Source organism: Frankia sp. CcI156, assembly GCF_001983015.1.
In the GTDB taxonomy this organism is placed as follows: domain Bacteria; phylum Actinomycetota; class Actinomycetes; order Frankiales; family Frankiaceae; genus Frankia; species Frankia casuarinae.
This window is the reverse complement of record NZ_MOMD01000016.1, coordinates 1-57,671: the sequence shown is the minus strand read 5'-3', so window position 1 is coordinate 57,671 and position 57,671 is coordinate 1. Positions and strand designations below refer to the sequence as shown.

General features: G+C 68.9%; 54 protein-coding genes and 4 pseudogenes (1 of these 58 running past the window's edge). 26 read left to right on the top strand and 32 right to left on the bottom strand.

All coding sequences use genetic code 11. The annotated features are described in order from the left end of the window. From CcI156_RS08135 to CcI156_RS25530, 5 genes are all read right to left on the bottom strand, one after another. Nucleotides 1-2,751, bottom strand: partial view of a type I restriction endonuclease subunit R gene (locus CcI156_RS08135; protein ID WP_076805138.1) — the 5' portion only. Its footprint begins 375 nt before the window's first position; the window shows 2,751 of its 3,126 coding nt (coding positions 1-2,751); the start codon lies at nt 2,749-2,751; its stop codon lies off the left edge, out of view. Beyond that, complete coding sequence (locus tag CcI156_RS08130; protein ID WP_139168505.1) at nt 2,751-3,923, bottom strand: restriction endonuclease subunit S; 1,173 nt, start codon at nt 3,921-3,923, stop codon at nt 2,751-2,753. The genes CcI156_RS08135 and CcI156_RS08130 overlap by 1 nt, the downstream gene beginning before the upstream one ends. Before the next feature lie 79 nt (nt 3,924-4,002). Then, nucleotides 4,003-5,754, bottom strand: a complete 1,752-nt coding sequence (locus CcI156_RS08125) for a class I SAM-dependent DNA methyltransferase (RefSeq protein ID WP_076805133.1) — start codon at nt 5,752-5,754, stop codon at nt 4,003-4,005. Nucleotides 5,755-5,904: 150 nt separating this feature from the next. After that, nucleotides 5,905-6,135: a hypothetical protein gene (locus CcI156_RS08120; protein WP_139341449.1), complete on the bottom strand. Its 231-nt coding sequence runs from the start codon at nt 6,133-6,135 to the stop codon at nt 5,905-5,907. 44 nt (nt 6,136-6,179) lie between these two features. Continuing rightward, a complete protein-coding gene (locus CcI156_RS25530; RefSeq protein ID WP_157493328.1) occupies nt 6,180-6,332 on the bottom strand; it encodes a hypothetical protein in 153 nt (50 codons plus the stop codon). A gap of 563 nt (nt 6,333-6,895) precedes the next feature. Between CcI156_RS25530 and CcI156_RS08115 the strand changes: the two genes are divergently transcribed. Continuing rightward, the gene (locus tag CcI156_RS08115; protein WP_011434662.1) at nt 6,896-7,135 is read left to right on the top strand and encodes a transposase; all 240 of its coding nucleotides are present in this window, start codon (nt 6,896-6,898) and stop codon (nt 7,133-7,135) included. Nucleotides 7,136-7,369: 234 nt separating this feature from the next. On the opposite strand, the gene CcI156_RS08110 is transcribed toward CcI156_RS08115, so the two are convergent. From CcI156_RS08110 to CcI156_RS08075, 8 genes and pseudogenes are all read right to left on the bottom strand, one after another. Beyond that, nucleotides 7,370-8,467, bottom strand: coding sequence for an SRPBCC family protein (locus tag CcI156_RS08110; RefSeq protein WP_139341448.1), 1,098 nt, complete (start codon nt 8,465-8,467; stop codon nt 7,370-7,372). 327 nt (nt 8,468-8,794) lie between these two features. Further along, complete coding sequence (locus CcI156_RS08105) at nt 8,795-9,727, bottom strand: hypothetical protein (protein ID WP_076805129.1); 933 nt, start codon at nt 9,725-9,727, stop codon at nt 8,795-8,797. A gap of 278 nt (nt 9,728-10,005) precedes the next feature. Beyond that, nucleotides 10,006-11,037: a 2OG-Fe(II) oxygenase family protein gene (locus CcI156_RS08100; RefSeq protein ID WP_076805126.1), complete on the bottom strand. Its 1,032-nt coding sequence runs from the start codon at nt 11,035-11,037 to the stop codon at nt 10,006-10,008. A gap of 31 nt (nt 11,038-11,068) precedes the next feature. Then, on the bottom strand, nt 11,069-11,308 hold the full coding sequence (locus tag CcI156_RS26735) for a hypothetical protein (RefSeq protein WP_035941046.1): 240 nt from the start codon (nt 11,306-11,308) through the stop codon (nt 11,069-11,071). A gap of 139 nt (nt 11,309-11,447) precedes the next feature. Beyond that, a pseudogene (locus CcI156_RS26730) lies at nt 11,448-11,948 on the bottom strand (ATP-binding cassette domain-containing protein); the annotation flags it as partial. Between the two features lie 26 nt (nt 11,949-11,974). Then, nucleotides 11,975-13,471, bottom strand: coding sequence for an ABC transporter permease subunit (locus tag CcI156_RS26725; RefSeq protein WP_254847326.1), 1,497 nt, complete (start codon nt 13,469-13,471; stop codon nt 11,975-11,977). Between the two features lie 6 nt (nt 13,472-13,477). Beyond that, nucleotides 13,478-13,741 carry a hypothetical protein gene (locus CcI156_RS08080; protein ID WP_076805125.1) on the bottom strand — a complete coding sequence of 88 codons (264 nt, stop codon included), beginning with the start codon at nt 13,739-13,741 and terminating at the stop codon, nt 13,478-13,480. Beyond that, nucleotides 13,735-14,877 (bottom strand): ABC transporter substrate-binding protein, encoded by a 1,143-nt coding sequence (locus CcI156_RS08075; RefSeq protein ID WP_175637555.1) that lies wholly within the window; start codon nt 14,875-14,877, stop codon nt 13,735-13,737. The genes CcI156_RS08080 and CcI156_RS08075 overlap by 7 nt, the downstream gene beginning before the upstream one ends. Nucleotides 14,878-15,040: 163 nt before the next feature. Here CcI156_RS08075 and CcI156_RS26720 point away from each other — a divergent pair, with 163 nt between their 5' ends. Together CcI156_RS26720 and CcI156_RS27645 are read left to right on the top strand one after the other, a co-directional pair. Beyond that, nucleotides 15,041-15,520: a hypothetical protein gene (locus CcI156_RS26720; RefSeq protein WP_254847325.1), complete on the top strand. Its 480-nt coding sequence runs from the start codon at nt 15,041-15,043 to the stop codon at nt 15,518-15,520. Nucleotides 15,521-15,536: 16 nt separating this feature from the next. Continuing rightward, nucleotides 15,537-16,232, top strand: coding sequence for a beta-eliminating lyase-related protein (locus CcI156_RS27645; RefSeq protein ID WP_011434655.1), 696 nt, complete (start codon nt 15,537-15,539; stop codon nt 16,230-16,232). On the opposite strand, the gene CcI156_RS08060 is transcribed toward CcI156_RS27645, so the two are convergent. Both CcI156_RS08060 and CcI156_RS08055 read right to left on the bottom strand, forming a co-directional pair. After that, entirely contained in the window at nt 16,136-16,933 is a 798-nt protein-coding gene (locus CcI156_RS08060; RefSeq protein WP_076805221.1) for a VOC family protein, read from the bottom strand. The genes CcI156_RS27645 and CcI156_RS08060 overlap by 97 nt on opposite strands. A 308-nt stretch (nt 16,934-17,241) precedes the next feature. Continuing rightward, nucleotides 17,242-18,642: a glutamate decarboxylase gene (locus CcI156_RS08055; RefSeq protein WP_076805120.1), complete on the bottom strand. Its 1,401-nt coding sequence runs from the start codon at nt 18,640-18,642 to the stop codon at nt 17,242-17,244. Between the two features lie 343 nt (nt 18,643-18,985). On the opposite strand from CcI156_RS08055, the gene CcI156_RS08050 reads away from it, so the two are divergent. The 3 genes from CcI156_RS08050 to CcI156_RS08040 all read left to right on the top strand — a co-directional run bounded on the left by CcI156_RS08050 (nt 18,986) and on the right by CcI156_RS08040 (nt 22,200). Continuing rightward, nucleotides 18,986-19,186, top strand: coding sequence for a hypothetical protein (locus CcI156_RS08050; protein ID WP_011434652.1), 201 nt, complete (start codon nt 18,986-18,988; stop codon nt 19,184-19,186). Between the two features lie 91 nt (nt 19,187-19,277). Next, nucleotides 19,278-19,928, top strand: coding sequence for a GNAT family N-acetyltransferase (locus CcI156_RS08045; RefSeq protein WP_076805118.1), 651 nt, complete (start codon nt 19,278-19,280; stop codon nt 19,926-19,928). A gap of 634 nt (nt 19,929-20,562) precedes the next feature. Next, the gene (locus tag CcI156_RS08040) at nt 20,563-22,200 is read left to right on the top strand and encodes a mechanosensitive ion channel family protein (protein ID WP_076805115.1); all 1,638 of its coding nucleotides are present in this window, start codon (nt 20,563-20,565) and stop codon (nt 22,198-22,200) included. Nucleotides 22,201-22,334: 134 nt separating this feature from the next. Here CcI156_RS08040 and CcI156_RS08035 read toward each other — a convergent pair whose 3' ends face one another. Both CcI156_RS08035 and CcI156_RS08030 read right to left on the bottom strand, forming a co-directional pair. Further along, nucleotides 22,335-22,643, bottom strand: a complete 309-nt coding sequence (locus CcI156_RS08035) for a GlsB/YeaQ/YmgE family stress response membrane protein (RefSeq protein ID WP_011434649.1) — start codon at nt 22,641-22,643, stop codon at nt 22,335-22,337. Nucleotides 22,644-22,674: 31 nt separating this feature from the next. Beyond that, a complete protein-coding gene (locus CcI156_RS08030) occupies nt 22,675-23,265 on the bottom strand; it encodes a hypothetical protein (RefSeq protein WP_023840176.1) in 591 nt (196 codons plus the stop codon). A gap of 545 nt (nt 23,266-23,810) precedes the next feature. On the opposite strand from CcI156_RS08030, the gene CcI156_RS08025 reads away from it, so the two are divergent. The 3 genes from CcI156_RS08025 (at nt 23,811) to CcI156_RS08015 (ending at nt 27,314) form a co-directional block, all read left to right on the top strand. Next, a complete protein-coding gene (locus CcI156_RS08025) occupies nt 23,811-25,310 on the top strand; it encodes an amidase (protein ID WP_076805219.1) in 1,500 nt (499 codons plus the stop codon). Between the two features lie 150 nt (nt 25,311-25,460). After that, complete coding sequence (locus CcI156_RS08020; RefSeq protein ID WP_076805112.1) at nt 25,461-26,633, top strand: PP2C family protein-serine/threonine phosphatase; 1,173 nt, start codon at nt 25,461-25,463, stop codon at nt 26,631-26,633. Between the two features lie 198 nt (nt 26,634-26,831). Next, a complete protein-coding gene (locus tag CcI156_RS08015) occupies nt 26,832-27,314 on the top strand; it encodes a hypothetical protein (protein ID WP_011434645.1) in 483 nt (160 codons plus the stop codon). Nucleotides 27,315-27,368: 54 nt separating this feature from the next. Here the strand turns inward: CcI156_RS08015 and CcI156_RS08010 are convergent, their stop codons facing one another. Beyond that, nucleotides 27,369-27,764, bottom strand: coding sequence for a hypothetical protein (locus tag CcI156_RS08010; protein WP_011434644.1), 396 nt, complete (start codon nt 27,762-27,764; stop codon nt 27,369-27,371). A 333-nt stretch (nt 27,765-28,097) separates the two neighbouring features. On the opposite strand from CcI156_RS08010, the gene CcI156_RS08005 reads away from it, so the two are divergent. From CcI156_RS08005 to CcI156_RS07995, 3 genes are all read left to right on the top strand, one after another. After that, a complete protein-coding gene (locus CcI156_RS08005; protein ID WP_011434643.1) occupies nt 28,098-29,366 on the top strand; it encodes a glycosyltransferase family 4 protein in 1,269 nt (422 codons plus the stop codon). A gap of 20 nt (nt 29,367-29,386) precedes the next feature. Continuing rightward, on the top strand, nt 29,387-30,328 hold the full coding sequence (locus tag CcI156_RS08000) for a lysylphosphatidylglycerol synthase transmembrane domain-containing protein (RefSeq protein WP_254847323.1): 942 nt from the start codon (nt 29,387-29,389) through the stop codon (nt 30,326-30,328). A 718-nt stretch (nt 30,329-31,046) separates the two neighbouring features. Then, entirely contained in the window at nt 31,047-32,030 is a 984-nt protein-coding gene (locus tag CcI156_RS07995) for a kelch repeat-containing protein (RefSeq protein ID WP_254847322.1), read from the top strand. A gap of 110 nt (nt 32,031-32,140) precedes the next feature. Here the strand turns inward: CcI156_RS07995 and CcI156_RS07990 are convergent, their stop codons facing one another. Continuing rightward, entirely contained in the window at nt 32,141-32,836 is a 696-nt protein-coding gene (locus CcI156_RS07990; protein WP_011434640.1) for an NAD(P)-dependent oxidoreductase, read from the bottom strand. A 233-nt stretch (nt 32,837-33,069) separates the two neighbouring features. On the opposite strand from CcI156_RS07990, the gene sigJ reads away from it, so the two are divergent. Further along, complete coding sequence (sigJ, locus tag CcI156_RS07985) at nt 33,070-33,948, top strand: RNA polymerase sigma factor SigJ (RefSeq protein WP_011434639.1); 879 nt, start codon at nt 33,070-33,072, stop codon at nt 33,946-33,948. 100 nt (nt 33,949-34,048) lie between these two features. Here the strand turns inward: sigJ and CcI156_RS07980 are convergent, their stop codons facing one another. Further along, a complete protein-coding gene (locus CcI156_RS07980) occupies nt 34,049-35,173 on the bottom strand; it encodes an SGNH/GDSL hydrolase family protein (RefSeq protein ID WP_175637554.1) in 1,125 nt (374 codons plus the stop codon). A gap of 441 nt (nt 35,174-35,614) precedes the next feature. Here CcI156_RS07980 and CcI156_RS07975 point away from each other — a divergent pair, with 441 nt between their 5' ends. Next, nucleotides 35,615-36,475 carry a polysaccharide deacetylase family protein gene (locus tag CcI156_RS07975; protein WP_254847321.1) on the top strand — a complete coding sequence of 287 codons (861 nt, stop codon included), beginning with the start codon at nt 35,615-35,617 and terminating at the stop codon, nt 36,473-36,475. A gap of 137 nt (nt 36,476-36,612) precedes the next feature. On the opposite strand, the gene CcI156_RS07970 is transcribed toward CcI156_RS07975, so the two are convergent. Beyond that, nucleotides 36,613-37,239 carry a polysaccharide deacetylase family protein gene (locus tag CcI156_RS07970; RefSeq protein ID WP_254847320.1) on the bottom strand — a complete coding sequence of 209 codons (627 nt, stop codon included), beginning with the start codon at nt 37,237-37,239 and terminating at the stop codon, nt 36,613-36,615. Between the two features lie 492 nt (nt 37,240-37,731). Here CcI156_RS07970 and CcI156_RS07965 point away from each other — a divergent pair, with 492 nt between their 5' ends. The 7 genes and pseudogenes from CcI156_RS07965 to CcI156_RS26715 form a co-directional block, all read left to right on the top strand. Continuing rightward, nucleotides 37,732-39,090: a YncE family protein gene (locus tag CcI156_RS07965; RefSeq protein ID WP_076805101.1), complete on the top strand. Its 1,359-nt coding sequence runs from the start codon at nt 37,732-37,734 to the stop codon at nt 39,088-39,090. 371 nt (nt 39,091-39,461) lie between these two features. Beyond that, the gene (locus CcI156_RS07955) at nt 39,462-39,821 is read left to right on the top strand and encodes a MerR family transcriptional regulator (RefSeq protein WP_011434634.1); all 360 of its coding nucleotides are present in this window, start codon (nt 39,462-39,464) and stop codon (nt 39,819-39,821) included. 103 nt (nt 39,822-39,924) lie between these two features. Then, on the top strand, nt 39,925-40,794 hold the full coding sequence (locus CcI156_RS07950; RefSeq protein WP_076805099.1) for a TIGR03619 family F420-dependent LLM class oxidoreductase: 870 nt from the start codon (nt 39,925-39,927) through the stop codon (nt 40,792-40,794). Between the two features lie 266 nt (nt 40,795-41,060). Then, nucleotides 41,061-41,477: a hypothetical protein gene (locus CcI156_RS07945; RefSeq protein WP_076805097.1), complete on the top strand. Its 417-nt coding sequence runs from the start codon at nt 41,061-41,063 to the stop codon at nt 41,475-41,477. Nucleotides 41,478-41,482: 5 nt separating this feature from the next. Then, the gene (locus tag CcI156_RS07940) at nt 41,483-42,424 is read left to right on the top strand and encodes a hypothetical protein (RefSeq protein WP_076805095.1); all 942 of its coding nucleotides are present in this window, start codon (nt 41,483-41,485) and stop codon (nt 42,422-42,424) included. A gap of 215 nt (nt 42,425-42,639) precedes the next feature. After that, nucleotides 42,640-46,068 (top strand): CHAT domain-containing protein, encoded by a 3,429-nt coding sequence (locus tag CcI156_RS07935; protein WP_254847318.1) that lies wholly within the window; start codon nt 42,640-42,642, stop codon nt 46,066-46,068. 232 nt (nt 46,069-46,300) lie between these two features. Continuing rightward, nucleotides 46,301-46,888: pseudogene (locus CcI156_RS26715) on the top strand (transposase); the annotation flags it as partial. A gap of 23 nt (nt 46,889-46,911) precedes the next feature. Here CcI156_RS26715 and CcI156_RS26710 read toward each other — a convergent pair. Further along, nucleotides 46,912-47,100, bottom strand: a complete 189-nt coding sequence (locus tag CcI156_RS26710; protein ID WP_370468712.1) for a winged helix-turn-helix domain-containing protein — start codon at nt 47,098-47,100, stop codon at nt 46,912-46,914. A gap of 65 nt (nt 47,101-47,165) precedes the next feature. On the opposite strand from CcI156_RS26710, the gene CcI156_RS07925 reads away from it, so the two are divergent. Continuing rightward, entirely contained in the window at nt 47,166-48,056 is an 891-nt protein-coding gene (locus CcI156_RS07925; protein WP_139341447.1) for a hypothetical protein, read from the top strand. Between the two features lie 78 nt (nt 48,057-48,134). On the opposite strand, the gene CcI156_RS07920 is transcribed toward CcI156_RS07925, so the two are convergent. Beyond that, nucleotides 48,135-48,836 carry an IS66 family transposase gene (locus CcI156_RS07920; protein WP_254847317.1) on the bottom strand — a complete coding sequence of 234 codons (702 nt, stop codon included), beginning with the start codon at nt 48,834-48,836 and terminating at the stop codon, nt 48,135-48,137. Then, a complete protein-coding gene (locus CcI156_RS26705) occupies nt 48,784-49,059 on the bottom strand; it encodes a hypothetical protein (protein WP_254847316.1) in 276 nt (91 codons plus the stop codon). Before CcI156_RS26705 ends, CcI156_RS07920 begins: the two co-directional genes overlap by 53 nt. A gap of 15 nt (nt 49,060-49,074) precedes the next feature. Between CcI156_RS26705 and CcI156_RS07915 the strand changes: the two genes are divergently transcribed. Continuing rightward, the gene (locus CcI156_RS07915) at nt 49,075-49,962 is read left to right on the top strand and encodes a WYL domain-containing protein (protein ID WP_175637553.1); all 888 of its coding nucleotides are present in this window, start codon (nt 49,075-49,077) and stop codon (nt 49,960-49,962) included. Between the two features lie 84 nt (nt 49,963-50,046). On the opposite strand, the gene CcI156_RS26700 is transcribed toward CcI156_RS07915, so the two are convergent. The 7 genes and pseudogenes from CcI156_RS26700 to CcI156_RS07880 all read right to left on the bottom strand — a co-directional run bounded on the left by CcI156_RS26700 (nt 50,047) and on the right by CcI156_RS07880 (nt 54,266). After that, a complete protein-coding gene (locus CcI156_RS26700; RefSeq protein ID WP_255361196.1) occupies nt 50,047-50,223 on the bottom strand; it encodes a DUF86 domain-containing protein in 177 nt (58 codons plus the stop codon). 12 nt (nt 50,224-50,235) lie between these two features. After that, nucleotides 50,236-50,394, bottom strand: coding sequence for a hypothetical protein (locus CcI156_RS26695; protein WP_023840192.1), 159 nt, complete (start codon nt 50,392-50,394; stop codon nt 50,236-50,238). After that, nucleotides 50,384-50,686 (bottom strand): nucleotidyltransferase family protein, encoded by a 303-nt coding sequence (locus tag CcI156_RS07905; protein WP_011434627.1) that lies wholly within the window; start codon nt 50,684-50,686, stop codon nt 50,384-50,386. The genes CcI156_RS26695 and CcI156_RS07905 overlap by 11 nt, the downstream gene beginning before the upstream one ends. 558 nt (nt 50,687-51,244) lie before the next feature. Then, nucleotides 51,245-52,068: pseudogene (locus tag CcI156_RS07895) on the bottom strand (IS5 family transposase). Nucleotides 52,069-52,298: 230 nt separating this feature from the next. Continuing rightward, the gene (locus CcI156_RS07890; RefSeq protein WP_076805087.1) at nt 52,299-53,528 is read right to left on the bottom strand and encodes a hypothetical protein; all 1,230 of its coding nucleotides are present in this window, start codon (nt 53,526-53,528) and stop codon (nt 52,299-52,301) included. 38 nt (nt 53,529-53,566) lie between these two features. Then, nucleotides 53,567-53,827 (bottom strand): hypothetical protein, encoded by a 261-nt coding sequence (locus CcI156_RS25525; protein WP_070982158.1) that lies wholly within the window; start codon nt 53,825-53,827, stop codon nt 53,567-53,569. Next, entirely contained in the window at nt 53,787-54,266 is a 480-nt protein-coding gene (locus CcI156_RS07880; RefSeq protein WP_157858538.1) for a methylated-DNA--[protein]-cysteine S-methyltransferase, read from the bottom strand. Before CcI156_RS07880 ends, CcI156_RS25525 begins: the two co-directional genes overlap by 41 nt. 244 nt (nt 54,267-54,510) lie before the next feature. Between CcI156_RS07880 and CcI156_RS07875 the strand changes: the two genes are divergently transcribed. From CcI156_RS07875 to CcI156_RS07865, 3 genes are all read left to right on the top strand, one after another. After that, a complete protein-coding gene (locus CcI156_RS07875; protein ID WP_023840196.1) occupies nt 54,511-54,996 on the top strand; it encodes an RNA polymerase sigma factor in 486 nt (161 codons plus the stop codon). Nucleotides 54,997-55,034: 38 nt separating this feature from the next. Next, nucleotides 55,035-55,607: a methylated-DNA--[protein]-cysteine S-methyltransferase gene (locus tag CcI156_RS07870; RefSeq protein ID WP_347272520.1), complete on the top strand. Its 573-nt coding sequence runs from the start codon at nt 55,035-55,037 to the stop codon at nt 55,605-55,607. A 142-nt stretch (nt 55,608-55,749) separates the two neighbouring features. Beyond that, nucleotides 55,750-56,484, top strand: coding sequence for an SDR family oxidoreductase (locus CcI156_RS07865; RefSeq protein ID WP_011434621.1), 735 nt, complete (start codon nt 55,750-55,752; stop codon nt 56,482-56,484). A gap of 324 nt (nt 56,485-56,808) precedes the next feature. Here the strand turns inward: CcI156_RS07865 and CcI156_RS27640 are convergent. Next, nucleotides 56,809-57,202 (bottom strand): annotated as a pseudogene (locus tag CcI156_RS27640) (AfsR/SARP family transcriptional regulator); the annotation flags it as partial. Nucleotides 57,203-57,671: the final 469 nt, after the last annotated feature.

The window sequence follows — 57,671 nt, the reverse complement described above, 5'->3', positions numbered from 1 at the left end:
CTTGAGCTCGCCGTCGCCGGTCAGCGAGATGTCGACGGCGATCCGCTTCTCGTGTCTGACCCCGACCAGGACGACGTCGGAGAGGTCGACCTCGGCGGCCCAGGAGGAGTCGGCGATGACCTTCTCCAGGAGGCGTAGGAAGATGGAGAGCATCTCCAGGTGCGGGTCGCCGTAGTCGACGATCTGGCTCATGAAGTCGTAGAGCCGGACGTAGGTGGAGACGTCCTGACGGAACAGGTCGAGGGTGCTGAGCGTGACCTTGTCGTCGGCCTCGATCGCGGCGGCGTAGCGGCTCGCGAACTCGTGCTTCGCCGGAGCGATCGCGGCCGAGAGCGCGTTGTTACCCTTCCGCTTCACCCACAACTCGGCGACGTTCCGTACCTGGTCGGCGGTGTAGATCCCCGTCTGGGCGAGCTTGGCGGCGAGGTGGGCGACGACGTACGGGTCGGTCTCGGTCTCCAGGGTCGCACCGGTGAAGTACGGCTCGAACGCGGCCCGGATGTCGTCGGGCGTGTTCACGAAGTCGAGGACGAACGTCGTGCRCTTGATCTCCCCGCCCGCGGTGCGGTGGGTGCGGTTGAGCCGGGAGAGYGTCTGCACGGCGGTGACCCCGGAGAGCTTCTTGTCGACGTACATCGCCGAGAGCAGCGGCTGGTCGAAGCCGGTCTGGAACTTGTTGGCCACCAGCATGATCGTGTAGGTCCCGCCCTTGAACGCCGCGGCCAGGTCCGCGCCGGCGCCGGGGTTGAGGTTGGTCTCGGTGAACTCGACGTCCTCCGCCGGCACCGGCCCCCACTCCGAGGTCCACACCTCGTTCTCGTCCATCGTCACCGACCCGGAGAAGGCGACCAGCGTGCGGTAGGTGTACGACGGATCCTCCGCGACCCGGCGAGCGATGTAGGCGTCGATCGCCTTCTTGTACTTCACCGCGGCCTTGCGCGAGTCGGTGACGACCATCGCCTTCGCCCTGCCCTCCAGCAGGTGGGCGACGTTGGCGTGGAAGTGCTCGACGATGATCTKGACTTTCTGGCTGATGTTGGTCGGGTGCRGCTTCACCCACCGCATCAGCCCCTTACGCGCGGCGCTTTCCTCGACTTCGCTGTCGGCGGTGGCCTTACCGGCGATCTTCAGCGCGGTGTCGTACGACTGATAGCCACGCAGAACGTCGAGGATGTACCCCTCCTCGATCGCCTGCCGCATCGAGTACAGGTGGAACTCGACCGGCTTCCCGTCCGGCCCCTTCCGCCCGAACATCTCCAGCGTCTTGGCCTTCGGGGTCGCGGTGAACGCGAAGTAGGAGATGTTCGGCGAGTCGGCCCGCTCGCTCATCCGCGCCGCCAGAAGCGATTCCAGGGCGACCTCGCCGCCGTCGGCGAGGTCCTTGATCTCCTCGGCGGTGAGCACGGCTTTCAGCTGGGAGGAGATCCTGCCGGACTGCGACGAGTGCGCCTCGTCGGCGATCACGGCGAACTTCCTGCCCGTCAGCCCCTTGTCCGCCTGGATCTCGTCCATCGCGAACGGGAACGTCTGCACCGTCACCGCGATGATCARCTCGCCGTTCCGCAGCGCGGCGGCCAGCAGCCCGGACTTCGACGTCGCGCCAGCCTTGCGGACGTCCTCCGGGCTGATCGTGGCCACGATCCTGCCGGACCCGTCGATCTGCCGGATCGCCTCCTGAAGCTGCCCGTCAAGCACCGTCCGGTCCACGACCACGAGGACCGTGTCGAAGACCTTCTCGTCGTCCACGTGCAGCCGCGCCAGCCGGTGTGCGGTCCAGGCGATCGTGTTCGTCTTCCCCGACCCGGCCGAGTGCTCGATCAGGTACCGGTGGCCGACGCCCTCCTCGCGTACGGCGTCGACGATGGTCGTCACGGCCTCCCACTGGTGGAACCGCGGGAAGAGCATGCTGGTACGTCGCACCGACGTCCCCGTCGCGACGTCCCACTCCTCCCGGGTCTCCACGATCATCAGCCGCCCGACGATGGTGAGCCAGGCGTCCTTCTCCCAGACCCGCTCCCACAGGTACGCCGTCGCCGACCGCCCCTCGGCACCTGGCGGGTTCCCCGCCCCGCCGTCATGGCCGATGTTGAACGGCAAAAAGTGCGTCTTCTCCCCCTCCAACCTGGTGGTCATCGCCGCCAGGTCGTTGGAGACCGCGAAGTGCACCAGCGCCCGATGCCCGAACGACAACAACGGCTCCGCCCGACCGTTCGTAACCGGGCGCCGGTCCTTGCGGTACTGGCGGATCGCCTCGTCCAGCGACTGCGTGAAGTCCGTCTTCAGCTCCRCCGTCGCCACCGGCAGCCCGTTGACGAAGAACACCAGGTCGATGCTGCGCTGATCGGCGGTCGAGAAGCGCACCTGCCGCATCACCCGCACCCGCATCGCCGCATACTGCGCAGTCGTCGTCGCGTTCAGGCTGGTCTCCGGCCRGAACTGCGCCAGCTTCAACCGGCCACCACCGATGTAGACGACCCCGTTACGCAGGATGTTCAACGTCCCGCCGCCGTGCTCCAGCGGCCTGTCGAGCGCCGTGGCCAGCACATCGAGGAACTTCGCCGCCGACCCGGCCGCCTTCAACGCCTTCCCGTACGCCGCCTGCTGAGTCTCCTCCAACCAGGCGAACACATCCGCGGGGAAGAGCGCCCGCTCACGGTCATACCCGGTGTCGTTCGCCGAGTACAGCCACCCGTGAGCCTCCAGGTACGCGCAGATCTCGGACTCGAAGACGACCTCGTTGTGGTCGGCCATCAGGCGGCCTCGCCAACGTCGAACTGTCCCGTCACGGCGGCGGTAATGAGCGCCGACCGGCGCTCTCGGGAKAGCTCGATGAATCGCGCGGTCTCCTCGATCAGGACATCGATCTTTATGGTCTGACGATCAAGTCTTGCGGCCACGAGCACTTGCTCCTGCGGATCCACGGAAGGAATGCGCATGGCGCGGAGCTTCTCGGCCGTCAGGTGCGGAATCGTCGACTTGTTGCATACGATGTCAATCACGCCGATGTCCCGGTAGGTCCGCAGGACATAACCCAGCCAAGCGGACGACCAATTACCGAGTGGACGGAGTCGGTTGACGGTCTTCTGGAAGGACCACCCAGGCATGTCCTCCCGAACCAACGCGTTCGTCCCGACGGCTCCGCCCTCAACTACGAGCAAGTCGCCCTTGAGTAGGTTGAGGTTCGCCGCCTCCGCCTCCGAGTAGGGCATCTCCTTCACGTCGTCGAGCTTCAGCCCGGCGTCCTGAATATTCCCAGCTCGGATGTAGGGGAGCAGCCGATCTTCGGCACGAACCGCCTTGCCAGCATCCAACATCTTCCCGAGGGTCACTGAGAAGTGGTGACCAATCGCGGTGAACGCTGCTTCAGCAGGTGGTGAGAAGGGGTTTGCCGATCCGAGGATCGCCGCTCGGATCAGATCCTGCCGCCGCTCGCGGAGCATCTCGATCAGGCGCTGCTGCTCCTCGATAAGCGTGTCGATGCGGGCGGTCTCGCGGTCGAGGTAGTCGGCGATGGCGCGCTGCTCCCCTAGCGGCGGGAGCAGGATCGGCATCAGCCGGAACTCGTCGTTGTCGATCTCGGCCTGACCGATGCGCACTCCGCGCGAGAGCAGTGCGTAGCCGTTGGTGTAGGTGGTCGAGCGAAGGAGCCAGTTGAGGTAGCGGGCGTCCTCACTATGGCGCGGCGCGAAGCAGATGTAGTGACCGGAAACGATCCCGCGGAGCGAGGAGATGCCAACCGAACCTTGCCATGCCTTCATCCGGTTGGCGACCAGCCAGCCTGGGTGGACGAGCTGGTAGATGCTGCGGTTCTCGGCAGTCTTGTTGATGTTGTCGCGCGAGTCCTTCGCCACGACGCCGTACTCGCGAAAGACGGACAGCATCTGCTCTTCCGGATGGTCCACATCCTTGATGCGTTCGAACATGGACCACAGTGGCTTTGTGGTCCAGTGCGGCKGGACCTTCCCGAGCCAGGACACACCGGAGTCGACGAGGTCGAGCCTCTCAGCGATCACCCTCGACCTCTCGCAGCAGGTCGAGGATCTTGGCGACCTGCTTCTCCAGGTCGGCGTCGATCTCGGCGAGGGGGCGGGGTGGGACGTACTTGTAGAAGTGGCGGGTGAAGGGGATCTCGTAGCCGGTCTTGACCTTGGCCCAGTCGATCCAGGCGTCGGGGACGTGCGGCTTCACCTCGGCGTCGAAGTAGGCGTTGATGACCTCGATCTTGCCGGCCCGGCCGGCGGTCGAGCCGCCGTAGGTGAAGGGGACGTTCTCGGTGTCGCGCTTCTTCGGGTCGGGCTTGCGCTGACCCTTGCGGTCGACGACCGGCTTGCCGTCCTCGCCAAGCAGGGGTCGCTCGACGGTGATGGTCCAGTAGCCGAACTCGTCGTTGCTCAGCACCTTGGAGTAGTCGGGGTCGGCGTCGAGGAAGTCGACGTACAGGCTGACGACCTTCTCGCGGTCGGTGTCGGAGATCTCACGGCCCTTGGAACCGAGGTTCTTGCGCATCTTGGTCCAGAACGAGGTGCCGTCGATGATCTGGACCAGGCCCCTGGCGTCGGGGTGCTTGGTGTTGTCGAGGATCCAGATGTACGTGGCGATGCCGGTGTTGAAGAACATGTTGGTCGGCAGCGCGACGATCGCCTCGACCAGGTCGTTCTCCAGCAGCCACCGGCGGATCTCGGAGGGGCCGGACCCGGCGGCGCCGTTGAAGAGCGGCGAGCCGTTCATGATGATCCCGACCCGGCCGCCGCCGTCCTTGGGCGCCCGCATCTTGTGGGCCAGGTGGAGCAGGAAGAGCATCTGCCCGTCCGAGGTCGCCGGCAGGCCGGGGGCGAACCGGCCGTACGGGCCCGCCTCGTCGCGCTCCTCGGTGACCTTCTTGGCGTACTGCTTCCAGTCGACGCCGTAGGGCGGGTTGGACATGCAGAAGTCGAACTTCCTGCCCTTGAAGGCGTCGTCGGTGAGCGTGTTACCGAAGGCGATGTTGGACGCGTCGTGGCCCTTGGCGAGCAGGTCGGACTTGCAGATCGCGTACGACTGCGGGTTGTACTCCTGGCCATACAGGCTCAGGTTYGCGTCCGGGTTCTGCGCGAGCAGGTGCTCCTCGGCCAGGGCGAGCATGCCGCCGGTGCCCGCGGTCGGGTCGTAGAGGGTACGCACGATGCCGGCCTCGGACAGGTCGGCCTCCTTCTCGGCGAAGAGCAGGTCGACCAGCAGCCGGATCGCGTCGCGTGGGGTGTAGTGGTCGCCGGAGGTCTCGTTCGCGGCCTCGTTGAACTTGCGGATGATGTACTCGAACGCATCGCCCATGTCGGCGTTCGACACCACATCGGGGTGCAGGTCGATCGCCTTGAACGAGGTGATGATCTCGCGCAGGAGCCCCGCCTTCTCCAGCGCGAGGATCTCCTTCTTGAAGTCGAAGTACTCGAACACGTCCACGTCCGTCGAGAACCGGTCGACGTAGTCGGCCAGGTTGTCCGCCAGCCCGTCGGCGTCGGCCAGGAGGTTGCTGAATCCGTAGTTGGAAGTGTTGTAGAACGGCCTGCCGGTCGCCTTCTTCACCTCGATCTTCAGCCGGTTCGGGTTGTCGAACGTCCGCGCGAGCTCGCGGACCGTGTCCCRGTCGGGCTCGAGGATGCAGTCGAGCCGGCGCAGGATCGTGAGCGGGAGGATCACGTTGCCGTACTGGTTGGGGCGGTAGGGACCCCGAAGCTGGTCGGCGATCGACCAGATGAAACTACCGAGGGTGCTCACAGGGCTCCTTGAGGGGATCTCACGCGAAGACGGGATGCCGGACGCCYGCGTCCGGGCCATGGGCTACCGACGCCGCCGTGCTCGGGGCCRAAGTTCCTGGCCAGCCCGTACCAGCAGCCGAGCGGTCTGGCGGAATCGTCGACTCTGATCTCAGCCGATCCCGATGTCACTCACCCCGCCACGGCCASGCCAGGCTGTCCACTGCCAGACCTCGGAGAACCTCTCGGTCCACCCCGGGTCGGCCTCCAGGTACGCCTTGATCAGCGGCTCGCACATGTYGCCCTCGTCCCGCTCCTCCGGCAACGCGGCACGAAGGTCGCCCGGCAACTCGCGAATCTGATCCCCACGGACGATAGTCTGCCGCACAGTTCTGACGATCATGCCAAGACCCTCGTGACACGGTCCGCACCCGGCTACAGACCGCCCTACACTGCGGCGGCCAGGTCCGGAGCAAGGCCCCAGCGAATGGCCGGTTTCCAGCCGGGCCAGAGGCCGGCCAGCAACGCCTTGTCCTTCTCCACCTGGTGGCGGCGGGTTCCCAGCCACGTGGTGAGGCCTGCCGGCTGGTGATCGACCATGACGCCAACGCCGCGTTCGACCTGGGCGGTTCGTCCACCGCGAGTACGCCAGCGACGTCAATCCCGCCCGWGGGAGAGCGTCCGGCGCCGAGGCACAGCGAACATGACCCGACTGACAGTGTGGAGCGGTGCGTGAGGTTATGCCCCGTTGATCCGGTCAGCCCCCGCTGCAGGGCGCGGTCTGTGCGACAGCGATGAGCAGCAGGTGCTGGGCCGCAGCCCCGGTCCGCGTGTTGGCGGCTGCCGTCAGCTTGAGGCGGTCCAGGCGGGCTACTGAGTTTTAATCCGCGAAGTTGTGTGGAAGCACGATTATCCTTCACCTTATTGTGATCTCTGGGTGAGTGGTGCGCGTTCTGTTCGGGTAGCCGGCTGGTACGAGGTACGCGACGGGTGGCGGGCTGACCGCCACGGAACGGGATCGCCGGGAACCGGTCCGGAGGGACGCGGCCGAACGGTTCGCCCGGGACGAGCCGGTCGCACAGGTTGAAGCGGACCGGTGAAACACCGGGGCCGCCGCGACGAGCCGAAGTCGTTCTCCTGGCGGGACTATCCGGGATCTGGTCGTGGCCGTGCACAAGMGGCTGGGCCGGCCGGTCGTGCTGGTCTGGGACAACCTCAACCGGCACCTGTGCGCGGAGATGGCCGCTTTCATCGCTGCGAACACACTGTGGCTGACTGTGGTGGCGCTGCCCTCGTACGCGCCCGACCTGAACCCGGTGGAAGGGCTGTGGTCGGTACTCAAAGGCGGGCAGATCGCCAACCGGGCCTTCGACGACGTCGATCTGACCTTGAAACCATCATGATCCACGAAGTCATGATCCGACGACATCACGCATTAAAAATCAGTATTCCCGTCCACGCGGCCAGCGACCGACCACGCACTGCCGAAACCACACCGCCCGACTCTCAGCCCCGCGAGGGAGCTACCAGAGCCGCCACGCTTCGTAGTCGATCAATGATGATTTGCTACCTCGCCGCAGCCCTGGGCCCCGGCCCACCCGCGCCAGGGGTCGGCGCGGGGYCCGTCCGGACCGGCGCTACCCGCCGAATGCGGCGAGCGCCTCGTCGATAACCRCATGACGATGGTGCAGCCCCGGCTCGTTGCGTCCGAAGACAAGCTCGGGCCGCACCCCCGACGCCATGTTYTTCTGGATGTCGATCGCCATGCGGTAGTCCTCGTCGCRCACCGTGGCGTGCGCGTACTCGAAGATCTCGTCCGCGGCGGTTCGCGTCGCCTCGTCCGTGAGATCCATCGGCGACGCGTTCTGGTGATAGGTGATCGAATGACCCGGTCCGCTCCCGGGATAGACCCGGAACACCTCGCCGTTGGCGACAGTGACCGACAGGACGATGTTGGGGAACAGTGCGTAGATCACCACGAGGTTGTGCAGTGGTTCCCATTCTTCCTCGGGCTTGTCCGCGAGGTCCGTGATGTGCCGCATCGGGAAGACCAGCCGATGGTGCGGGCCGAAGGAGTCGAACAGCGCGCAGTTGCTCTTGGTGATCAGCGCGAACGTGTCCCGGTGCACCGTGGCAAAATGATAGTTCTCGGCGAACGTGTCGAGCGCGAACTTCCAGTTGATCGGGAAGTCGARCACCTTCTCGCCCACCGAGGCCCAGCTACCGATGTCCCAGGACGCGAGTTCCGGACCGAGCTCTCCCAGGTGGGCATCGATGTCCAGGGGACCGYTGTCCGGCTGGAGACCGACCCACAGGAATCCGGAATGCTCCGCGGCGGGCAGTTGCGTGAGACGGGGCTTCCCGGCCATCGTCGAGGGGAAACCTTCACGGCCGGGTCCGCCGACGAAGTCACCCTGGGCGTCATACACCCAGGCGTGATACGGGCAGACGAACCGCTCTGCCGCGCCACAGCCCTCCGCGACTGGCGCCTGGCGATGGGCGCAGACGTTCTGGAAAGCCCTGACCGTGCCGTCCTCGCCCCGGGTCAGAAGCACGGGAACGCCCATGACGGTCTTCGTGCAGTAGCTTCCGGGGGCCGGCAACTCAGAGCGGTAGCCGACAAGCTGCGGAGAGCGCAGGACAAGCTCGCGCTCGCGCTCGAAGCGTCCCTGGCCCGTGTACGCCAAGGCCGGCTGGCGGCGCTCCGCGGGCACCATGTCGGTCGTCTTGTCCATCGCGATTTTGAGCGCCCGTCGAGTGAGATCGATGAGCTCGTGGCGGTCGATCTGAGGCCTCCTTGATACGGCAGTCMTGATGCGGCGGTTACGTCATGCCGAGAGCACCGAAGTATCGGYACAAGATCGCATATGACGTGATAGCGGAATCGTATGTGCCTTCGGCCAAACGCCGTTGAGCCGGCATCGTCGAATTTCCAAAAGGAGCGACGGCGTCACTCTATGTGCAATATCTACAGTCATCCCGGAATGAATAGGCACCCTATGTCCTGGATATATCACCCTGCGTAGACGACGTCCGAGCGGGTGGTCAAGCCACGCGGGTGGTCAGGGCGTGCAGGTGCTGCCGGGCTGGCCGAAACCCGGCCGGGAGAGATCGAGGTCGATCCTRCTGTCCGGGCCGAGGACGCGCGGGCGTTCCAGGACGCATTCCCGATGCGTCGCGGTGTCGGTGACGGTGATGCGCTGCGGGCCGGCGTAGAGCGCTCCGCTGCTCCAGTCGGATGACCCGGTGCTGGTGCGGACGGCGAAGGAGGAGATCGGATAGCCGGTGGAGGAACGGGCGTGGCCGCCGAAGATGACGATCCGCACCCGGCCCGGTGCCGGCGGCCGGCCGCGGTCGGTCAGCTGCCCGCTGATCCGAGCGGTTCCGGGGTCGCCGAGGGCGGTGAGGGCGATGCGGCCGATGGCGACGGAGTACGTCCAGCCGTGTGTCCAATGGTCGAACCGGTCGATGTAGAAACGCGAATGGACGATCTCGGCGTCATGCGCCTGATCCKGGTAGAACTCGAACGACAGGCCGGCGGTGCGCGCTCCCCAGCCGGTCCGCAGCAGACCACCCCGGACCAGATCGGGCTGGCTGTTGCCCATGAAGTAGCCAGCCGGGAAAAGCAGGMCTCCGCCGGGAGGGAAGCGGGAGTAGGTGGTGTAACTTCCCCGTTCCTGGCAGGCGTTGACGAAGGCGTCGCCCGTACGGGCCCGCGGGTCGTAGTTCTGGCAGGGAAGGTACGGTCGGCTGGTCGACCCGAGCACCAGGTCCACACCGACCGCACCGCCGATCGATGTCGGGCCCCCGTTTCGATCCGTGAACCCCTCGAAGGGAACCGCGACGCCCTCGCCGCGGGTGGGACCGCCGGCCGCCCTGACCGGCGACGATGTCGCCATGGAAAGTAAAATGATTACGGCCGCGAGCAGGAAAGCTCTCCTCCCGTCACGTGTCCTCGCGCTCCGGACCCGGGTACGAGCCAGCCCGCGGATCATGTCGACGTCCTCTCACCTGGGGAGCCTCTGCCATCAAGCCGATGACACACGCAGGGAGGGGTCGCGCCGGCGGTGCTTTCCATAACCGACACGCAGTCGTTGCGAAACCGCAAGGAGAATGTCCGCTCGTGATCAGCCTCCTGGAGCCCCTCGATACCCTCTCCGGCACGCGATTACGGCACGCGATTACGGCACCTGGGGAGCCGATCAGATGACGCATATGGGATGAGAGGGATGAAATGACCGGTCGGATTCCGACGGCAGTGCGGCCGCCCAGGTCAGCGGCCGGCGGAGGTCTCCGCAAGCTCCGAGACGAACGGACGGCCCTCCCGCCACGCGGCCACCTGCTCCGRCCGGCCGAAGACCTTCAGGTAGTTCTCGACGTTGGTCTCGTCGATCTCGCCCAGGACAACGGGCTCGAACTCCGTGCCGTCCTCCCCGACGAAGGCCGGCAGCGGTTCCAGCACGGTGTCCAGACTCGGATGGTAGAAGATCCCGGTCGACTGCCGGGTCGCACTGCCGCCGGCCACGACCCGGTGGCGGACGGGCCGGAACAGACCGTTGGTCCAGCGGGTGAGGATTGTCCCCGAGAACACCTGCAACGCCCCGGGCACGACGGGCACCGGAATCCAGGTGCCGTYGGCCTGTTGCGCCTGGAGCCCGGAGTACTCGCCGTGCTGGTGCAGGATGGTCACCGCCGAGCCGTCCGTGTGCTCCAGCAGGAGAAGCTTCTCCTCCTCAGCGACCGTGTCCGGGTAGGTCCAGGTCGGGTAGTCGTTGACGATCATGTTGATGTGGTGCGGCTCGGCGTCCGGGAAGCTGCCTGCCGGTAGTCCGAGCAGCCGCTCGTACAGGCCGAGCACCCRCTGGGCCAGCACCACGGCCGCCTTGGCGTAGGCGAAGGTGACCCCGCGCAGGTCGGGGTCCTCCGGCGGCCAGACGTTGCCGTGTTTGTAGAGCCCGAGCCACCGTTCGGACACGCCTGCGGCGGCGGCATCGGCCGGGTTGTCGAACTGGCCCACGGAATACCGTTCGAGTTCGAGGCGGCCGAGGTCGTCGGGCCACTGCCGCCAGCCCCGGAAGGGGTGTCCGGTGGGGCTGGCCAACTTCGCCTTCTCCGGCCGCGGCAGACGCAGGACGCGCTCGACCCGACGCTCGAAATCCTCGATCAGCTCCAGCGGAACGCCGTGGTTGACCACCTGGATCAGGCCGATCCGCTCGGCCGCCTCGCGCACGCGCAGCAGCAGGTCCGCGGGCGCGTCCTCGGCCAGCGCCGCTTCCAGGTCGATGGCGGGAATCTCGTCGGTCATGGCAGGGGCGTCCTCTCCGGTTTCTCCGACATCAGACATTCTCCTTCTCCGCCATCACCCCGGTGCCCGCCGCCGGCAGTGGCGGGAGCACAGGCAGATCGGCGGCGTCCAGATGGCAGTGCACCGCGCGGCCGCCGGGGGAGTCGGCGACGGGGGCGAGCGGCGGCTCGGACGCATGGCACACCTCGTCGGCGAGCGCACACCGGTCGGCGAAGGTGCAGCCCACCGGCCGGTCGGTCGGCGGCGGCGGTTGCCCGGGCACCGCCGGCATCCTGCGTTCCCGCCTGCTCACCCCCACCCGCGGGACGGCGGCGACAAGGCCGGTGGTCGGCTCGTCCAGGACGAGCAGGCGGGGGCTGCCCGAGGGCCGCTGCGATGCCGACCCGCTGCTGCTGGCCCCCGGAGAGTTCGTGCGGCCAGCGTCGCGCGATCGTCGCGGGCGCTGGCAGCCGCACCGCGCCGAGCAGCTCGACGGCCCGGGACCGGGCCTCGGCCCGGGATAGCCCCGCCAGCCGGCAGGCCTCCGCCACCTGCGCGCCGACCCGCACGGTGGGGTCCAGGCTGCTGCTCGTGCCCTGGTGGACCATAGCGAAGGCGTCGGCCCGCCACCGCCTGCGCTCCCGGGCGGACAGGGCCCGCACGTCCATCCCGTCGAGCACGATGCGGCCGGCGTCGATGGCACCCCCGCCGGGCAGCACGTCCGCGAGCGCTGCGGCCAGCGTGCTCTTGCCGCACCCCGACTCTCCGACCAGGCCGTAGGTCTCGCCGGGTCGGACCCGCAGGCTGACGCCGTCGACCGCAACGGCCGGTCCGCCGGACGATGGGTAGCTCACCGTCAGTCCATCGACGACAAGCCCCCCGGCGGCCACGGCCTCGCCCACCACCGGGCCGCCCACCGCCTGGCCATTCATCGCCTGGCCATTCATCGCCGCGTCGCTCATCGCCGGGTCTCCTGTTCCCGCAGGGTGTCGGCGATCAGCGCGACACCGATGACGAGACTTCCGACGGCGAGCGCCGGGAACAGCACCGTCCACCAGCCCTGCTGGAGGAAGACCCGGTTGTCGGCCACGGAGGCCCCCCACTCCGGGGATCCCGGTGGCTGGCCGAGTCCGAGAAAGGACAGGGTCGAGGCGGCGAAGACCGCGTCGCCCAGCGACGACGGCGCCTCGACCAGCACGGTTCCGGTCACGTTGGGCAGCACCTCCCGCCACAGCAGCGACCAGAACGGCTCGCCGCGCAGCCGGGCGGCCTCGACATAGGGCTTCTCCCACTCGACCAGCACGGCCGCCCGCACACTGCGGGTCACGATCGGGACGAAGAACGTTCCGATGACCAGGACGAGGGTGGTCGTCGAGCGGCCCACGAGCGCCACCACCACCACGGCCGCGACCAGATTCGGGAAGACCGCGAGCACGTCGACGACCGCGAACGACGGCCGGCGGACGAGCCGCCGCTGGTCTAGCGATCCGCGCCGTCGGCGGTGCGTCGGATCCGCCGCCGACCGGCCCGGCGCACCGCCGACCGCGGGGCCAGCCGCGACGCTCGCCGCGGAATCCACCGTGATGTCGTTCACCGCGCCCTCCCCACCCGCACGCGCGGATCGAGCGGCGCGTACACCAGGTCGGCGACGACGTAGATGCCCATTCCCACCGCGCCGAGCACGATCGCGCCGGCCTGCAGGGTCGGCACGTCCTTGCTGGTCGCCAACGACAGCAGCTGGTCGCCGACGACAGCAGCAGGTCGCCGACGACAGCAGCAGGTCGCCGATGCCCTGGTAACCGAACAGCAGCTCGACGGTCACCAGTCCCGCGAGCAGGAACTGCAGCTGCACGGCGAGCGCGCTCGTCGCCGGCACCAGCGAGTTGCGCAGCACGTGCCCTCGCACGAGCTGCGCCTCGGACATGCCACGCACCCGCATCGCCCGGATGAACGGGCTAGCGAGGACCGCGGCTGTACTCGCCCGCACGTGCCTGGCGACATAGCCGGTGCACAGCAGGACCAGGCAGACCGCGGGCAGCAGCAGATGCCGGATCGAGGTCAGCGGATCAGCCCCCGGCGGTGCCTGCGCCGACGAGGGCAGCCAGTGCAGCTTCACGCTGAAGACCACCAGCAGGACGAAGGCGAGCAGGGCAAGCGTCGCGCTGTCGAGCAGACGTTCGATCACCAGCGGGCGAACGTCGACCCCGAGCGTGTAGGAGCGCCCCCAGTCACCGGTGACGAACCCACCCAGCCAGTGCAGGTAGCKGGGCATCAGCGGCTCGTCGAGACGCAGCTGGTGGCGCAGCGCGTCCACCGACGCCTGGCTGGCCTCCCGACCCAGCACGACGCGCGCCACGTCGCCGGGGATCAGTTCGGTGGCGATGAACACCAGGAAGCTGACCGCCAGCATGGTGACGGGGATCGCCGCCAACCTCCGGGCCAGGAAACGCACCATGCCGGATCAGGCCCGGCTCACGGTTGTCAGGTCGAGGAAGGCCGACGGGTGGGCGCGTAGCCCCCTGACCCGGTCGGACCGGTAGGCCCGGACGGCCCCGGACCACACGGTGATGATGACCGGCACGTCCTCGTGAAGGGCCCGCGCGATGATCTCGGCCTGCTTCTTCCGCTCGGCGGGGTCGGTCGCGGYGTCGTAGGCGTCGGCCGCGGCGTCCAAGGCGGGGTTGGCGTATTTCGAACCGTTCCAGACCCCGTGGCTCTTCACCATCGGGATGATGAACTGGCTCGGCGTCGGGCGGCCCACCCAGCCGACGAGGTTCGCGGTGGTGAACAGCCAGGGGGTGTCGGTCTCCTGATTGCCGCCGTAGAACACGTCGGAGGTCTGCTGGTCGAGATCGACGGTGATCCCCACCTGCTTGAGCTGGTCCTGGATGACCAGCGCGTAGGCCTTGTTCGGGGCGTCGAAGCTGAGGGTGAACCGCAGATTCTCGACCCCGCGGCGGACAGCAGCGACCGKACCTTCGCCGCGTCCTTCGCGCGTTGCGCGAGGTCCTTCGGTGCGGCCGCGAACGCGGGCGCGAGAAGGTGGTCRTTGCCGATGACGCCGACCCCGTTGTAGACGGCGGTGAGGACACCCGGCCGGTCCAGCGCGTAGGAGATGGCCTGCCGGACCTCCTTCTTCGTGAACGGCGGCCTGTCGACGCGTAGGGTGAACRCGGTCAGGCTGGTACCGCTGGCCTTGTCGACGGCGATGGAGTTGCTTCCGGCGATCGGGACGACGAGGTCGGCCTCGGACAGGATCTGCGCGTCGATGGCGCCGCTCTGCAATGCCAGTAGGTCGGCCTGGGCGTCCTTGTGGAAGGTCACCTTGACTCCGTCGAGGTACGGCTTGCCGGCGTCCCGGTACTTCGGGTTGCGGYGCAGTGAGGCTCCCTGGCCGACGTCGTAGGAGTCGAGCCGGAACGGCCCGGTGYCGATCGCCTTCGTGGCGAACGTGCCGACCTTGTAGTCGCTCTTGAGCACGACCGCGTTGTAGTTGCCCGCGGAGACCAGGTAAGGGAAGTCGGAGAACGGCCGCTCGAGGTGGAAGACCACCGTGTCCGCCCCCGACACCGCCACGCCGCCGGCCTTGAGGACTGACGCGAAGGCGGACAAGGCGGCGGACTTGTTCGCCGGGTCCAGCAGCCGGTCGAACGACGCCTTCACGGTCGGCGCGTCCAGCGGGGTGCCGTCAGAGAAGAGCACGCCCTTGCGCAACGTGAACGACCAGGTGCGTCCCGCGGCGCCTGACGCGCCGGCCGCGCCCGTGTCCGCGCTGGATCCGGAGCTGCCGCAGGCCGCGAGGAACGCGGCGATACCGCCCGCGCCGGTAATAGCCGAGGGTCGGGCACAGTGCAATGACACGTACMCATACAACCTTGAGTACACGAGCGATATACGTTCCGTATGCCATGCTCGACCGATCGCTACGTCGCTACGCTAAGACCGCGGTGTGCGCACTACGATTGACCTACCTGACGATCTTCATCGGCAGGCGATGTCGATCGCGCGAGACACATCGCGGACCTTGAGCGAGACCGCCGCCGATCTCATGCGCCGCGGGCTGGGGCAGGGCCGGCCCACCCATGCCTACCTGCCCTTCGATCTGACCGTTCCCCCGGACACGCCACCGCGCAAGGTGCTCCAGGTCATCACCGCGTGCGGTGGACTGCTCAGCAGCGCGCTGGCCACCGCCGACCCCGCAACGCAGGCCTGGCATTGGGGGCCATGCGATCCCGAAGGCTTCGCGGCGATGGGCGTCGCCGAAATCCTCCTCCATACCTGGGACATCGCCGCGGGGCTGACGGTCCCCTGCCGGTTCCCAGCACCCCTGGGCATACGGGTGCTTCGCCGTCTGTTCCCCGATGCACCGGACGGAGACCCGGCTCAGGTGCTGCTGTGGTGCACCGGCCGGAGTGAGCTCGACGGCCGGCCTCGACGCACTTCTTGGAGGTGGGAGGCGACCACCAGCGCACGGCCGTTCCAGCAGCCCGCTCCACRGGTCTGACCCGGTTCAGCGTCCTGTGAGCGGTCCACCGGCCTGCCCGCGAGGTGGGCGGATCCGCTCCACTCGGCCAACGGTTTCCGGCGGCCGGGTCTGGTCGCTCGGCCGGCTGGCGGAGTTCCGTGCCATCGCCGACTCCGCCGGCGTGACGCTGCACTGCGACGGCGCGCGGCTGTGGAACGCCGCGGTCGCAAGCGCCGTCCCGCCGCGGCGCCTCGCGGCCGCTTTCACGACCCTGTCGGTGTGCCTGTCCAAGGGGCTGGGCGCGCCGGTCGGCTCTCTGGTCGTCTGTGATACCGGCCGCGTCGGCACCGTCCGGGAGTGGCGCCGCCGGCTCGGCGGCGGGATGCGCCAAGCCGGCGTGTTGGCCGCGGCCGGCCTGCACGCGCTGCACCACCATGTCGACCGGCTCGCGGAGGACCATCAACGCGCTGCCGAGCTCGCCGCGCTGCTGGCCGACGCCGCACCCGGCCGCGTCGACCCGAAGGCGGTGGAGAGCAACATGGTGCTGGTCCAGGTCACCGACGCCGGGGCCGACGGTAACGGGCCAGCCCTCGGTTCCCGCAACGACAGTGCCGTGCCCCAGGCACATCCGCGGCGGGAACCAGGCCGGGCGGGTCAGCTCGCGGCGGCGGGGGCGGGCTCAGACTTGGTCGGGCCGACCAGCTTGAACACGGCGCCGGTTGGGTCGGCGGCGACCGCGAGGCGGCCGTAGGGGGTGTCCTCGGCGGGCAGCACCACCGACCCACCGAGTTCGGCGGTCTTCGCGAGCGCCGCGTCGGTGTCCCGCACGGCGAAGTACACCGACCAGTGCGCCGGGACGCCCTCGGCCAGGAAGCCCGCCGCGTCCATGATGCCGGCAAGCGCGCCCTCGTCCTTGCCGAAGGTCGCGTAGCGGAACTCCGGGGTGTCGCTGACGACGTGAACGTCCCAGCCGAACACGTCCCGGTAGAAGCCGACAGCCGCAGCGTAGTCGCGGGTGAGCAGTTCGAACCAGCCGGGGGCGCCCGGCTCGGCAAGCACCCCGAAACCACGGTGCAGCCCCGGCTGCCACATGCCGATCGCCGCGCCGGCAGCGTCGGTCACGACGGCCATGACGCCGAGCTCTCCGACGACCATCGCCGGGACGATCACCTGACCCCCGTGGTCCACGGCGGCGGCGACGGTCTTCTCGGCATCCGGCGTGGCCAGGTAGACCGACCAGCCATCCGGGACGGCCTCGTCCGGCTTGGGCATACAGCCGGCGACCTGGACACCGTCCTTCGTGAAGGTGAAGTACCCGCCGAACTCCTCAGCGGGATCCTCCGCCGTCCAGCCGAACAGCTCGCTGTAGAACGTCCGAGCCCGGGCCGGGTCGGAGGTCATCAGGTCGACCMAGMAGGGCGCYCCGGCCGGGGCGGTCTCTCGAGTGGGCATGATGTGCTCCTTCGTGTCGTGCGGACCCRTATCAGGCGGACCGTGCCACATCACCTTGGACCCCGGCACCGACAAAAATTCCTCGGCGGCCCGCGGCGCTTCTCCGAGCTCCAAGTGCTGCCGCGTGGCATCACGCCCAGGGTGCTCACCGAGTCCCTGCGCGGCCTGGGACGCGATGGCCTCCCCACCGGTCCACATATGTGGAGGTACCCCCGCTGTGGAGGTACCCCCGCGGATCGAGTACACACTGACCCCCCGCGGGCACTCGGTCGTCTTCGGCGGGTTCGCCCCCGCGCCCGGCGCCCGGCTCAGTGGTGGAACGATGACTCGCCGGGCCGGTCGCCCGCGGTGCGYCGGCCCGGATGGGCCAGCCGGTTCACCACCCGGCGCAGGTCGGCGATGAGCAGCCCGGCGAGGTCCCGGCTGAACTCGTGACGCACGACGACCCGCAACACCGCGAGATCGGTCAGCCCCGGCGGGAACCGGTAGGCGGGCACCAGCCAGCCACGGGTGCGCAGCAGCTCGGAGACGTCGAAGACGGTGTAGTCCGTGATGTCGTCACGGAGCTTGAACGCGAACGCCGGAATGCCGCTACCGTCGGAGACCAGTTCGAACGGCCCCATCGCCGCCACCTCGGCGGYCAGCCAGCGGGCGTTGTCCCGACACGCCTGGGCCACCCGGCGGTAGCCCTTATAGCCCAGTTGCAGCAGGGTGTAGTACTGCGCGACGACCTGTGCGCCCGGCCGGGAGAAGTTCAGCGCGAAGGTCGGCATCGTCCCGCCCAGATAGTCCACCTGGAAGACGAGTTCGGCCGGTAGATGCGCCCGGTCGCGCCACAGCACCCAGCCCACCCCCGGATAGACCAGGCCGTACTTGTGCCCGGAGGTGTTGATGGACACCACCCGGTCGAGCTGAAAGTCCCAGACCAGATCGGGGTCRCAGAACGGGGCGATGAACCCGCCGGACGCGGCATCCACGTGTACCGGAACATCGGGCCCTCCGGAGGCGGCGAGGTGGTCCAGCGCGGCCACGATCCCGGCGACCGGCTCGTAGCTGCCGTCGAACGTCGAGCCGAGGATCGCCACCACGCCGATGGTGTTCTCGTCGCAGTGCGCCACGGCCTCGTCGGCGGTCAGATGCGTGCGCCCCGGCGCCATCGGCACCAGCCGTGCCTCCACGTCCCAGTACCGGGCGAACTTCTCCCAGCACACCTGCACGTTGACACCCATGACGATGTTCGGCCGGTCGGCCGGGGCGCCGGCGGACCGGCGACGCGCCCGCCAGCGGCGGATCATGGCAAGCCCGGCGAGCATGCACGCCTCGGACGACCCCGTGGTCGAGCAGCCGACCGCGTGCTCGGCGTCGGGGGCGTGCCACAGGTCGGCGAGGATGTTGACGCAGCGTTCTTCCAGCGCCGCCGTCTGCGGATACTCATCCTTGTCGATCATGTTCTTCGGGGCGCACTCGGCCATCAGCCRGTCGGYGTAYGAGTCCATCCAGGTGGTCACGAACGTGGCCATGTTCAGCCGCGCCTTGCCGTCGAGCATCAGCTCGTCGTGGACAATCTGGTAGGCCGTCTCCGGCGCAATCGACTCCTGCGGCATCCGGAACCGCGGGACTACGACCTCCTCGCCCAGCGGGGCCAGGTGCGGCCGTACGTCGACCGTCTCCTCCGCCCGATCACCACTCGCCTGACGATGTAGAGCCATCCTGGATAAACCTCCTAGCCGCGCCGCTGCGATACCGGTTTCAGGCCATGGCCCCCGAGCGGCGCAGCGAGCGGAGCACCTGCTCCTGCTGATGCGGGAGCAGCGTCGGATCGCGTGCGCCGAGCGCGCGCCGCAGCAGGTCGTCCGCTCGAGTGTCCTCGCCGGCGGCCGCGCCACATCAGCGGCACGCCACCGGACCGGACCACTATCCGGCCCGTCCGGCAAGGCGACCGTACCGGCCGCGACCGGCACAAAGTAGCTCGACGGGCACGCTCGATGTTGCCAGCGGTGGACCACTTTCGACTTCTCTCCGCTGCCGACCAATCCGAAGGTTCCCCACGGTGTGTTTCTCGTATGGATCACCTACACCGATGGGGCGGTGAATCTCAGCGGCGAACGCTGGATCAACCACCCGGACGGCTATGCCATGACGAATCTCTCCGTGCGGCCCCGCGCCGGCCATCCCGATCAACTGATGGGCCGGGTTCATCTGCAGGGATGCAGCGGTTACGCCGTCGACCCGATCTTAAAACCCGGCCGGTGACCGAACCACCGAACGCCAGGATGGGTGACTGCCGCGGGTTCAGCGCTCCAGGCCGTTACCTTCCGGCCCGGTGAACAGGCAGGATCGATCTGTGCGGACACGGCGGGCATCAGAGGAGGACTGGGGCGCGATCTGGCCGATCTGGCGGGCCGTTGTGGTCGAGGGCGAGACTTGCGCCTGGACACCGGACACCGACGAGGAGGTCGCGAAAAGCGCGTGGATGCTGCCCCCGCCGGCCGAGGTTCTGGTGATGGAGGAGGACGGCCCGGGCGACACCTCGATCGTCGCGACCGCGCTGCTCACACCGAGTCAGCCGGGTCTGGGAGATCATGTCGTCCAGGCGATGCTGCTCGTTGATCCTAAGCGGGTGGATCACGGGGCTCCGCGCGGCGGGGCCGGAATGTACCGGGGCTACGGGCCGTACGGGGGACGTAGCTACTACGGCGGCCGGGGAGCCGAAGGCGACCGCTGGGAGAGCGTCAGCCGGCAGGCCGCGGAGCAGATGATCGAGTACGCGGCCGATCTCGGCTACCGGGCGATGCAGCTCAACGCCGTCGTCGCAGCCAATCCACGGTTGGTCGCGCTGTGGCGCTCGCTGGCGTTCCGCCTCGTCGGGACCCTTCCGGCGGCCTTCCGCCATCCTTGGCTCGGCGACGTCGACCTCCACGTGATGTACCGCTTCCTGCCCCCCGGGAACATTGATCTAGCGACAACTGCTACGAACACCGGCGTCTCCACGTAGGCGGGGCGATACCCCAGGTCCGCCAGCGACACACTCCCATACCCCTTCCGCACCTGGACGAACGATTCTACAGCAGGAGCATCGCCTCCAGTCCCACTTTCGTCGCCGTGAATGGGTGGCGGTCGCATTCTGGTCCGCGTCGAACTCGACGTGTTCCACCACGGCCGGCTCGGCGCCGAGCAGTTGACACCATATCTTGCAGACCCGCGTACCTTTCTTCCCTGCCAGGTAGCTATTTTCAACGAGACACAATCTGGCGACGGAGGACGGCGTGTTTCCGCGAAGGACCCGTTCGTGTCACGATCACACCTATGGYGACGCCGGTAGAACCACGTTTTTCTTGTCCGCACCACACGTCTATATTCGTGAACGAAGTCGGATGGGGACCCACCGCAATCGTCCGCCCCACCCTTCAGGCAGACGTGATTCGGATCACTTCATTGGATCTGAATGTTCCGGGCAGACCAACCCCATGCATGTGACTGCTACGCCCTCGCTGCGACTGCCATCGGAGCCCTGCGCTGGGCCCCGGCGCGGGGAACGGCAACCKGGCACACTGTGACCCGGACCCGTATCCCAGGCCGACATCKAGCCTTTTCATCCCTGACCATGGCCCAGGACGAGGAGCCTGTCTGTGCGTCTGAGCGCCGCGCCCGATCTGTCCTTCTCCGACATGCAATCGACCGTCGCCGTCCTGACGATCCTGGGCGGTGCGGTCCTGCTGGCCCTGRCCGTCTCCGTATTGCTGCACCGCATGGCCAGACGGATCGGCCGCCATTCGGAGATCGTCGCCGATCTCGCACAGCGCGGTAAGCGGCCGACGMGACTCACGCTCGTGCTGGTGGCCCTGCTCGTCGGCCTCACCTCCACGGCTGAACAGACCTGGACCGGGGCAGCCCTGCGAGTGTCTAATGTCGCCCTTATCGCTGGAATCGCCTGGTGCGTCACGGTGCTCGCGTTCGCCTTCGAGGACCTCGCGCTCGCCCGCTACCGAATGGATATCGTCGACAACCGGCATGCCCGCCGGGTGCGCACCCAGGTCACCCTGCTCCGACGGATCACGGTGGCCATCATCTCGATCATCGCGGGCGCCTCGATGCTCATGACGTTCCCGAGCGTCCGCGTCGCCGGCGCCAGCATCTTCGCCTCGGCCGGCGTGGTCGGCATCGTCGCGGGGTTGGCCGCYCAGACCTCACTGTCCAACGTCTTCGCCGGACTCCAACTGGCCTTCACCGACGCCATCCGGGTCGACGATGTGGTGGTGGTCGAGAAGGAGTGGGGCAGGATCGAGGAGATCACTCTCACCTACGTCGTCGTCCACATCTGGGATGACCGGCGGATGGTCCTTCCGTCGACCTACTTCACCACGACACCGTTCCAGAACTGGACCCGCAAGGAGTCCGCGGTCCTCGGTGCCGTCGAGCTGGACCTGGACTGGGCAATCCCGATCGACGAGATGYGGGCCGAGATGCACCGGGTCCTGGACGCCACGGACCTGTGGGACAAGCGAGTCTGCGTCCTGCAGGTCACCGACGCCATCGATGATCACATCCGCATCYGCGTCCTGGTCAGCGGCAAGGACGGACCGACCGTGTTCGACCTGCGCTGCCACATGCGCGAGGCACTCGTCCGATGGGTCCAGCACAACCATCCGACAGCTCTGCCCCGGACCCGCATCGAGTTCGACGCCTCCGCGCACCTGCTCGGTCTGCGCATCCCGGATCAGGGCCGGGCCGATGACCGCGACGGCCGCCACCCCGATCCGTCCGGCAACGGCCGGCACAACTATCTCCACGGCCGCGACCATCCCCACGGCGACCATCCCGATGGAGACCATCCCGACGGCAGGTCCGACCGGCTCCGCAAGACGAACGGCATCCGCCGCGGCGAAGAACCAGCGCGGGCGGTTCCCGTCCCAGTGCAAGGTCTCCTCTCCCCCACGATCATGGATGCCACGAACTCGGCCGCGGTTACCGCCGCCGGCAGCGCGAGCCGGGAGGCGGAGACCGGTACGGACGGCGGGACGAGCACCGCGCCCACGGGTGCGCCTGCCGACGCCGCCGAGGACGCCCGGCTGTTCTCCGGCGCGAGTGCCGACGCCGCGGAACGGGCGCGGAACTTCAGCGAGACCAGCGAGACCAGCGAGCATGACAGCTCCGCTTCTTCTCCACCGCCCCGCGACGACGACGACGATGACGACGCGGCGCAGCCAGGGGAATCGACCCGACGCCAAACGACACCGCAGGCGCCAAACGACACCACAGGCGCATAACGACACCACCGAAGGCTCCGGCCCAGCTCCTCCGCAGGTGGAGGACCCAGGCCGAAGCAGGCGTCGGGTCAGAGCAGGTGCTCTGTGTGCTGCTGACCGGATCGCGGTCACCCGGTCGCCGGCGGGTATCGCGATTACCGGCGGGCGTAACGACGGCTGCGGGTCGACCCCGACCGGCCGCCGTGGCCCCCCACGTTCCGCCACACCAGGAGAACCAGGATGGCACCGATGATGGACCCGAGAATGCCGGACGGCTGCAGAGCGCCTTCGCCGACATCCTTATTGAACAGGACGTAGCCGAGGAATCCTCCGACGAAAGATCCGATGATTCCCACCACAATGGTGCCGAGAATCCCGATGGGATCCCGGCCGGGCAGCAACACGCGTGCGACGGCCCCGGCGACAAGTCCGAGCAGAATCATGACGACGATGAAGGTGATCATTAGTTTTCTCCCTACGAGGTGGTTGGATTACTCATCCCCGGCGCCGCCGTCCCCGCCGGACCACCAGCAGCAGCACCACCGTGCCGGCCAGGACCCCACCCGTGGCCTTCGGGTTGCTCCGCATCCGCTGCCCGACGGACCGCGCGGCTTTCCCGCTGGTGGCGAGGGTCTTCTCGGCCGCCCCCTTCGTCTTCTCGGTGGCGACCGACACATGGGGAGCAAGGGTCTGGACGGCCTCGTTGACCTTCTGGCGCACCTCGGCGGCTCCGCCGGCCACTCTGGCCCTGGCGCCCGGGGTGGTCATGTCCGGGCCGGCCAGGTCCGGGCCGCTGACGTTTCCCGGCTCCCTGACGTTTCCCGGCTCCCTGACGTTTCCCGGGCCGGTGACGTTTCCCGGGCCGGTGACACGTGAGGCGGAGGTGGTCGCGGCGATGACGTCGGGGCTCGGCGCCGGGGAAGCGTGACCGTTCAGGCCGGGTGCCGGGCCGGCACCTACCCTCTCGGTACCGGTCGGGACCGGGGGGACCGGAGGGCACGCGAACGGAGCCGTGGTCGTGTCGTCGGCGGGAAGCGACGCGGTCCGTGCGGGCTCCGGCATCACTGAACTCGGGTCCATTGGCATCGTTCGGTTCCTCCCTGGAAGGTGTCGGTGTCTGACCTGGAGACCGGGTCCGATCTGGAATCAACGGCTGAGCTGGTCAACGGCTGAGCTGGTCAACGGCTGAGCTGGTCAACGGCTGAGCTGGTCAACGGCTGAGCTGGCATCACGCTCGGCCCGTCCGACCGGGACCGACGCGGACCACCTCGTCGAGCCACATCTGCGATCAGGCCACATCTGCGATCAGACCTGCCGCCGGCTCCCCGTGACTCGCGGAGAAAGCCGACCGGGCGGGATGTTCACTAGCCGTACTTCTCATCGTCATACCCGGAATCAATGCGGATAACCCGATGTAGACGCCCTGACAGGACACGGGGCCGCGTCACCGATGCCCAACACTATMCACAAACACATAAATGCCACATAACGGCTAATATATCGATCATGGCTCATCTCTCCCCAACCTGCCCACAGCAGGGGACAATGGGAGGTATCAGGCGATCGACGGTGCGGACGACCCGGCGTCGGCTACGGTTCGGACAGCAGCCATGAGCGTCAGGGGGTGGCTGATGTCGGATGTGCCCACAATGCCCTCCGCAGCCGACCGGAACGGTCCGCTCGAAGGCATCCGCACACTGGCCGCACGCCTCGCCTCCGGCGAGATGACGTCCCGCGAGCTCGTCGAAGCCGCGTTGGCCCGGACAGCGGCGACCCAGGCCACCCTTAACGCCTTCCGCTGGGTACGGGCCGAGGCGGCCCTGACAGAGGCCGAGGCGGCGGACGTCGCGCTCGCCGCCCGCCGCGGCCGTCCCGGCCGGGACGGCCGCGGCGGCTGGTGGAGCACGCCGGGATGGCGACCGCTACTCGGCGTGCCCATTGCGATCAAGGATGACACCGACCTGACCGGTACCCCCACGGCCTTCGGCGCCATGGGGGAGTTCCCCCCCGCGGTCCGGGACAGCGAGATGGTGCGACGGCTGAAGGCGGCCGGTGCCATCATCATCGGCAAGACCAACACCCCCGAGTTCGGGCAGTGGCCGTTCACCGAGGGCCAGGCGTTCGGGGTGACCCGCAACCCGTGGGATCTCGACTACTCTCCCGGCGGTTCCTCCGGAGGCGCGGCGGCCGCGGTGGCCGCGGGGCTGGTACCGGCTGCGATCGGTTCGGACGGGGCGGGCTCCGTGCGYATCCCCGCCGCCTGGACCCACCTGGTCGGGATCAAACCGCAGCGGGGGCGCATCTCGAGCGCCCCGGTCCGCGAGCAGTTCAACGGGCTCACTGTCTACGGCCCGCTAACCCGAACCGTCGCCGACGGGGCCCTGCTGCTCGACGTCCTGTCCGGCAGCCTGCCCATCGACCGCGCTCGACCGCCGGCGCCGGCCGAGCCGTTCCTCACCGCCGCCGGCCATCCCCCTCCCCGCCTGCGGATCGGGCTCTCCCTGCACCACCCGTACAGYGGGATGCCGGTGGCCCTCGATCCGGCCGTCCGGGCCGCCGTGGAACGGATGGCCGAGATCCTGGCCCGCTGCGGGCATGACATCGTGCCGGTGGAGCCGCCCTACGGCCTGCTTGGCACGATTTTCCTGCCGCGGTCCATGGACGGCATCCGCGACTGGGCCGGGCGGGTGCCCGATCCCACCCTGCTTGACCCGCGGACCATGGCCAACGCGCGGACCGGACGGATGCTGCGCCCGTTCCTCCCGCTGACACGCGCCGCGGAACCACTGKCCCGGCTCAACATCGGCCGCGTCTTCCGGCGGGTGGACGTCATACTCGCCCCGACGACCGCCACTCCGCCGCCCCGGGTGGGCGAGCTCAACCGGGAGAGCAACTGGGCCACCGACCAGGCGATCGTGGCGGCGTGTCCCTACACCTGGCCGTGGAACGTCCTCGGTTGGCCGGCCGTCAACGTACCGGCCGGACGCACCGCGGCGGGACTGCCCGTCGGCGCCCAGTTGATGGGGCCGGCGAACAGCGAGACCCTGCTGATCTCCCTCGCGGCGCAGGTGGAGGACAGCGAGCGCTGGCACCTCCATCAGCCGGGAGAACGCTCGGCCCACGCGATCTGACGATCTGACCCGACGGGCACCCGATCCGACCTGGTCCACGGCCCGACCTGGTCCACGGCCCGATCTGACCTTACGGGTAGCGGGATGTTACCGAATAGCCGAAATGCGAGGCCCTCTCACGGGATCCCGATCCGGCCGGGACAATGACCCATGCGAAGACGTCGTTCAGGCGCTGGCGGACTCGGCGGACTCGGCGGACTCGGCAGGGTGGAGGGGCCCGGCGGATTAGAGGGGCTCGGCGGGGTGGAGGACGTCCGTCCCCTCATAGCCGGAACGCTCGTCCTCGTCACGGTCGTCATCCTCGACGCGACGCCCGGGCTGATCCTGGTCGGGTACTTCGGTCTCGGGCCACTGATCATCGCGGCGGCCAGTCCACCCCGGGTCACCGCCGCGGTCGGAGCGCTGGCAGTGATCGCGGCGCTCCTCTCCGGCTTCTGGGATCATTGGTTCGGGACCGGTCCGCATCTCGCCGCAACCACGCTGGTCGCCCTCCAGTCCGTGATCGCGGTCTGCATCTGCGTGTGCCGGGAACGGCAACGCTCACAACTGCACCAGGTCAAAGCGGTCGCCGAGGTCGCGCAGCGGGCACTGCTACCGGCGGTCCCGAGCCGGCTCAACGGGGCCGGTTTCGCGGCTCGGTACCTCTCCGCCGCCCAGGAGGCGTCGGTGGGTGGCGATCTCTACGAGGTCGTCTCCACCTCGCAGAGCATCCGGATGATCATCGGCGATGTCCGCGGCAAGGGCCTGCCCGCGGTCCGGCTGGCCTCGATAGTGCTCGGTGCCTTCCGCGAGGCGGYAGTGACCTGGCTCGACCCGGAACAGGTGGCCGCCGCCTGCGCCCGCGCGGTGGGTCGGGAGGCCGAACCCGAGGACTTCGTGACGGCGCTCATCGTCGACATCCACCCGGACGGTCGGCTGGGCCTGTGCTCGGCCRGGCATCACCCGCCACGACTGGTCTCGGCGGACGAGTGCACCACGCTGGAACTGAAGTCGCCGAGTCCGCCGCTCGGGCTGGCCGAGCGTTTCTCCGTCACGATGGCGAGCTGGGCGGTCGGCGATCGGATGCTGCTGTTCACCGACGGTCTCACCGAGGCCCGGGACGGCCGGGGGCGGTTCTTCCCTCTGGACGATCATCTGGACCTGCTGCGGGGCGGCAGCCAGGACGACGCGCTCGACCGTCTCGCCGGGGCTCTGCGCGCCCACGTGGATGGCAGGCTGCAGGACGACCTCGCGGTGCTGCTGGCCGAGCGGGAGGCGGGACCGAGTGGCGGGATGGGAGCCGGGACAGGAGCCGGGACAGGAGTCGGCGTCCTGAGCTCTTGAGCCCGGCGGGACCCGGCGGCCCCTCGACCCGAGATCCGACTCCCATCCGGCGTGCCGCTGTCCCTTGGAGCCCGTCGCGATCCGCTACGGTCACCCAATGCGGAGGGATTCCGTGGCCGCCGCCCGATACCGACGCCTACAGTTGTGCTCACGGGTATTCACTCCAGGTATCGATATACCGGACGGTCGGAGACGGTCGTGAGCGTTCCGGTGGATTCCGGTGACCGTCGCACCGTGCGGCTGCTCTTGGCCCTACTCGTCGTCGTGAGCGCCGTGGCCGCGTTCGCCGTCGGCGGTCTGATCGCGACGTCCGGGTTACGGGTGAGCTGGGGACGCGCCGAGGGCGCCGCGGCAGCGGCCGACCTCGCCATCGCCAAGGACGGCTCGCTGCCAGCGGCGATCGGCAGGCTGGGCATCGGCGGCGGCTCGGATCCCTCGTCACTCACGGATCCCTCGTCACTGACGGCGGGCCCCTCCCTGAAGAGCGGGCCTTCGTCGGCCACCGCGTCACCGACGCCGACGGAGGTGGGCGGGGCGAAACACCCGGTGCCAAGCCCGGTGCCGAGTGGCGAGTATCCGCCTACACCCACGGCACCGAGCCCGCGACACAGCTGCACGGCCCCGGCCACCTCCGCACCCGGGGGGTCGGGCGCCCCCATCCTCATCTACCCATTGTGCTGATATCCGTTGTGTCGATATCCCTTGTGCTCTTGTGCTGATATCCGTCGTGCCGAGCTATCCGCCGGATCCGGGCCGCCAGTCGGGCGAGCGGCCGGTGAGGGCCAGCAACCTCGTCCACTCGTCGGCGTCATCCGGGACCGGCACCGGGCGGGCGAAGATGCCGGCCGCCCGCCAGGCGTCGATCTGCGACGCCAGCTGCTCGTGGACCCGGTGCACGAGGTCCCGGTCAGAGCCGACACCCGCCACCGACGAGGTGTCACCGGCCCGCCGGCCGTGCATGTCGATCGCCCGCGCCAGATCCCAGCCGTGGATCAGTAGATCGGCGGTCAACTGGAAGGCGTACTCGCTCGCCGGCGTGGGGCCGAAGGAGAGGACCGGCACCGACGCCCAGGCTCCCGGGCGGTTCCAGGAGTCCCGTGCCCCACGGGCCGCCGCCGTCCAGCTCGCCACGGGATGCGCCCCTGGCGCGGACGCTCGTCACGATCGCAGGTCTCATTAGCGCCACATCGTGAGGCTGCAATCATCTCCCTTCATGAAGGGTCACCCCCTGCCGTCGCATCCCGTCAACCGGGACGCCACACGCCCGATGCCGCTCGTTCAGCCCTGTCGCCGGCCGGACGACGCGTGAGGGAACTTCCCCTCCCGCCGGGCCCCACCGATGATCCGAACGCGCCGATCCGCCCTGCGAGGAGCGGACCGGCCTCAGGTACCGATCCTGCCGGGGCCGGTACCGCCGGGGCCGGTACCGCCGGGGCCGGTACCGGCCTGGTCGACGTGCCAAGCATGCTGGTGGTCGCCGACAAGTTCCCCCCGGTGCTCGGCGGCATCCAGACGTTCGCCTACCATCTCGCGGCCGGGCTTCCGGCTGACCGGGTGGTGGTCGTGGCGCCGGCAGCCCCCAGCGCCGCCGCCTTCGACCGGACGCTGCCCTTCCCGGTGATCCGCATGGACGAGAGGATCCTCACCTCCCCCGGATCCCGGCGCCTCCTGCGATCGGTCGTGCGGTCCGAGCACTGCGAGGCGGCCTGGTTTCCCACCGCGGCGCCGCTCGGCCTGCTCGCCCCGACGCTGCGAACGGCCGGGATCTCCCGGGTGGTGTCGTCGAGCCACGGGCACGAGGTCGCCTGGTCCCGGCTGCCCGGCGGGTGGTCGCTCGTCCGAGCGGTCGCCGCCCGGGCCGACGTCCTGACCTATCTGACGGCGTTCACCCGGCGCCGGCTGCTCGCCGTCGCCCCGCCGGGCACGACACTCGCGCGGCTGACCGGCGGGGTGGATACCGGACGGTTCCGGCCGCGGGTCGGGGGCGAGGAGATCCGCCGGCAACACGGCTGGTCGGACCGACCGGTCGTGATCTGCGTGGCCCGCCTGGTGGCGCGCAAGGGGCAGGACATGCTCATCCGAGGCTGGCCGGTGGTCCTGCGACGTCATCCCGCCGCACGGCTGCTGCTGGTCGGGCAGGGTCCCGCCGCGGACCGGTTGCGACGGCTCGCCACCCAGGTGGGCGTCGCCGACGCGGTGCATTTCGCCGGCGCGGTCACGGAGCAGGATCTTCCGGCCTATCTCGACGCCGCCGACGTCTTCGCAATGCCGTCCCGCACCCGCCTGCTCGGCCTGGACCTCGAAGGTCTCGGACTGTCCGCCCTGGAAGCGGCGGCGAGCGGCCTGCCGGTCGTCACCGGTGCCCAGGGCGGGGCACCCGACGTCGTCCTGCCCGGTCGCACCGGCGTCGTCGTGGACGGCCGCGACCGGCACGCCGTGGCGACGGCCGTCGCCGACCTGCTCGACGACCCCGAGAGATCCGCCCGGATGGGCCTCGCCGGACGGGACTGGATGTGCCGGAACTGGAACTGGGGTGAGTTGAGCCGGCGGCTCGCCGGACTGCTCGCGGGCGGGCCAGATTCCGATCTTGAGGGTGTCGCGGGACACTCTTTCGGATCCTCGGCGGCGCATCGGGAGGTCCCGGATGGCGTCGTCTCGAGCAACATCGGGCCCAGCGGCATGATTTCGGACGACATCGTTCCAGACCGGATCGATGTGAGCCAAGGCGGTTGAATTCCATGGCGAGACGGCGGATGGGATACATCCGGGCGAAGGGGGTTGCAGCCGTGGCCGCGCCGCTGCTGGCGGTGGTCTGGCTCGCGCGTTCGTGGACAACGGTCGAGAGCGGTGTCGACGCGTTGACGCGCGCCCACCCGTCCTGGCTGGTGGGCGCGGTCGCTGTCGCCCAGTTGACCTGGATCGCGGGAGCGGCCTGCCAGCAGGGCACGGTGGCCCGGCCCCTGCCAGTGGGTCCGCTGCTCGCGGTCCAGGTCGCCGGCAGCGTCGCCAACCACGTGCTGCCGGCGGGCTTCGGGGTCGGCGCGGTGAAGCTTCGTTTCCTGCATCGTGCGGGGCTGACCCTGCGGGAGGCGGTGACGGCGGTGGGCCTCGACACCGCCGCCGGTGTCACCACGCACCTGGCCGTGCTGATCATGCTCCTGGCGGGGGGATTCCTGCCGGTGGACGTGGCACGCCTACCCCGCGGCGAGCCGGTGGCCATGGTGGTCCCGGCGGTGCTCGCCGGGCTCGCTCTGCTCGGCCTGCTCGGCTGGCTGATCGCCCCGGTCCGCCGGGCGGCCCGCCGGGCATGGGCGGGCGTCGTCGACCACCTACGGTCGATGAAGACCACCCTGCAGTCGCCGAGCCGGGCGGCCCTGCTGTGGGGCGGCTCGGCCGCCATCCCGATGCTGCACGCCGCGACCCTGTGGGCGATCATGCGTGCGCTGCACCTTCCGCTCGGGGTCGGCGCGGTATTCGCGATCTACTTCGCGGCGAGCGCGGCCTCGGCCCTGGTGCCCTCGCCGGGCGGCTTCGGCTCGCTCGACGCGSCCCTGACAGCAGCGATCATGGCTGCCGGCCAGTCCGCCGCCATCGCGCTCGCGGCGGTCCTCGGCTACCGGATGATCACGGTATGGCTGCCGATGGCCCCGTCGGCCTGCGTCCTGGCCCTGCTGGTCCGCCGCGGCCACMTCTGACCCGCGCACTCACCCCCGCACCTCTGACCCGCGCCACTCACCCCCGTCGGGGGATGGTCCCGCACCACGTCAGGCCCACTCGTCCCGTCCGGGTGGACCCGCGGGCACCGAACCCAATGGTGATTACTCTTCGAATCAATGGGAATGCACAACGTCAGGATGCACAACGTACAGCTAGTTCTCGTGCGTGCACCGTCATCTACCCATGCCATCCACCCGTCGGTCAGGGCCGCACCCGCGGTCCTCAGAGGGGGGAGACTTCATGAACTGGTCCCGTACATCACGTCGGTGCGCCTCGCGCGCCTTCGTCCTGACCGCCACGCTGGCAGCAGCCCTGGCCRCGCCGGGGCTGCTCAGCTCGGTGGCCGAGGCGGCAGCACCGACCGGCAGCCCGACGAGCAGATGCCCGTCGCTGCCCCAGATCGCCGGCCCACTGCAAAGCTGGGAGACGGTTACCGCCCTGCCGACTCCCCGTGTCCATCTCGCGGCCACCACGGGATGTGACGGACGAATCTATGCGATCGGCGGCCAGGCCGCCGAGACGGGCGCCGGCGGCGGCGCCYCGGGATCGCCTACGGGGACGCCCGGCCCGACCGCGTCACCGACTACACCCACTTCACCAACCACCACACCCACTTCGCCAACCGCACCCGCATCACCGACGCAGTCGCCGGCCCCCACCGGGACGCCCGGAAGTTCCGCGACGACGACATCGACGGTGGGTCCGGCGAGCCTGACCCGGAAGCCACTGGCCGGTCCGCTCGGCCCGTCAACCGATGACCCGACCACCAGCCCGACCACCGACCTGCCCACCGCGACGTTGACCGGATCACCCGGCGCGAGTCCGACCGGTTCACCGACCACGCCCGGGACACCGACGGGCACCGGCTCACCCACGTCACCGCCGGGCGTCGCACCCCTGACGCCGGTGGGGACGGTCCAGGTCTACGACCCGCGGAAGAACGCCTGGACGGACGCGCCCGATCTGCCGACCGCGCGTACCCACCTCGCCGCCGCGACCGACCTCGATGGCCGGATCTACGCGATCGGCGGCCGGTCCGGCAGCTCGAACCAGCCCACGGACATCGTCGAGGTGTACACCCCGTCCAGCGGAAGCTGGTCGACGGGGAAGCCCCTGCCGAGCGCCATGGGTGACCCGAGCGCGGCCCGCGGCACCGACGGCAGGATCTACGTTCTCGACGCGAAGACCCTGGCGATCTACGACCCCGGCTCGGACAGCTGGTCGACGGCCGGGGCGCCGCCATCCGGGAACAGGGCTCCGGTCCTGACGGCCCTGCCGGACGGCCGGATCCTGGCCGCCGGCGGCATCGGGGCTGGCGGCGGCTCCGCAGCGCGGGCAGCCACCGACGTCTTCGCCTATACACCGGGTTCGAAAGCGGCCGAGAAGGGTTCGTGGGCCCAGATGTCCGACCTGCCGGACGGCGTCGCGGGTGCCGCCGGGGCGACCGGCCCCGACGGCCGGGTCTACATCATCGGCGGGCGGGACAGCGCCGGGAACGTCACCGGGGCGGTGCAGGTATACACCCCGAAGGACGACCGGTGGGCCGCCGGACCGACCAGCTCCCCCTCGACCCGGGCCGGGCATGCCGCGGCGACCGGTGGTGACGGCCGGGTGTACGTGCTGGGTGGAACGTCCAGCTCCGGCAAGACGCTGAACACCGTCGCCGCACTAAGCAAATAGCGAATAGCGAATAGCGAATAGCGAAACAAGTAACGAACAACGCCGTCAGCCGGRCGCCGGCCGTCCTGTCCCATGAGGCCGGCCCCGGCTGCTGGCCGCGTTTACTGAGGTCAGTCCCGCTTGAATGCCTCCCGGCGCAACATCTGAAATAGCGTCGGGGCGCCTTCGCGGGTCGTCACGGCGACCGCCTTGTGTACGAACCGTACCTCGATCGCCTGTTCGAGCAGGCTCGCGGCCAGGTCCGCGCGGCTGGTGAAGATACCCGGCGCCTGGTCCTCGTGAAGCTCGTAGCTCGTCACGGCGGGCGCGTCGAACAGACCCGAGGGACGCATGATCGTCCAATCTAGGTTGCTATCGCGCAGAAGTTCCTCCATGCGGCGCATATCGCGGTAGGTCGTCTTGCCGATCGTCGCGGTGATCAGCGGCTGGAGGACCCGATTGAGCAGGAAACCGCCATCGGCATGATGATGCGGCTCGGTGGCACTCGAGCTCACCACGACCACTCGCTTGACCCCGTGCCGGAACATCGCCGCAGTGATGTTCCGGATTCCGTCGCTGTAGATGTTGATCGGTTCGCGCGTAAACGGCACGCCAAGCGTCGACAGCACCACGTCGGCTCCTTCGACGGCCCGATCGACGGCCTGGGCGTCGTGCACGTCGGCCCCCACGACGTCGAGCCGTTCGTGCGTGATCGGGAATTCCGCCGGGCGCCTGGTCACCGCGACGACGTCGTAACCGGCGGCCAGCGCCTGCTCGGTCAGCAGCCGGCCAGTCGGCCCGTTCGCTCCGAACACGACAATCCTCATTGCTGCGCTCCTCCTGACCCGCGGGTACGCRGATCACCTGCCTGTCGGATGTCCGTCGGATGTCTGTCGGATCCCGCCGGACAGATGTGACCGCCGTGCCCACCGGCCACCGGCCACCAGCCACCAGCCGTCCCCCGGACCCGGACGGGTGGCGTCGTCACATCGGCGGTGCCGCGTTCGTCAACTGCTCAGGAGAGGCTGGTTCGGCGGGGTGCAAGCGAGAGGTGCAGGCAATGGAGGATGCGACGTGGCAGGCCGAGCAGTTCGAGCGCCAGCGCCCGCGGCTGCAGGCGGTCGCGTACCGCATGCTCGGTTCGCTCAGCGAGGCCGAGGACGCCGTCCAGGAGGCATGGCTGCGGCTGAGCCGCTCCGGCGACGAGGCGATCAACAACCTCGGCGGTTGGCTGACGACGGTCGTGGGTCGGGTATGCATCGACATGCTGCGTGCCCGCCAGGCGCGCCGGGAGGACTTCGTGGGCACCTGGCTGCCCGAGCCGATCGTCAGCGCCGAGGACGGTGACGGCCCGGAGCAGCAGACCGTGCTCGCCGACTCCGTCGGCCTGGCGCTGCTCGTCGTGCTCGAGACGCTCACCCCGTCCGAGCGGCTCGCGTTCGTCCTGCACGACATGTTCGCCGTGCCGTTCGAGGAGATCGCCCCGATAGTCGACCGGACCCCCGCCGCGGCCCGCCAGCTCGCCAGCCGCGCCCGACGGCGGGTGCGAGGCGCCCCGACGGTCCCGGACCCCGACCTCGCCGCACAGCGCAAGGTCGTCGCCGCGTTCCTGGCCGCAGCCCGGGCCGGCGACTTCGACGCCCTCGTCGCGGTGCTCGATCCCGACGTCGTGTTCCGCGTCGACACCGGCTCACGCACCCGGCTCATGCCCACGCTGCTCACCGGCTCCGCGGACGTCGCACAGCACACCGCCATCCAAGGCCCCCGCTTCGCGCGGCACTGCCAGCCAGCCCTGGTCAACGGCACCGCCGGGATCGTCGCGCGCACATCGACCGGTGTCATCGCCGTCGCCGGCCTCACCGTGCGCGACGGCCGGATCGCCACCATAGACCTGATCCTCGACCCTGACAAACTCCACCGCCTGGTTCTCGCCGACTAGGGGTGTTTTTGACCGGGGTGTTTTTGACCGACCCGGAGACAGTCTCGGATGTGTCAGTCTCGGATGTGTCAACCTCGAATGATGTCAACCTCGAATGATGTCAACGGCCGGTGGGAAGATAGGCGGCGGTGATCGCGGTGGCCAGCGCACGCTGCCMCTGGCCGTTGGGGTGGAACGCGGCGGAGAACGGCGTTCCGAGGAGGTCGACGTCGGGAGGGCTGSCTGTACTGCTGCAGAACTCGTGCCCGGCGAAGGCGTTTTCGGTGTCCACGTAGGTCACGCCGGCCGCCCTCGCGGCGGCGCGGATCGTGTTGTCGAGGTCGTGGACGGTCTGGTTGAACCAGGCCGCGTCGGCCGGCTGGATGCGTACCCCCAGCTTCCCGAGGACGCTGACCGGGCAGGGTGCGTCCAGAGCGTCGGGGAACAGCCGGGGATAGCCCAGGACGAGGATCCGTGCCCCGGGGGCGAGGCTGCGGGCCCGTCGGACAGCCCGGTAGGTCGCGGTGAGTTGTGGCTGCAGGGTGTTCAGAGCGGCCCCCACGGCCGGTGCGGAGTGGTCCCGACAGGACGGGAGAAGTGTGGTCACGTGCAGTGCCGCACAGTAGACCGCGATGTCGGCGAAACCGATGTCGTTGCCGCCGACGGTGAGGGTGACCAGTCCGACGGTGTCGGCCGACCCGTCCAGATAGGTGTCCTGTGGTGGGGTGCCAGGCCCCTGCGACGTGGAGAAGTCCCGAGTGCGTGCGCCCGCGCAGGCCCCGAAGGTGAACAGTGGATCAGACGTCGCGGACGGCGGCGGGTCCTTGGTGGCCAGGGCGGCGTGGACGAGAGCCGGGTAGGCATCGGTCGAGCGTCGGCAGCCACCGAATGGCCGGTAGCTGCCCGGGAGGTAGTCGGCGACGGGGCCGGCTCCGTCCCCGGAGGAATACGAGTCACCCAGCGCGACGTAGCGCAGCGCGGTCAGCCTGGTCCGCGAGGATCGTGAACGGCCGGACCGGTCGGTCGCGGTCAGCTGGAACACGTAGTTGCCCGGAGCCGGGAGGGTCACCGTCGTGTCCGGCGCGTCACCGGCGAATCGGGCCGGGGCCGGTCCCGACAGCATCGTCCACGCTGTGGATGCCGCGGGCCCGGTGACCCTGCCGTGCAGGGCCACCGCGCTCAGCCCGACGACTGTGCGCGAGCGTCCCGCCTGCACGGTCACCATCGCCTGCCGCGAACGTGTCACCGTCGTCACAGAAGGTTGCGATGTCGCTGCCGCGACGTTCTGCCGGCTACGGGATACCTCCGCTGCGCCCGTGTCACGGCAACCCGCGACYACCACGGCCGCCACCAGACCCACCACGAGCATGCTCCACCGGCATCGCCCGAGATCGCTACCCGTCATACCGTCATGATGACAGGCCGTGGAGTGGAGTCCACGGATGTGATGCACGTGGAGTAGCAGTCCTGCGCCACCCCAGAACAGTCCTGCGCCACCCCAGAACAGTCCTGCGCCACTCCGCGACGGTCCTACGACACCCCAGAGTGGCGGTCTGTAAAGGGGACGGCCACCGCATGATCCCTTCGAGAAACATACGAAGCAACTCGAYAAGGAAGAACCGCGATTACACGCACCGATGGTAAAGCGTAATCATATGTCCGTTAATGTCGGTCTATGGATCGACGGATGCTCCTTTCCCTACTGGGCATCGGCGCCGCGCAGGCGCTGATCGGATGCTCGGCCGGCACGGCGCCCGCCAAGCCCGACACCCACGCCACCGACACCGTGCGCGGCCCTGGCCCCGTCCCAGCGGTCGCACCCGTACCCACGCCCGGGAATTCCGTAGCCACGCCCGGGGATGGAGTGGTCACAGGTCCGTCGCCCTCGTTTCCGCCGATGCCCCCGCCGCATCCAGGCCGACCCACCGTGACCTTCCAGGCACCCGCCCGGACCCAGCAGATCGCCCTGACGATCGACGACGGCTACGATGCCGCGACGGTCGCCRGCTACGTGGCGTTCGCCCAGCGATCGAAGATCCCCATCACGTTCTCGCCGAACGGCGCCTACCGGGCGATCTGGGACCGCCACGCCGACGTCCTGCGTCCGCTGGTGGAGTCCGGCCAGGTGCAGATCGGCAACCACACCTGGACCCACAAGAACCTGCTGCACGAGACGGACACCGCGATCCGGGCCGATATAGAGCGGAACGAGCAGTGGATTCAGCGAACCTTCGGGATCACCAGCCGGCCCTGGTTCCGTCCGCCCTACGGCGCCCACAACCCCCACGTCGACGGGCTCGTGGGCGAGCTCGGCTACACCCGGGTCCTGCTGTGGAACGGCAGCTTCGGCGACTCGACCACACTCACCCCGCAGCAGCTCATCGGGCTTGCCGAGCAGTACCTCAAGCCAGGCACGATAATGCTCGGCCACGCCAACCACCAGACCATCCTCGGCCTGTTCGACAAGGTCCAACAACTGATCGAGCAGCGCAACCTTCAGCCGGTCACCCTGGATACCATGTTCGGCACCTCCCGCGCCGTCGGCTGACAACGGCAACATTTCCGCGGAAGCGACGATCTCGTCCTGGTCGGAAGGGCCCGAGGAATGCCCGGTCAAGAAACTCCCGGTCAAGAAATGCCCGGCCAAGGAGCCAAGGAGTTTCACCCGGGCCGGCCCTTCCGAGGTCAGGTGAGCAGGTCGTGGACCGGTACCGGGGTGAGGCCGGCCGTGCGCAGGTTCGCGACGATCCGGGGGAACGCGCTGACGGTGCCCGGGTAGCCGAAATGCATGCTCACGATGGAGCCTGGCCGGGTGCCGGCCCGCACCCGCGCGACGACGGTGTCGGCTCCGGGGGAGGTGTAGTCGAGCGGGTCGACGTCGAAGTCCACAACCGTGCGGTACCCGGCGGCGCCGGCCTCGGTGAGGATCAGCGGGGTGGCGGTGCTCGTGCCGGAGGGCYGGAAGTAGCGGCCCTGYGTCGGGGCCAGTCGGGCCAGGACGTCCCGGCAGYCGGTGATCTCCGCGGTCACCCGATCGGCTGGAAGCGTCGTCAGCGCCGGGTGGGTGTAGGTGTGGTTCGCCAGTTCGTTGCCGGCCGCGAGGATGACGGGGACGAGGTCGCGGTGCCGGTCGAGCCATTGCCCGACCGCAAACACGGTGATCGGTGCCGAGAGCCTGGCGGCGTCGGTGAGGAGCTGATGGGCCAGGGACAGATCCTGACCCGCCTCGTGCGGGCCGAGATGGAAGGTGAGCGCGACCCGGGACCGGTCACGCGGTCCGTGGGTGACCGCCGCCGCCGCGCCTCCCGGCACCAGCTCCGGGCCGCCGGCCGCGCCGGCAGCGGAAGAGGCCGCCGCGGTCTCACCCGATGTGCCGCCAAGGGCAGGGGCGAAGGGTGACGGCGTTGCTCCTGAGGACGCTGGTGGCGCCGAGGGGGTCGAGCCACCGGTACCGCAGCCCGCCAGCCCCGTAGCCGCCGCCGTACCGGCCACAGCCAGGAACTGACGACGAGAGGTACCACGACCGGCCGGCTGAGACATGACGCTGAGGGTATCTCGGCTACGGGGATATCCCGGCCACTGGAGGCGCCCGATGGGCACCCAGGATCACCAGCCGGGTACCGTGAGGCCACGGGCGGCCAGACCCCGACACGAGCCTTCTTGTCGACGATAGATCACAACCAGGCAAGCGATCAGTAAAACCAGGCAAGCGATCAGTAAAACGCCTTTCTACCATATTCGATTATGCGACCGTCCGACGGGGTCGAAGGGCCCCGCGTGAAAAGACGGTACTAGCGTGTCGGCATGCCAACCAGGGCGAAATCGCATCAACCCCGGCCCGGGAAGCGGCCCCGGCCGTACGGCCCGATCCTGCTGGCCGGCCTGGTGGTCCTTGTCGTCRCCCTGCTGGCGGGCTGGGCCCTCCGTGACCCGGGCAACCAGGCTKCGAACGCTGGAGCCCTCCCGCAACCGCCTGCGTCCCCGGGCGCGTCCCCGGGCGCGTCCCCGGCCGCGTCCCCGGCCAGGGCGGGAGCAAGCCCCACCGCCGCCGTTGCTGGTGGTACCACCGTTGCTGGTGCTACCACCACTGCTGTGGATGTGTACGCCCACGCCCATGCCGGGATGCTGAGCCCGGTCGTGCGCGACGATCCGCAGCTCGTCTATGTCCCGAACCTGTCCGACGGCACGGTCAGCGTCATCGACCAGCACACGCTGCGGGTAGTGGCCACCTACCCCACGGGGCGCGGCCCGCAGCATGTGGTCCCGTCCTGGGACCTGCGGACACTGTGGGTCAACAACAACGTCGGGAACAGTCTGTCACCGATCGACCCGCGGACCGGGCGCCTCGCCGGCCGGGCCATACCGGTCACCGACCCTTACAACCTGTACTTCACCCTCGACGGAAAGAGCGCGATGGTCATCGCCGAGGCGAACCACAGCGTCGACTTCCGCGACCCGCACACCTTCGCCCTGCGCCACAGCCTCGACGTGGGCAGCCGGTGCGCGGGCGTCAACCACGTCGACTTCTCCCCGGACGGCACCTATGCGATCGCCACCTGCGAGTTCGCCGGCCAACTGGTCAAGATCGACCTGGCGCACGAGCGGGTCCTCGGCTACCTCGATCTCGGACGCACCGCGGCCCCCCAGGACATCAAGATCGATCCTGCGGGCCGGGTCTGGTACGTCGCCGACATGAACGCCGGCGGCGTCCACCTCATCGACGGGGACACCCYCACCAAAACCGGCTTTGTCCAGACCGGCCCGGAGGCCCACGGCCTGTACCCCAGCCGCGACGGCCGCTATCTCTACGTCGTCAACCGGGGCGGCATGATGACCTCCGACATGGTCCCGTTCCCGCATACCGGTGATCGGGGCTCCGTGTCGGTCATCTCCTTCACCACCAGGAAGATCGTCGCAAACTGGGCCATCCCCAGCGGCGGGACCCCCGATATGGGCAACGTCAACGCCGACGGGACCCGGCTGTGGCYGTCCGGCCGGCGCAGCAACGTCGTGTACGTGTTCGATACCGGCGGGAACGGCGGGTCGGACCCGACGACCGGCCGGCTGTTGACCGAGATCCMGGTGGGCCACGAGCCGCACGGGCTCGCTGTCTGGCCGCAGCCCGGGCGCTACTCCCTCGGCCACACCGGAATCATGCGATAAGCCCTCGCGTGTTCGATACTCCTGTCCATCGGCTGTCCACCGGCTGTCCACCGGCTGTCCACCGGCGCACCGCCAGCACGATCACCTCCGGGGGAAAACCGGAGCCCCCCTACCTGCCAAGATGAGACGAGACAGGCAGTACGTTCCATCTGGGCTGGCTTGGGCGGGGCTGGGATAGGTAGATCGGGTGATCCTCGCGGCGCTGTCCCGGCTGTTACCCCGGGCCCGCTGGGACGTCTTCTTCGTCACCCCGGCCACCGTGCTGCGGTGGCCGGGGTGACCTCCTCCGGCAACTTTCTTACCGGCGRCACGTTGCCTTGACGCCGGCGACAAGGTTTAGCGTCTTGCCCCGGGCGGGTGAAGGAGGTCGGATGCTGATCGGCGAACTGGCGGAACGGGCCGGCACGAGCACCCGCACGCTGCGCTACTACGAGTCACACGGGTTGGTACGGCCACGGCGCTCCGCCAACGGCTACCGCGTCTACGACGAGACAGAGCTGCGAGTCGTCCACGAAATTCGGGCCCTGCTCGCTGTGGGCTTCGACCTCAACGACATCCGCCCGTTCGTCGCCTGTTTGCGGGCCGGCAACACGTCGGGACACGTTTGCCCGGACTCTGTGCTGGTGCTGCGACGCAAACTCGCCGAAGTCGATGTCTGTATCAAGCGGCTCGACGCGGTACGGCAGCAGTTGCAGAGCCAGCTCGCTCAAACGATCGCGATGCGGCCGTAGTAGCCGTCGCTGACCGACGAACAGTCATCGAGCTCAACGTCCCTGTCCGCCCGGCCAACGGCGGGCGGGGAGCAATGGGGTATCAGCAGATCGGAAGAATGAGATGAAGTTCGCAATCGGCTACAGCACGCCCTACTACGGTGTCGACCCGGACCGGATCACTGCCTACGCCCAGCATGCGGAGGAATGCGGCTTCGAGGCACTGTATCTGYCGGAGCACATCGTGCTGTACCCCGGGGCGATGGTCGGGTCCATCGAGATCCCGCCGTCGCTGCCCTACGCCGATCCCCTCGATTGCCTGAGCCTCGTCGCCGCGGCCACGAACCGGATGCTGCTCGGCACGGGCGTGCTGCTGCTTCCCTACCACCATCCAGTGGTCCTCGCCAAGCGACTGGCCACCATTGATGTGCTGTCCAAGGGGCGGATGCGGCTATTGACCGTGGGGCTGGGAACCTTGCCGGGCGAGGCCCAGGCGGTGGGGGTGGATTTCAGCACCCGTGGTCGCCGCGCCGACGAGGCGATCGACGTGATGCGACTGCTCTGGGCCGGGGGCGAGGACGGGGTCAGCTTCCGCGGGGAGTTCTTCGACTTCGACAACCTGTGCAGCTTCCCGAAGCCCTACGGCGTTACCCAGCTGCCCATCCACGTTGGTGGATCAAGTCGGGCGGCTGCACGCCGGGCCGGGCTGCGAGGCGACGGCTACTTTCCCGGCGGTGCGCTCGGTCCTGATGAGCGTAGCCTCCAACTAGACCTCGCCCGGTCGACCGCCTTCGAGGCTGGCCGTAATCCGGATGCTCTGGAGTACACGCGATGGGGGTCGATCGACATGACACCGGAACGGGTGGAGGCGTTCGCCGCGCAGGGTGTGACCCGCATCGTCGTGGGCGCCACGGCCATCGATCCAGTTCAGCAGCGCGACGAGATATCCGCGTTCGCCCAGCGGTTCGGCCTCCTCGACCGCCTATCGACCTGACGGTTCGGCCAGACCAGGTCGGCGGCGCGTATGTTCTCGACGTCCGCCAGTAGGCGGAGTTCACCTCCGCCTACTGGCCGGGTGCGACCTCATGTCGAGCTCGGCGACTTGCCCGCCCACCTCGCCGACGTCGCAGCCGGGCTACCGGCCAGCGGCACAGGTCCGGGTCGGTGTGGGCATCCCACCTGCACGCCGGCGCTTGATCCCACCCGCCGCCGGCTCCTGCCCCAGGACCGACCCACCCCCTTCTGCAGGGRGTCTCCGCCTTGACCAGCGACAACCACGGCATCATCGAAGCCGGCCGTGCCATCCGCCCCTACCTCGCCGACTGGTTCGCCCCCCAGGACGCCGCAGCCTTCGACCAAGGGATCGCCGCCCTGCTCACCACTGCCAACCCGGCCGACGCAGGAACCCAGGCTGGTCAGCTGCGCGCCCTCCTCGAAGGCCACCCTCACACCGGCCGGTTCCTGCGCGATGTTCTCGCCGACGCCCCGCACTACAGGCCGCCCGACCAGCAGCCCCGCTACCAGCGCACCCCCCGCCCCAGCCCCCTCGGCGACCCAGGTCCAGTCGCCGCCGACCGGTACAACTGCCCGCGCGGCGACTACACCTGGTACCGGCCCGACCTAGGCAGCGCCATCCCCACCTKCCCCACCCACCAGGTCACCCTCGTACGAGGCTGACAGGCATGCTCGAGGAGTTCTGGAAAACAGTCGGCGAGAAAGTCGCCGACCGATGGGCATCGATCGCCGCCCCCGCCCTGGTGTACTGGCTCGCCCTCCTCGCCGTTTGGACCTACCACCACGGCGGCCTTCACACCCTCAGCAACCACACCAGCTGGCTCGACCGGCAGACCCCCGCAATCCAAACCCTCGCCATCCTCACCGCCCTACTCGGCATCGCAGCCACCGCGGTCCTGGTCAGCAGCGCTGCCACTCCGCTGCTCCGACTGCTTGAGGGCTACTGGCCGGCCATCGCCGACCCCCTCCGCCACCGCCTCGCCGCCCGCGCTGCGGCACGCGCCGCCGCAGACGACCTCGCCTGGCAGACAGCACACACTGCCGTGCAACCCCCGAACACCCCCACAAACCGGCAGCTCGTCGTCTACACCCGCCTCGAACGGCGTCGCCGACAGCATCCATCCCCAGGCGCCCCCGGCTTCTTCCTAGCCACCCGCACGGGCAACATCCTGCGCGCCGCCGAACGACGCCCCACTGACAAATACGGCTTGGACACCATCATCTGCTGGCCCCGTCTCTGGCCTCTGCTCCCTGACACCCACCGGACCGACCTCGCCGCCGCCCGCACCGCCCTCGACACTGCCGCCACCATTACCCTGTGGGCGCTGCTCTTCGCCGCCACCGGTGGCCTCTACACCCTGCTTGCCATCCCTGCGGGTCTCGCCGTCGCCACCATCACCGTCACCGTCGTCATCCCCGCCCGTGCGCAGGCGTTCGGCGAACTGATCGAAGTCGCCTTCGACACTCACCGCACCCAGCTCTACACCCACCTTCGTTGGCCGCTCCCCCACACCCCCGCAGAAGAAAAACCCGCGGGGCAAGCCCTCACCGCCTACCTYTGGCGCGGTTCCRACAACAACACCCCTAACTTCACACAGCCCACCCCGTGATCTCCCTCTGATCTCGCTACAACAACATTGCCAACACCGTCACGCGTCCTTTTCCTCAAACGTCGAGGTTCTCAAACGTCGAGGTTCTGGACAGACACTGCGGACAAAGGGGAGACTCTGCCACATTCGAAACCAGCAAATTCGGCAGGTATGGGTCCGGCCCGGAAGGCCGGACGTTGAGGAAGCCTCGTCACAGAGGAGAGGGGAACGAGTCGATGCGGGACGATCTTCTTGCCAGGGTCCAGGAGCGACTGGAGCTGTTCGCCGCCGAAAGCTCCCCCGAGATCGTGTTGGCCAACGATGCGGTGTTGGAGGTGATGGGTCTCTTGAACGCCGTCCCGGATCCGTCCATCGACACGGATGTTCTGCTCGCGGCCGGTCTTCTGTACTGGTGTCGTTATCTTGTGCTGGGAGGTGACGATGGCCGGCCGGACCTGGCGCGGGCACGGGAACTGCTGGCATCGGTCCACCGGTCGAATCCGACCCTTCTACCCAGCGAGATCCGTGACGCCCTTGACGAGGCTGACATGAACCCGAGCAGCCGGGAAAGGTTGGCACTTCGCGCCGAACACCTGTACGGCCAGTCGACGAAAACCGGTGACGTCGACGGTCTCAGCGAGGCGATCGCCCTGTTCCGACGCGCGTCTGCTGTTACGCCCGTGAGTCATCCGCTTCACGTCGGGCTCCTTTCCAATCTCGCGACGGCGTTACAGACGCGGTTCGCCTGGACGGGTTCGGACTCCGACATCGACGAGGCGGTCGACCTCGGCCGGCTGGCCGCCACCCGGGCACCGGAGAACCACCCTTCCCGCTTCCTGGTGCTGTCGGGTCTCAGTGGTTCGCTATGGGCGCGATGTGTGCACCGGAAGTCGCCGGCGGACCTGGAGGAATCCCTGCAGGCAATCCGGCAGGCGGTCGCGGTCATCCCGCCACAAGATCCTAATAGCGGCCGTTATCTGTCAAACCTAAGTAACATTCTGCGTTCCCGGTTCGAGTGGACGGGCGCGCGAGCCGATCTCGACGAGGCAGTGGAACAGGGTCGACGCGCCGTCGATGTGACGCCGGCCCACCATCCTCAGTACGCGACGATGCTCACCAATCTGGCCGTCGCGCTGCAGACGCGTTTCGTGCAGGCCGGGGTCTCGACKGATCTAACGGCCGCCATCGATATCTTTGGCCGCGCGGCCACAGTAACGCCTCCCAGCCATCCGCACTTTCCGGTCGTCTTGGGAAACTTGAGTGCTGCGCTGCTGGTCCGGGCGCTGCACACCGGGACGGACTCCGACCTCACCACGGCGGTGGAGACGGCCCGGCGGGCAGTGGCTGTGACTCCTCCCGGCAGCCCGGACCGTRCCCGGCGTCTCTCCAATCTGGGCAACATTCTCCGGGCACGTTTTGATCGGGTCGGGCTGCTGGTTGACCTGGATGAGGCTGTGGAGGTCTGCCGGCAGGCGGTAGTGGCGACGCCGGCCAGCCACGCGGAACGGGCCGTGATACTGACCAATCTTGGGGCCGTGGTGGGTCTGCGCGCGGATCGAATCGGGCGCGCGGCCGACCTGGACGAGGCAGTCACCGTCGGCCGGCAKGCGGCGGCTGCCACCTCGACGGAGCACACGGCTTGGGTCCCCGTCATGGTGAACCTCTGCAGGGCGCTGTCACGACGCGCCCGGCTGGCTGGTACCTCCGCAGATCTGGACGAGGCGGTGGAAACTGCCCGCGCGGCGCTCGCCGCCGCCGAGGCCAAAGAGAACAGAGCCTTTGTCGCGGCCGCGGCGTCGAATCTCGGCGAGACCCTCCATCTCCGCTTTGACCGGACAGAAGACATGCCCGACCTGGACGGTTCCGTGGCGGCGTACCGGATGGCGGTCGATGCTCGCGGCGATGACCCGGATGCTGCCACTTCCCTGTCCGGCCTCGGTCTTAGTTTGTGGAACCGTTTCGAACACACTGGGAGGCCGGCGGATCGGGATGTCAGTATCGCCGTGTTTCGACGTGCCGCCGCGCTGGCAACGGCAGCACCCAGCATCCGAGCGAAGGCGGCGGGAGCATGGGCGAGCCTGGCGGCCACCGCGGGCGACTGGCAGCAGGCTGTCGCCGGCTACAGCACCGCTGTGGACCTGCTGGGACAGGTCGCGCCGCGCAGCCTTGACCGCGAAGACCAGGAGTATCGTCTCGTCACCCTGTCCCGGCTGGGATCGCAGGCCGCCGCAGCGTGTTTACAGGTCGGCAAGGTCGAACGCGCCCTGGAACTCTGGGAGCAAGGACGCGGAGTCATCCTCGGCCAGATTCTCGACGCCCGTACGGACCTCGCCCTCCTTGCCGCAAGAGACCCGGAGAAGGCCGCGCTGTTCAGGCGGCTTCAGGATGAGTTCGACGCTCCTCCCGCCTTCGACGGATCCGACATACCGCTGGCGGAGCAGGCATCCCCGCCATTCGTCGGAAACGACGCGACGGGCACGGCACGACGCGGTGCCGACCGGCGGCATGCCCGCGCGGCGCGGTTCGCAAGCCTCGTCTCCGAGATCCGCAGCCTGCCGGACTTCGAGCGTTTTCTTCTGCCACCAACCATCGACGATCTTCGGCACGCCGCGAGCCAGGGGCCGATCGTGGCCGTCAACGTCAGCGAGATCCGTTGCGATGCCCTGATCCTGACCACGGCCGGCGTGCAGCTCCTACCCCTGCCGGACCTCACTGAAGAAGCCGTTGGTGACCAGGTCCTCGCTTTCCTGACGGCTGTCGAACGCGGCGACGAGAAGGGGCTCTCGAACGTCTTCGGCTGGCTGTGGGACGTCCTCGCCGGACCGGTGTTGGAACGCCTGGACATCCACGGACCACCGGCAACGGGCACCTCGTGGCCGCGGATGTGGTGGTGCCTGTCGGGGCTGTTGTCGTTCCTTCCCGTGCACGCGGCAGGCCATCACCAGGCTCGATTCGATCCGGCGCCGGACACGCTGATCGATAGAGTGATCTGTTCGTACACTCCAACGATCCGCGCCTTGGGCCATGCTCGGCGCACCGCGCCCGACGCGGCGACGCTTGTCGGCCTTCCGTCAGCGAACGACGAGGGCAGGCGYGCGCTGGTCGTGGTGATGCCCCACACCCCCGACGCCGGCGACCTGCCCGGCGCACACCTCGAAGCCGCCATCCTCACGYGGATTCTGCACGAACGGGTGAGCACGCTGGTCCAGGACAAAGCGACCCGCGCTGCGGTGCTGGCCGCCCTGCCGCAGGCACGCTGGGTGCACTTCGCCTGCCATGGCGAGGCAGCCATCTCCGCCCCATCGACCAGCCGTCTGCTACTACACGACCAGCCCCTCACCGTTCTGGACGTCAACCGCCTCAGGCTCACCGACGCCGAACTTGCATACCTGTCCGCGTGCGAAACCGCCCGCCCGGGCGGCGAGCTTTCCGACGAGGCGATGCACCTCGCCTCCGCCTTCCAGCTCGCCGGCTATCGGCATGTCATCGCCACGCTGTGGCCCATCAACGACYAGATCGCCGTCGACCTCGCGGAAAATATCTACAGGTTCCTAGCCGACGGTAGCGACGTGGCCGCGGCCGTTCACAACGCCACCCGTGCCCAGCGCAACTACGCGCCGCGATCCCCGTCACAGTGGGCGTCCCACATCCACGTCGGCGCCTGACGCCGCCACGCCCACACCGTAGCAGCCCACCAAGCTGCTACGTGAGGTTCTTGACAAGCCGTCGCGGCGACAGGAGGTGCACAGAGCGCCCGGGCGGGGGTTCCGAATCCGGTCACCGGCAGGCCTGCGCCGGGAGCGAAAGTAACTGGCGGTGGTTTGTTGTGATCGGTAATGGGAGCGGGAACAGGGAATAAGGAGAAGTGATCGCCTGCGGTCATGGGGGTGAGCAGTGATGACAGCGCGGCTGYCGTGCCCGCCGGCACCGGCGCCGTGGAGGCGTACGCGTCCCGGTTCGATGACCTGTTCGCGTCGCGGGCGCAGCGGCAGGGGTTCCGGGACTGTCTGGTTGGTCTGGCTGGCGCCGCGGGACCGGAACAAGACACTGACCTGCCTGGCCGGGGCGGAGCCGGTGGTCGGCGCCCAGCRCCGGCAGGCCCAGCGGCTGCAGTGGTTCGTCTCGGAGTCCTCCTGGGACCACCAGAAGATCAACAGTAGGCGGGTTGAGCTGCTCGCCAGAGCGCCAGGCACAGCCCCGCAGCCGGGCGGGGCCCTGGTCATCGACGACTCCGGGGACCGCAAGAGCGGGCACGCCACCGCGGGAGTCTCCCGCCAGTACCTCGGTTCCCGCGGGGCCATCGAGCGTGGCGTCGTCGCGGTGACCACGGCATGGGCCGACGAGCGGGCCTACCACCCGCTGCACACCCGGCTCTACCTGCCGGCCCCCTGCCTACCCGAGGGGCGCAACGACCCGTCGTTCCAGACCAAGGGGCAGATCGCCGCCGGCCTGGTCACCGACGCCCGCACAGCCGGGATCCCGTTCCGCGCGGTGATCGCCGACTGCTTCTACGGCCCGTCCGAAAGCCCCGGCCTCGTCCTCGAAGACGATCCAGGACCCTGTGGCCGCAACGATTTTTTTGCCCGCGGCCACGTCTCCCGCGGCCACGTCTCCCGCCGCCACACCCCCACCGCACCGTCGTCGCGTTCAACCGCCCGCCGGGCGGGCCGCTGGCACGACCAGCCCCGCTGCCGCAGCCGCTCACATCGCAGAGCTGGGCAGGAACCTGCTACTCAACGTCTTGGGCCTCCCTGCCTTCACCGTGGCCGCGCTGGAGGTAGTACCGAAGCAGTCGATCTTTCAGCCGGGATCGCTGGCGATCGCTGGTAGGGCGCCGGATTGGGAGCAATACAAGCCCCCGGCTCCTGGTCGGGCCAGCCGGCTGGTGGGCGGGTCGGGTCGATACCAGCGGGAGTTCGACGCGGCCCGAAGCACGTGGGAAGCCGACACGGCCGAGTTCCAGCGGGTCGAGACCGACCGGCTACGACAACTCACTGCGGCTCGAACCAGACACGACCAGCAGGTGGCTGCGGCCCTCGACCGTGCCGCGGCGCACAACGCCCGCATCGCGRCACAGTGGGCGGCGTGTCTGGACGGTGACCCGGAAGCGGTCGAGTGGTTCGTCGGCCAAGCGCTCGCGGCCACGTCCTATCCCGACGGCTTYCCCGTAGCACGCAAAATCGCCTACCGGCCCCAGGAACACGACATCGTCATCGAGATCGAATTCCCACAACGATCCGTGATCCCCGAAATCAGGGAATACAAGCTATTCAAGACCGCACCCGAGGTCAGGCCGGTAAAGTGGAAAGAGCCTGAAGCCAAGAAGCTATATGCGCAGCTCGTTGCCTGGATGACGTTGCGGATAGTGCACGAAGTCTTCGAGGCCACGAAGACGCTTGACCTCATCGATGTTGTTGTCTTCAACGGAACCGTCATCGATGTAGCACCCACGACCGGCAAAGACACTCTCTACCATCTGGTAAGTCTCGAACCCGAACGWTCCCTGTTCGAGGCGAGCCTTGAACTCGACCGAGTCACCGATCCGATCGGATGCCTGCGCGAGCTGGGCGCGGAAGTCTCACCCAACCCTTACGATCTAGAAGCCGTGAAACCCGTTGTCACGTTCGACCTCCGTCGATTCAGACGTACGTAGTCGGAATTCCCGTGGGTGCATGGTCGCGGGCGGCGTGACGGTCGGTCACGCCGCTGGGTGTTGCGAGGAGTTCGCTGGTCAGCTGGGTGGCTGTTTCCACGCCTCAAGGTCGTCGGGGCTGGCGGCCCAGGGCAGGAACCGTTCGAGGTCGGTGCCGGTGAGCGCTGTGTCGTCGGTCTGGCCGCAGGCGTCGAGGTAGCTTTCCAGGTAGGTCAGCAGGTTCAGTCCGTGCAGCGTCGTGGTCGCGGTGACCGTGAAGATCGTGGCGGCGTCGCGGGCGGCGTCCTCGGTGCGGGAGCCGCCGGCGTTGCGCCGGGTCACGACTGGCCCCCTGATCGCTCTCTCGGCCGGGTTGTTGTCCAGACCGATCATGGGATAGCCGCGGTGGGCGGTCARGCCGTCCCATTCCCGGTCCATCGTGGCCAGGGCCTTCTTCGCGGGTTCCTGCAGGCCCGGGGAGGTCATCTGTTCCTGTCGGACGGTGTCGATCATGCCGATCGCGGTGTCCCAGCCGGCGTAGGCGGCGGCCAGGGCGCGCTCGGCGCGCGGGGACGGGGCCGTGGCGGCGGTGTGCCAGGCCGCGGCGAGCGCGTCGTGCGCGGTGTAGAGATCGCGGATCCGGTCGACCCGCTGGCGGGCCCAGATCCCGAGCTGGGYGGGGTTCGCGTCCCCGGCTCGTACGAAGTGYCGCCGGGCGTGCGCCCAGCAGTACAGGTTGACCAGGCCGTCAGCCCGCCGGCCGGCGGAGGCGTACACGGTGTAGAAGTCCGACGACAGCACGAGCCGGCGCGGCGCGCCGCCCGGGGGTGTCGCTGAGCTGGCCGGTGTCCGGGTCGAGGCCGACATGGTCGGCGAGGACCGCACTCGAACGGGTCGCGTCCATCACGAAGCACACCGAGTCCTCACCGAGGAAGACCCACAGCCAGAAGCGGGCCGGCCCGCCGCCGGGGAAATCGCAGTCGACCTCGTCACGGGTGAGATGGTCATAGTTCCGCCGGCMCATCAGTGGTCCGCGCTGGTGACCGCATGGTTGATGTTGGAACATGCTCCGACCAGCCGGGAGATCCGCGGAGACAAGGAACTGGCCCCGCCGCTGCCCCTGGCCTCGGCCGCCGGTGGGCTACGACGCGCCATGCTGTGCGCGGCGCGCGGTGGGCTGTCGTTGCGGGTGGCCGGCGAGCACGTCGACTGGTTCTTCCCGCTGCATCTATACGGGCCAGGCGAGCTGCGGGACAAGGCGGCCGCCGCGATACGGGAGTTGGAATATCTGGTCAAGGATGTGGCTCGCCTCCRCGGGAAGATCCGGGTGCGGGGAATGCGCTCGTGCGTCGTGGCCGAAGAGGCCTTGATCAGCGAGATTCTGCATACCCGGTCATTGGCGAAGCTGTCCTTGGCGCGGGTGGCGCCGACGGTGCTGTCCAGCTCGCACGAGCCGCACGAGGTGCTGGCACGGCTGCGTGCGGCCGGGCTGTCCCCGGTCGCCGAGGACGCGACGGGCACAGTGATCGTCGAGAAGCAGCAGGAGCACCGCGCGGCTGCGCCCCGGTCGCCGACGCGGGCCGCGTCCCGGGTCCGGCCCCGGATGGACGCGGAGAAGCTGGCCGCACGGCTGCTCGCGGACCCGGATGGCACGGACAGCGGCGGGTCGGATATCTCGGAGACGTCCGCGCGGCTGGCGCAGCTGAACCCTGGCCTGACCGATACCGAGATCATCCTGCTTGCCGACGCGATCGAGGCCCAGCGCGACGTGTTGATCAGCTACCGGAACAAGGCAGGAAACCGGACTGCCCGGGAGATCCAGCCGCACCAGCTGTACGGCCGATGGCTCGAGGCGTGGTGTCACCTGCGGGACGCACAACGGGACTTCACCGTGGCCAACATCGAGTCGGTCGCCCCGGTCGGCTGACCCCGTCGGTGGCCCTCACCGACTGCCTGTGCCCGCGCCCGACATCAGGCGACCAGGCCACTCACGCTCCAGCCCTCGGTGGGTTCAGGTGCCTTCGCGTACAGCTGCGAGGACTCGACGCAGGTCGACAGAGAACTGGGGTAGTTGCTCTCTGGCCGCGGTGTGCAGTATCTCGAGGTCGACGGACCAGTAGCCGTGGACGATCCGGTTGCGTAGCCGGACGGGCTGCTTCCAGGCGATGTCGGGATAGCTCTTGGTGATCTCTTCGGAGAGCTAACTGGCGGCTTCGCCGAGCACGGTGAAGTTCCACAGGAGTGCGTCGCGGCGCTGCCGGTCCGCTTCCAGGGCGCTGACGGTGATTCCGTCGGTGAGTTTCTGTGCCTGGTCGGCCGCTTCGATCATCTCGCTGAGAAGGAGGACGTCACGCCGCATAGACGGGCCGTGCCTCAGCCAGGACGGACGAGCGGAGCAGCGGGTGGAGCCCGCGGGCGGAGACCAAATCGACGGGCCGTCCGAACAGGCCGGTGAGGTCATCGGCGAGCTGCTCAATGTCCCAGCCCAGACGCCGGCCCGGCGCAAGGGTGTACAGGATGTCGATGTCGCTGTCAGCGGTCGCGGTGCCGCGCGCCTGCGAGCCGAACACCTGGAGTTCCGCGATCCCGTAACGAGCGCAGATCGCGGCCAGGCGTGCCCTGTCGATCTCTACTCCGGCGATGGACCCCACAGGTCAAGGGTAGCCGCAGGAAGCTCAAGGTCCAGGGCGCACCGTTCCAACGCGCATCGCCGCTGATCATGACTGCCCGTTGACCAGCCGCACGGGCAAACCGCGACTCACTGGCATCACGCCCGCCCCGGCGACTCGGACCGAGGCCAGCGGCACCCCGAGGCGGTTAAGGGGTTAACTCAACACCGGCAAACGAGCTCTGGACCACAGCGCCCGCCGGGCGAATCAGGCGACGGTTCGGATTGTGCGAATTTTGCACCAAGAAAAAAGTTCAACAAAATGCCAGGTCACACCAAGACGACGGCGCCCGCGAATGGAACGCCCGCGACGGCCGTGTCACCGATCTCGGGCTGCACTGCACCGTCGCCCCCGCGGCCGGTAACGAGATCACGATCGCGATTCGGGCATCCGCAGGCAGCGAGAACACGACCGGGTGACAGACGCCGGGTATTCGTGGTTCACAGATCCACCGGCCGTGCCCTCCACGACCCGGTGGACCTGACTCCCGCCACGGCGTGGCCATGGCTACTGAGAGCCTGTCCTGGATCTTGAGTGATGTTAACGCTCTGTAGTATCGCGGGGTTGCCAGCGTGGGACGGGATTCCCGCGAACGAGACGGCGGACCATGGTGCGGATCATCGCCCAGTGGATGAACGATGCGGAGGTGGCGGGGTGGCGTTCGTAGTCGCGGGCAAGCCGCCGGTGGGCGGTGAGCCAGGCAAGGGTACGTTCGACCACCCATCGTTTCGGCAGGGCCTCGAAGGTTTTCTGACCGGGTTTCTTCCGAACGATCTCGACGGTGGTCCTCATGATGGTCCGCGCCCATGCAACAAGCTGGCCAGCGAAACCGCCGTCGGCGAACAGATGACGGCAGCGATGATGGGTGAAGTAGTGGTCTATCAGGAGGCGCCGGCCGCCGTCGCGGTCCTGGACGTTGGCAGGGACGACGAGGACGGTCAGCAGGAGACCCAGCGTGTCGACGATCACGAACCGCTTGCGGCCGTTGACCTTCTTGCCGGCATCGTAGCCGCCGGAGTCGGCGCCGACCGTCTGGGCGCCCTTGACCGACTGGGAGTCCACCACCCCCGCGGTCGGCTCCGCGCGAGCCGGACCCTGCCCCGCAGCGCGTCATGGATCCCGGCGGTCACGCCTTTTTTCTTCCACCGGTCAAAGAAGCCGTAGACCGTCTGCCACGGCGGGAARCCCGCCGGCAGCGCGCGCCACACGATCCCGTTGTGTGTCACGTACAGGATGGCGTCCACGATGTCCCGGCGAGAGYGCGCCTCGGGCCGGCCGTCCTTCGATACCGGCGGCAACACAGCTTCGACAAGCGCCCACTCGGCGTCGGTCAGATCCGATGGATACCGGTGTGTACGTACCATGACCAGCCCCTGCCGCCATCACCCCCGTCCAAACCCCACCAGCAACATCCACACCAACTTTCCGTCACGCTCCGCATATGCAAAAAGATCCAAAACAGGCTCTTGGAGCCTTGCCGGTCGACAGCGCAACGGACATACATCCACCTCTCCCGTGGTCTTCGGCGTGAGTGGCTCGTCACCCTGCAATTCTCCGCGACAGCGCTGAAGTTTCGGACGACTGGGCATCGCGCTCACCGCGCGCTGAAGAGATAGCGCTCGAGTACCCGATCGACGAATATCCGGCCGACACCAGGGCCGCCGGCCTCTGCCTGGGGGTCGGCGTCGGCGTCGACCTCGGTCTCGGCGTCGGCCGCGCGTCGGTACCGGTCCGGGTCGGCGAACAGGCCGTCCGTCACCTCATGCTCGACCAGCTCCGCGACAGCGTGCGYGGAACCGCCGAGGGCACGCAGTGCCCCGCGCAGCGTCTCCCACTCGACGTGCCGGTCGTTGTCGTTCCACAGCTCGGCTGCCAGGTCGTGGACGAGGGAGACGACCAGCACGGGCGTCCGGATGGCCGAGGAGATCACCATGACGTCGACCGCCGCAGCCGAGTGGCGTGCCGCGGCTGCGTCCCTCACGCCAGCCGGTTCGGGGCGTGCGGGAGCCCAGCGCCGCATCCCGGCGGACACCGTGGCCGCCGTGGACGTGACGAAGACGGCGAAAGCCATCAGATCGAGCAGAATGGTACGAGGCCCACGCCATGGCAGTGACGGCTCGGACAGGCCCGCTTCGGCAGCGAACACCGCGGCCAGGGCCCCGTCGATCGGGCCCGGTACCTCTTCCCGCGCCGCCGCGAGCGGCGCCGGTACCTGGAGGGTCAGGATCCCCTCGAACGGGGCGGGCAGGCCGTCGGCGACGAGGCGGGCCAGGCGGTCACGGGCGTCGAGGACGTCGTTGAGCCAACCGGCGGCGACCGTCGGAAGACTGCGCGCCGCCCGGCCCGGTGCACCGGCCCCGTCCACGGCCGACCCGCCCGGCCGCCGTCGGTCGACCAGTTCGGCGAGTCCCGCGGCCACCCGCTGCAGATCGGCGTCGGCGAGGGCGAGGACATGGGTCGCTACGACCAGCGACGCGGCTGCAACGACATCCGCATCGGTGAGATGGCGGTGCACATGCTCGGCGGCGGCGGGGTGGATGCGCCGCGTGGTCTCGGTCAGGGTCGCCACCAGCCCACCCACCGGACTCGCGGACCACTGCCCGCCGGTGGCGAGCCGCTCGACGTCCGCGKAGCATTCCGCGACGGCCTTGTCGATCGCGGCGACGCAGGCGGCAGGCACCAGACCCAGCCGGCCCTCCGCACGCACGACGGCCGCCTCCACGTCCAGCATCGCCCGCAGCCACGCCGCACCGCTCGTCGCCGTATCGATGAGAGTTCCGGCCCAGGACGCCGCCCGCCCGTCACCGTGTCGTAGGTCGTCCATCGTGCCGCTTCCTCTCGCAGACGGAGGTCCGGTCGCGGTCACGGCCGAGTGCGGGGCGGACCGGTCCGGGCGATGTGCACTCGCCGCCTCCGCCGCCCGGTCGGGCGCCTGCCGTGGCAGCGGTAGCGGTAGCGGTAGCGGTAGCGGTAGCGGTAGCGGTAGCGGTAGCGGTAGCGGTAGCGGTAGCGGTAGCGGTAGCGCCAGACCAGACTGTGCGGCTCGGCTACAGCGACGCTCGAGAGCCGGCCCGGGCCGCGCTCACCCTCGGGCCTCCAGGGCCCGCAGCTGATGGCGCACATGGCAGCCACCCGGATAGACGGCGGCATCCGGCCCCACGCGCAGCACCCGGTGGCAGGGGATGAGGATCGGCAGTGGATTGGCCGCTACCTCCAGCCCCACCGCCGCCGCCTCCGCCGGTCGACCCGCYGCGACAGCCAGCTCACCGACCGTCACCGCGGCGCCGAAGGGCACGGCGCACAGGGCACGCAGGACCTCCCGCTGGGCCGGGCCAACCAGCGACGTGTCCAGCGGCACCGCGAACTCCCGGCGGTCGCCGTCCAGGTACTCCACGATCTGGCGGTACACGTCGTCGAGCTGGCCGCACCTGGCCTCGGCGGCCGGCCCGACCTGCCTGGTCACGCTGTCCAGCACGAAGTCGGCGTCCTGGTCGCGGAAGGCCACGCGCACCACACCCCGCTGGGTCCGCACGAGGAAGAGCCGGCCGACAGCCGTGTCCACGTGGCGGTAGGTCACGGCGGCGTGAAGCGGGGCTCAGTGCACAGGCATCTCGCTGATCGCCGGCCTCCGGAATGCGACGGTTCGTGCGTTCACCCCTACGACGTCCGGGCCGGGCTGTTTGTGAGCCCCGGGCAGGTCCTCGCGTCCTCGTCCGCCCGGGACGGGCCCCGGCCGCTGCGCCGACCGGATCCGACCAGGCCCGAGCCCGGGCTCACACTTGGGCCGTGTGGATCGTTCTTCTGGCATGGAGCGCGAACCGTTCGACGCCGTGGTCCAGCGGTGCGGGCCGATGGTGCTGCGGGTCTGCTGGGCGGTCGCCGGGCCGGATCTGGCCGAGGATGCCTGGTCGGAGACGTTTCTCGCGGCGCTGCGGGCGTATCCGGAGCTGCCTGCGGGCAGCAACGTCGAGGCGTGGTTGGTGACGATCGCGCGCAACAAGGCGATCGACCAGCTGCGGGCCCAGTCACGGCGGCCCGCGCCGACGGAGCGCCTCCCGGAGCCGGCCCGGTGGGAGGAGCGTGACACGCAGCTGGATCTGTGGGACGCGCTGAAACGGCTCACGCCCAGGCAACGGGAGGCCGTCGCGCTCCACTATCTCGCCGGACTCCCGTACGCCGAGGTCGCCCGGCTCGTCGGTGGCAATCCCGCCGCCGCGCGGCGCGCGGGCGCTGACGCCATCGCATCGCTGCGGAGCATGCTTGCACTGGCGAAGGAGGACGAGTCGCGATGACCAGCGACGATCTTCGGGCGCCCGATCCGTTCGCCGCCATGCCGGACCTCGATGCCCGGCTCAGTCGCCTGCGCCAACGGCTCGCGGCCGAGGCCGAGCGGGAGGGTCTGCTGGACGTGGCCTACCGCAGCGTGGACTCGCCCGTCGGGCGGCTCCTGCTCGCAGCGACCCCGCAGGGGCTGGTCCGGGTCGCCTATGAGGTGGAGGACCACGACGCCGTGCTCGCGTCGCTGTCCGAGCGGATCAGCCCCCGCGTTCTGCGGGCGAACGGGCGGCTCGATCCCGTCGCCGTTCAGCTCGACGCGTACTTCGCCGGGGCCCGGTCACGCTTCACACTGAGCCTCGATCTGCGGCTCGCGACGGGATTCCGGCTCTCGGTGCTGGAGCACCTGCGCGACATCCCCTATGGCAGCACGGCCAGCTACGCGGCGGTCGCCGCGCTGGCGGGCAGCCCTCGCGCGGTCCGGGCAGTGGGGACGGCCTGCGCGACGAATCCACTGCCCGTGATCCTTCCATGTCATCGCGTCATATACAGCGACGGCCGGATCGGCCGCTACCTGGGCGGCGAGCAGGCCAAGCAATCCCTGCTGCGGCTCGAGGGGGCACTCTGACGCGGCGCGGAGAGGTCACAGGGCATCGGATCGCAATCGAMACCTCACGTTCCGGCCTGTCCGGGCGTCTCCTTGCCGAGAGCCTCGTCAACGCTCTCGCCGCCGCCCCGGCGGCGGGCCGAACCCCTGGACGGGACAACGCATGTCTGCAGCACTTGTCACCGGGAGCAACCGTGGATTGGGCTTCGCAACCGCGCAGGCGTTGGCGCGGCTCGGGCACCGGGTCCTCGTGACCGCGCGGGAGCAGGCCGCGGCGGACAAGGCCGCGGCCGATCTGACGGCGCAGGGATTCGACGCCGACGCCATCGCGCTCGACGTCACCTCCCCCGACAGCATCGCGGCAGCCACCAGGCGGGTCGCGGAGCTGCCGGCCGGCCTGGACATTCTGGTCAACAACGCGGGGATCCTGCCCGAGGCCACGGACGGCGAGCAGCACGAGTTCGCCTCCCTCGATCTGTTCGGGAAGACGTACGCGACCAACGTCTTCGGCCCGGTTGCCGTCACCGAGGCGCTCCTTCCGCTGCTGCGCAGGAGCCCGGCCGGCCGCATCGTCAACGTCTCCACCACGATGGGCTCGCTCAGCGACCAGGCGAACCCCGCATCGCCCTACTACGGCCTGATCGTGCCGGCGTACCAGAGCTCGAAGGCGGCGCTGAACAGCATCACGATCTCGCTCGCCAAGAAGCTCGCCGACACCCCCATCAAGATCAGCTCAGTCTGCCCGGGCTTCGTGCAGACCGACCTGACCCCGATCAACAGAGAGCAGGCTCAACTCACCGCCGACCAAGCCGCGCAGGTCGTCGTCCGGGCCGCGACCCTGCCCGACGACGCCCCCTCGGGCACATTCTTCGACCAGAACGGCATCGTAGCCTGGTAGCAAACACCGCGCCCGGGTAGCAGCGCGCCGCACCCGACCGGCATGACCCACCAGGCGTGACGGGGTTCGGTCCGGCGGGAGTCGCTGCGGCCGCCGGGTGCCGGCCTGCCCGTGGAGGACAGGCCTGGCACTCGACGGCCCAGGCCGCAGGCCGCGACGGAGCGCCCAGGATCAGCGGGCGCGGGTCAGCTGGCGGCCCGTTCCCTGCCGAAACGCCTGCGGCGACGACTCCCACCGGTCGCCCAGCAGCAGGTCGCTGCCGGCGAGGATGGCACGCATGAGGTTGGACGTCCGGAACGTCGGCTCGATGCCCATCGTGTCGATGAGCGTGGAGCGGAGGCGACGGAAGACCGAGGCGGCTCGCTTCGGATGGCCGGACCGGGAGTGGGCCACCATGAGCTGGGCGTGCAGGTTCGTGCATCGGATGCAGGCTGATCAGGTCTTCCAGTTCGGGCACGAGCTCGTGGTGCCGCCCGAGCGCCAGGTCGGCCTCGATCCTGAGCTCGGTCGCGTGCAGCCTGGCCTCCTCCAGCGCCATGACGTGCGGTGCGCTGAGGCTGCCACGTTTGACATCCGCGAGGGCAGGGCCGCGCCACTCGCGCAGCGCCTGGCCCAACAGCCGGCTCGCCGCCTCGGCATCGCGCCGAGCCGCGGCAGTCCGCCCGGCCCGATATAGATCATCGAATCGGCACCGGTCGAAGTCGTATCCGTCCGCCACGATCTGGTATGCATGGTTCCGGGTGACGAGAACCTCGCGAGAATCCTGGACCGACGGCAGCCGGAGACTCCGCCGGATATGCAGCACGTAGAGGGTGCGTCTTTTTGAGCACGTAGAGGGTGCGTCTTTTTGAGCATTCCTGGCGGCGTGGCCGCCACCTGATCGGATGAGAATTCTGTGGGGCTGCGGTGGCCTGTTTGTCGCGTTCGGGGTTGTGTCTGGGATGATGGTGGGGCGTTGCCCGGTCGACGTCGGCTGTCTCTGGTGCGGACGCAGGGCTGCGCGGAGGTAGCTGTCGGTTACGATCAACTACGTCTGGTAAGTGCCCGGGCGTGATGGCTCACGCGTCCTACGTGGTGACGTAGAAAGCCTATGCCGCTGCGCGGCGACGGCAGTGGCGACCTATTCGAAACCGTCGATTCGATGTAAGTAGTCGGAAGTCGCGTGGGGGAATGCTGACGGGCGGTGT

What these genes read in the sequence shown, in the direction of transcription:
- CcI156_RS08030 (WP_023840176.1), bottom strand. Translation starts at nt 23,265, where the DNA reads ATGCCAATGGACCCGAGTTCAGTGATGCCGGAGCCCGCACGGACCGCG.
- CcI156_RS08035 (WP_011434649.1), bottom strand. Translation starts at nt 22,643, where the DNA reads ATGATCACCTTCATCGTCGTCATGATTCTGCTCGGACTTGTCGCCGGG.
- CcI156_RS08005 (WP_011434643.1), top strand. Translation starts at nt 28,098, where the DNA reads ATGCTGGTGGTCGCCGACAAGTTCCCCCCGGTGCTCGGCGGCATCCAG.
- CcI156_RS07875 (WP_023840196.1), top strand. Translation starts at nt 54,511, where the DNA reads ATGGAGCGCGAACCGTTCGACGCCGTGGTCCAGCGGTGCGGGCCGATG.
- CcI156_RS07870 (WP_347272520.1), top strand. Translation starts at nt 55,035, where the DNA reads ATGCCGGACCTCGATGCCCGGCTCAGTCGCCTGCGCCAACGGCTCGCG.
- CcI156_RS07955 (WP_011434634.1), top strand. Translation starts at nt 39,462, where the DNA reads ATGCTGATCGGCGAACTGGCGGAACGGGCCGGCACGAGCACCCGCACG.
- CcI156_RS26735 (WP_035941046.1), bottom strand. Translation starts at nt 11,308, where the DNA reads ATGCCGGCGGTGCCCGGGCAACCGCCGCCGCCGACCGACCGGCCGGTG.
- CcI156_RS25525 (WP_070982158.1), bottom strand. Translation starts at nt 53,827, where the DNA reads ATGTGCGCCATCAGCTGCGGGCCCTGGAGGCCCGAGGGTGAGCGCGGC.
- CcI156_RS07865 (WP_011434621.1), top strand. Translation starts at nt 55,750, where the DNA reads ATGTCTGCAGCACTTGTCACCGGGAGCAACCGTGGATTGGGCTTCGCA.
- sigJ (WP_011434639.1), top strand. Translation starts at nt 33,070, where the DNA reads ATGGAGGATGCGACGTGGCAGGCCGAGCAGTTCGAGCGCCAGCGCCCG.
- CcI156_RS07990 (WP_011434640.1), bottom strand. Translation starts at nt 32,836, where the DNA reads ATGAGGATTGTCGTGTTCGGAGCGAACGGGCCGACTGGCCGGCTGCTG.
- CcI156_RS25530 (WP_157493328.1), bottom strand. Translation starts at nt 6,332, where the DNA reads ATGGTCGATCACCAGCCGGCAGGCCTCACCACGTGGCTGGGAACCCGC.
- CcI156_RS26695 (WP_023840192.1), bottom strand. Translation starts at nt 50,394, where the DNA reads ATGCGGCGTGACGTCCTCCTTCTCAGCGAGATGATCGAAGCGGCCGAC.